This window comes from Synergistaceae bacterium (assembly GCA_017444345.1).
GTDB lineage: Bacteria > Synergistota > Synergistia > Synergistales > Aminobacteriaceae > JAFUXM01.
This window is the reverse complement of sequence record JAFSWW010000101.1, coordinates 1-57,671: the sequence shown is the minus strand read 5'-3', so window position 1 is coordinate 57,671 and position 57,671 is coordinate 1. Positions and strand designations below refer to the sequence as shown.

Sequence of the window (57,671 nt, the reverse complement as noted above, 5' to 3'; positions counted from 1 at the left end):
TCGGAGTCAATAAATCACGAGCAGAAAATTTTTATAGGCCCTGAACGCGATATTAATTCTATAAAATTTGACTCGCAGGATAAATATATAATTGCTGCTGTATTGCCTGAAATTCACGTAACAGAAAGCGGCCTATATGATTTAGATTTAGATATTGAGCTTGACGAGAAAATAAACACGGGCGCAAAATTAATCTGGCTTGCATGTCCGCAGAATCACGAGCCTTCAGAAGATGATTTAATTGCGGAATTTTTTGACGAGACCGGCCAAGAAATTATAACAGTCCCGGAGAGTCATGTAATAAAAATTTCTGCGTGGCTCACTAAAGAAGTAATTTATTGTCCTGTTATAGTAGTCGAGCGCGAATAAATATGTAATAAATCCCCTCCGGCTTTGTATGAGTCAGAGGGGAGAAATTTTTATAGCAATATAGCAATTATCTTATCGTTCACGAAATTTATTAATGATCCCGCAAATAATCCCGTCAAAATCGCTCCGGCACTTAATAATAATAATGGCAGCTTCATATTTACCGGCAATTTAAGCGGCACTACATTAGAATAATCATAATCATCGCCCGGGAAAAATGAGTCTGTTACAATCGGCAGCAAATATCCAGCTGTCAATAAAGCACTTATCATCAAGACGGCGACTCCTGACAGGCCTATAACTCCTAAATTTAACGCTCCTGAGGCCATATAGAATTTAGCAGCAAATCCGCCGGTAACCGGGAGTCCTATTAACGAAATTGAAGCGAGCGCAAAACATGTCATTGTAATCGGTAATTCCTTACCCACACCCCTTAACTGGTCGGCATAATGATAATTTGCACCCTGTAAAGTGAAATAAATTACTACGCCCGCACTCAAGAATAAGCAGCTTTTAGACATAGCATGAGCCGCAATCTGCAATACTGCCCCGCGAATCCCGTCCGGAGTCAATAACATCATAGCAAAGACTACATAAGAGACTTGACTCACTGTTGACCAAGCAATTCTTTTTTTCAGGTGCTTTTCTGTGAATGCCATCATTGAGCCGGTGAAAATAGTAATCAGTGCCATTATTAATATTGCGTTCTGTACCCATGTTCCGCGCAAAAATTTATCCCCGACTACATAATAAATTACTCGGAACATAGCGATAACTCCCGCCTTAGTTATTAAGCCTGATAATACAGCACTCGCCGGAGTAGGTGCAACAGGGTGAGCAGTAGGCAGCCACGCATGAAGTGGAACGAGTCCCGCTTTTGCCCCGAATCCTACCAGAGTCAAAAATGTTACTGTCAAAATCATAGACTCGTTTTTTTCTGATGTAATTCGCGCAATGTCTAAGACTCCGCCCGGCGTAAATTCCATTGAGACTCCATAGACCTGAAAGAAAAAGAATCCTCCCAGTGCCAACGCCGCCCCCGCAAGTGAATATAATAAATATGAGACAGTAGCACGAATCGCCTCGCGTTGTTGAGAGTGCATTACTAGGGGCAGAGTCATAAATGTCATCAGCTCATAAAATAAATATAACGTCAATAAATTCGCAGCACAGGCAACTCCGATTAATATCCCGAAAGTTGACAGGAAAAACGCGTAAAATCTATCTACAGGAGGACGACGGCGCAAATATTCAAATGCATAAAGAGTAACAAGCGGCCATATAAACGCGACCAGACAAGCAAACGCCCTCGCAGGATAATCAAATCTGAACGCTATAGAAAGTGTATCAGTTATGCGCCATAAAATTATAATATCTTCATGGGTCATGAATGCCGCCGCAAAAGTTATCGCAGAATTTATGAACGTCATAACTCCTACATAAACGTGCCTGTCTTCAAATATAGGCCGAGAGAAGAGCGCGAATCCCGTCAAAATCGGAAATATAACGGGAACTAGAGTCAAAAAATTATTGCTTGTCATAGTACATTAACTCCCCTCGTGATTAGTCTTAATAAAGGCACGCAGAATAATCCCAGATAAAAATTTATAGCGATAAATATTCCCATTGAGATTTTATATAATCTTGTCGGAGCATGTGCAGTAAAATTTTTATGAGCGTCTTCATGATGAGTCAATATAACTATTACTGCGGGAACATAATATAACGCATTTAACACCGAACTTGCTGCGAGTGCTGCCAGCGACCAAATTATAACGGGACTATCAAATGACGCAAGAGTGAGACTCAATTTTGACGCGAAACCAGCAAATCCCGGAATTCCCATCATTGAGAAAGCACCGACCGCGAGGCCAAGCCCTGCCCATTGATTCACATAAAATGTTCCCATTAGAGCGTGAAGACCTTTTTTGTGTCCTGCTGCATTGCTGAGTCCTCCCGCCGCAGTGAATAACATGGGCTTAATACATGCGTGTACTATAATATGAAGACAGGCCGCCGCGATTCCTGCATTAGTATTTAGTCCGACTCCTAAAAAAATATATCCCACTTGAGCGACACTCGACCATGCGATCATGCGTTTTACATTGTTTTGTCTCAGAGCGTGTACAGATCCCATAATCATAGCAAGCAAGCCCAGTATAAATATAACATGATCCATTCTCAATAAATGAATCACGTCAAGCCCGAATACCCGATAAAAAATTTTTATAATCGTGAAAATATGTCCCTTGAGAACTAAACCTGATAATATAGCACTTGACGCATTTGTTGAACTTCCATGAGCATCAGGAAGCCACGCCGCAAAAGGATATAACGCGCTTTTTATTGCGAGTCCGGTTGTAATTAATGCAAGCGACACAGTCAAAGGCATTAAATAACTATTTGTAGTAATCAAAACTTGAATCGCCGCGTGCATATTCTGCATTAATAAATGTCCCGTCAAGTCATATAATAAGCAAATCGCAATCATAACAAGCCCCGACCCGACAAGACTCATTACTAGATAACGCAGGGCCGCCCGTGTAGTCTCCGGACCTTCTTTAACGGCAACAATGGCACATGCAGCAATCGTGTTTATCTCGATAAAGACATAAGCCGTGAATAAATCATTAGTATAAGTAAGTGCTAATAATGACGCTGTCAATAAATTCACGAGCACGCAAAAAATTTGTCTTCTTGACGGTGCAATATCTTCAGCAGTTGACGAGAAATTACCCAGCAAAGATAATAACATGGACGCGCAGAATACTAGAGATAATACAGCCTCAAGAGGTCCCGCGCGTAACTCATTGCCCCAGGGTGCAGGAAAGTGTCCCATCGGAAAATTGAAGCTCAAGATTTCGCCTGAACTTGTTAGAGAATAAAGCAAATATCCCGATAAAAGCATTACAAGCCCGATTACACAGCAAGATAATTTTTCGGGAATGCGATTTTTTTTAGGCAATAAAGGCGTAATTATCGCTGAAATCATCAATAAAAATATACTCGCAAAGGGGATATTATAAGCAAATAAATTTATCATGCGAGCACTTCCTCTTCTGCGTCATCAATTTTTGACTCTAATTCCTGCTGTTCCTGCGTCATCTTCATTAGTGCCTCGTCAATATTCAATGTCCCGTAATACTCGTAAAGTTTCAGAGTCAAAGCCAAAGCAAACGCCGTAACACTGACACTCACGACGATTCCCGTCAAGACAAGCCCCGCCGGAACTGGATTCACGTAGAGACTCGCGGAATTCAGCCAGCCCCCTGAGCCGTTTTCTAGTAATATCGGAGCCGCCCGACCTTCTACATAACCTTTAGCAGCGAGAAATAAATATACAGCAGTATCCATTATGTTAAGCCCGATAATTTTCTTGATTAGATTTCTCTGCAATAATAAATTTGTGAGGCCTATTCCTGATAAAATAACTGCCGCTGCTTCATAGTGATTCAAGAATAATTTTTCAAGCATTTATATATCACCCCTGCTGAAGAGCGCATAAAATCCGTATAGAGTCCCTGCTACAATGAGTCCCACGCAGATATTTAACGGTAAAATAAGCCCGCCGCTTAAGATATTCCCGATTGTGCCTTTAGGTATGATTGAGTGAAAGTGATTCGCTCCGGTAAAGAATGAATAACCTTTTGACAACGCATAAATCATTAAAGCACTCGAACTCGAAATTATAAATGTTCGCTCGTTAAAAAATTTATGGACTCGTTCAAATCCGAAAGCATTAGCACAGAGTATTAATGCAGTACTGAGAATTGCTCCGCCTGAGAATCCCCCGCCCGGCGTTAAATGTCCGTTAATTACTACTACACAGCCCATTAATAAAATTGCAGGTATAGACAACGACGCAACGGCACGCAGAATTGAGTCATCCTGCCTGATTTCGTGAAAATTTACAGGCGGCGCACGTTCTAAAAAATTTATTCCCGACTCGTTTAATTTAGGTGAGGACTCTTCTATATTATTACGTCTCGAAACTCCCAGAATCATTAAGACACTCACAGCGGCCGTGAATAACACAGCGGACTCCCCGAAAGTGTCAAAGGCTCTATAATCAAGAATTAACCCGGCGACTATATTTTGCGCTCCAGTCTCATGGCCTCCGTGTTCGACATAACGGCGTATGACTTCATTATTTGCGGGATTCTTCTCATCTCCAAACGGCGGCAGTTCTGCAACAGTAGCCAGCAATAACGAGACAATAACAATGCAAGTTAATACGCTCAAGCCCGAATATACAAGCGAGAAAATATGCAGTCCGTGAATTTCGAGCCATTGATTATAGCGTTCCTTGAGTGTCGCCTCATGAAAGCGTGTATATTTGTCTTTAGGTTTCTGAGTGAATGGCAGATCCGGCGGAGGTTCGGGGGGTATTACTTCATTTTCCGGTCTTGGCCCGTTACCTGACACCCAGTTAAAAAATTTGAGCCAGATTAATTTTATTTCTTCATTCAATTAATATATATCTCCTTTCGCGTTAAATTAATTTTTCTCATCGTCTTTATTATGTTCGAGTTTGCCTATTTTGCGCAGAGCCAGGAAAAATAACACGCTTGTAACTCCTGCACCTACAGCGGCCTCAGTAATTGCCAAGTCCGGAGATCTCAGCAAGACCCATATAACGGCCATGACAAGGCTGTAACTCATGAAAATAATCACAGAGTTCAATAAATTTTTTGAGACTGACACGGCAATAGCGCAGACTATCAGGAAAATTAATAACAGCCATTCGACAAGAATCATGACTCTTTCTCGCCTCCTGTTAAGTCAATATAATCGCAAATTAAATCTAAATTCGGGTTAGTCTCGACTTCAGCACGTGCTATTAAATGACTTGCTGCGGGGTTGCACAGCCATAAAAAAATTATGACGAGAAATAATTTCAGCGAGAAGACATTTGCGCCCGAAAGAATCATCAAGCCCGACAACACAAGCAAAGCTCCGAGAGTATCACATTTTGCGGCGACGTGAATACGATTCAACATAGTAGAAAATCTAAATATTCCGATTGTAGCAAGGCCAAGCACAGACAGACCCGCAATAATTAAGACTCCCGCAATAATCAAGCGAATCATAATTCTCCCTTCCCTTCCTTCTTCTCAATTACTGAACGGGCAAGCACAACGACCGACAAGAAATTTATTATCGCGTAAATCAGGCATATATCAACTAAATAATTTTCTCCGATTATTAACGCCAGCACAGCAATTAATAAAATTACTTTAGTCCCGATTATGTTAGCAGCAATTATTCTATCTGAGAATCTCGGACCCAGTGCCGCCCTAAGCAAGCATATAAAAATAGTAATCGACAAAAATATGACGCTGCCAATTAGTAAATATCTCTGTAACTCTTCAGCATTAGGAAGCATTAATTATCGCTCCTCCGTTCGTGTAATAGTGCAAAAATTTTTTATTTCGTGAATGTGAGTGAGAGAAATTCCCGCCCGTTTCCATGCAAATAAATTTATCTCAAGCATTAATATCGCCCTCTTGTTATAGCTGTAAAAATTTTTATTTCGTGAATACGAGTGAGAGAAAATTCCCGCCCATAAATACGCCGTCATCAAATAAATTTATCGCAAAGCAATTATCAAGCATGAATCATCGCCCTCCGTTCGTTTAGCTGTAAAATTTTTTAGTGTGTAAATACGAGTGAGAGAAATTCCCGCCCGTTGTCCATGCAAATAAATTTATTTCAAGCATTGATTATCGCCCTCTTGTTATAGCTGTAAAATTTTTTATTCCCTGTATGCGAGAAAACCCCGTGCCCGTTTTCTCGCGCTCTTTCCCCACCCGGAAATACCCGGAAATCTCAAGCATTAACTCTCGCCTCCATCATTGACAAAAGCCTCTCGAACAAGCTGCCTTCAAGTCCGTGTGCTATTTCACGATTCAGGGCATGTACTAATAATTGATTCCCGGCAAGAGAAACTGTAATAGTTCCCGGCGTTAGAGTTATAGAATTCGCGAGTGCAGCCCTTGCCGCCTGAGTCTTTAACGGAGTATTAAATCTCACAAGACACGGCTCAACTTCAATATCAGGAGCGAGAACTAATTTTATAATTGCGAAATTTGCCCGCACTATCTCAATTAATAACACTACGGCATAAAGCAGCGCATAGGGCAAGAGAGTCAAGAAATTCACGAACGAGCCGGAAAAATTAATCTTTAGGACTCTTTTCACGAATAAATCGAGCAGCAGCGCAATAATTACACCCGATATAAAAATTTCAAGTGTCATGCGTCCGTTAAATATTACCCATAAAATAAAATATACGAGGCTCAATAAATTACCTCCCCTATAAATGAATTTGTGTATGTGAATTTAAGTTAATTTTAGCATAGCTTGTGATAAAATCTGCTCGTCTATAAATAGTATATATAAATAAGGAGTAAAAATTTTTATGAGCAAGATTACATTCAATGATAACTGCGTTCACGTAGTTTTCTTAGGAGTTCCGAACGTGCCGGGAATTGCCGCAGAAATTTTCAGCACATTATCCGAACACTCTGTAAATATCAGCATGGTAACACAAAACACTATGAGGGGCGGGCGTTCTGATTTATCATTCTTGATAGCGCGTGAAAAACTTGACGAGATGATTCCCGTTTGCCGTGAAGTTGCTGCAAAAGTGGGCGGGCAGGGCGTATCATTTGCTACAGAAGTCGCAGCCATCACAGTAGATTTAAAATCAGACTCGGCGAACACATTAGCGAAAATGTTCAAAGCTCTTGCTTCAGTAAATGTGAATATCGAAATCATTAACTCAACTTCAGAAAGCGCGATCTGCATAGTAAGTCTCACTAAGGCACATGACGGCTTAGAAGCTCTCAAGAAGGCTATTGACTGATTTCAGCAAATATAACGTTGTGAATTATTTGATTCCTGCTTAACATAACGAGCAGGAAATTTTTTATTATTTATTTATAGAAGGAGATAGATATTTATGATTTATACGAGCCTTAAGGAAGCAAAAGAACGTCTATATGAATTTGTCATGCTGCTAGAAGACGGCGAAGAGAATTATGTCGTTATCACACGTAAAGGCCGCCCTGTTGCAAAAATAGTCGAATATTATTCGCACGAAACAGATACTCCGCGCAAACTTGGTATAGGTAAGGGCAAATTCAATTTTTCGCCGGCTAATCAAGCTGAATATGACGCAATTGACGAAGAAGTAGCCAAACAAATGTTGGAAGGAGCATTATTCCCCGATGAAGTATCTAATTGACACTCATATAATGTTATGGGCGGTCTTAAATCCTGATAATCTCACGGCAAAAACTAAGGCGATTCTTAATAGCGAAAACAACCAGATATATTATAGTCTTATATCTATCAATATGGGAAATATCAATCAAGCAAAAGAAGAAGTCAGAGCAAATAACAGATTTGACCTCTAAGGAACTTTTCGAACTTTGCCGTAAAGCAGGCTTGCACGTATTGACTTTAAATATCGAACATATACAGGCACTAGAGACTCTTTCACGCCCGGAAAAAGCCCCGAAACATAACGACCCGTTCGATAAAATTTTAATTGCACAGGCAAAAGCTGAAGGCATGAGATTCTTGACGCATGATGATTTACTCGGCGATTATGAAGAGTCTTGCATAAGAATCGTATAAGTTTCTCCCTATTTTCACTGCTAAAATTATTACGTAGTTTTACTGATACACAAAATAAAATCTCTAGTGTATTATACTCATCGTTTACGGGAATTACGTAGACAAAGATCGTAAAACCGACGCAGTACTTAATAAAATCGGAAGGCAAGAAAGCGAGGCGTGAATCCCCGTCAGCCATTAAGAAAAAAGTAGATGCGAAGGACGCAGGAGGTCGGAAGACAAGCCCGACGAACTGTCAGAAGGGACAGAAAGGAAACAAGGTAACTTTCCGCACCCCCACAGCTCAGGGCAATATATTAAAGACTTGAGTGCGTAAAAAACGATAGTGTATTGACAATTTAATAAGGGGGTTATTTATAATGAAAAAATTAGTAGCTTTATTAGCTATTGTTTCAGTAGCAGTACTTGCAGCCCCGGCTCTTTCGGCAACAAATCCCTTCATGGACGTACCGATGAACCACTGGGCATATGATGCAATCGGTCAGTTAGCAGCACATGGTATTTTATCAGGTTATCCCGATGGACTTTACAAAGGCAGACAGGCCACTACACGTTATGAGATGGCTTCAGCTTTAGCAAGAGCACTCGCAGTTGTAGATATGACCAAAGCCAGCAAACAGGATGTCGAGATGTTAAAGAGACTCGTTGTTGAGTTTAAGGACGAGCTTGAGGCACTCGGAGTCCGCGTTGATGAGCTTGATAAGAGAGTAGCAGTGCTTGAGGACAGACTCGGCGGCTGGCACATTCATGGAACATTAGTGTTCGATGTCAACTACAAGAGCGCAAATGAGGCTCCGGATCCTGAAGGCCAATTCAAGTATGATGAAGCCAGAATCTTCTTTGAGCGTACATGGGGCGAGAATGACGAGTATAAGTTCGTAGCCAGACTTAGAAACGAAGGCAACGGCAACGGCGGTCATTCAAACAAGAATACAGAGAGCGCATGGTTTGACAGATTCTTTGTTGAGATGCCTTTCTTCGGCGACTCAAGGTTGACAGTTGGACGCTTTGCATGGAACTGGGAGAGTGCATACGTAGTAGACGGTAAAATGCCCGAGACTGGCGGTTGGCACGGCGGCGCATTGATTTCCGACTTCAGAACGAACGGATTTGGACTTACAAAGAATTTCGGTATCGGCAGAGTTCAGGCAATCATAGCACATCCTGAAGAGTTCGGCGTATCAGTTTATAATGCAGATATCGATCCTAAGACTGGTGCAGCAACTCTTAATTCTGTAACGCCTACAAATAACTGGATGTTCATGCTTAACGGCTCATTCCAGTTCACAGAGCGTATCGGATTAGATCTCGGCGGACAGATTTACGTCGGCGACAACGCAGAGGAGAGCCCAGTTTACACATTCGCAGATGCAGGCGACGGCACTATTTATAATCGCGGTGCGCTTTCATTCAAGAATATGTGGACGATTTTCGCAGGTCTTCGCTTTAACTTCACTGATAGTATTGCTTTCAAAGGTATTTACTATCATCAGAAGATCAAAGCAGACGAGCTTATGTATGTTCCTTCATTAAGTCCTTATATGTTCTGGTCAGGCGTTGATTTTGACGATCCTAACCACTGGGCAGTCATGTTTGATGTAAAGCAGGACGCTTTGAAGTTCACCAGCATTTGGCTCGAGTATGGCCAGTTTGATGAGGGCTTCGTAGTAACTGAAGGCGATCAGGATCATATATTCTACAGCGGAAGCAGCGTTCTTACAGATCGTTTCATGACCGGCAACCAGCTTGACTATAAGGTGAAATACTGGAGAGTCGCACTTGGTCAGCAGTGGACAGAGAAGTTTGCAACACATATCTTCTACTATGGCTATGACCTTAGTGATTATGCTTACACTGACGGAACTTATTTATATTACGGTGTGAAACCTCATGAAGTCGGCGTAGGTGTACAGTATAAGCTCAATGACTACACGACAATGGGACTTAACTATGTCAGCGTAAAGAGCGACATCCCCGGCGACGACAAGGACAACGTTGTAAGATTCAGAACAGCAATCTCCTTCTAGTCTGAGGCTGAAACAATTAAAATTTAACGCAAAGAAGTTCGGGACTTAATTATCTTTTCCGACAGTTTTGATGATAAATGGGGAAGGAATCGGAATATAAAAGGGTTCAAGAGCTTCTGACATGAAAGAAGAATTTACAAGCGGTGTATCCGAGAGTGGGTGCGCCGCTTTTTTTGTGTATGTTATAATCTGCTAAAAAATTTCATGGAGTGATTAAATCATGACAAGAGAAGAGTTAAGAGAACAGGTTAACAGAGAGAAGGCCACTAAAGCGACAATGACAATAAAGACGGACGCGTTGACTAAGCGGCAATTTTCGATTTTCTGCGATGCTATAGGGATTCCTGTATCAATGGCTATAAATGCTATGATCAGACAGGCAATAAGAAAGCAGGAAATAAAGATTTCTTCACTCGATATTAACGGTTTTACACCGGCTGAAGCGAAAGAGTTAGCCCGGCGTGTGAAGGAATTGCAAGAAAAAGGGATCATTAAAGACTAAATCATGCGGGGGATTTATTGGGAAGCGTCTGCTTGGGATAGTTATATAGATATGCAAACTCAAGCGGCATTACTGAAGAGAGTTAATCTCCTCATTAAAGATATTCAGTGAAACGGTTATAAATGTTCATACGGCAAACTCGAAAAACTGAAACATGATTTTGCGGGCTTGGCGAGTGTGAGAATTGACAAGAAAAATAGACTCGTTTTTCATGTAACTGATAAACAAGTAACTATAGCTGCGTGCGGAGGACATTATGATGATAAATAGCTTTTGCCCTCCGCAGGGTATTTATCAGCTCTCTTTGCCGGAGTCTTTGTTATCTTTGCGGGGCTTCCTGCGGCGTTGAGATTTATTCTTGTTAGCTTGCTGCTTAGTCTTTGCCGGTTTATTCTTGCGTGAGTCCTGATTCTGATTCTGATTTTGACTCGTTACTGGCTTGCTTGGCCGTAAAGTTCCGGCGTTTACTCTCACTCGCGGGCGTTCCTGTCTCTCTTGTCTCTCAAGTTTTGCCTGCTCAATCCGTGCGATTCTTTCTTGAGCAGCCTTCTTTTTTTCGAGAAACTCTTTATCTTCGCCCCACTCTTCACCCTTTAAGACTGCTTCTCTAAAGTCAGGGAATTCACTAATCAACACAGGCACGAGTCTACCAGTCGGGAATCTTACATTAACCTGTTCACGGCCTAAGTCTAAACTTTCAAGAATATATGCTCCCTGTTCAGTCTTTATCTTTGCACCGGGACCGGGTAATTTCGACCATAATTCAGTGTATAACTCTTTCTCATACGACATACAACACATTAAGCGGCCGCATAAACCTGAAATTTTCGTGGGATTTAACGCCGTTCTCTGTTCCTTCACAATTTTAATGCTTATCGGAGAAAATCCCCTCAGCCAGTAACCGCAGCAGCATGGCCGACCGCATGACGCAATACCCCTTACTATTCGGGCCTCGTCGCGAATCCCGATTTGACGCATTTCGATTCTGGTCTTGAATTCGTGCGCTAAATCCCGAACATATGCCCGGAAATCAATTCTCTGTTCAGCAGTAAAATAAAAATATAATTTTTTCCTGTCAAGCATATATTCAACGTCTACCAGCTTCATTTTTAAGTCATGAGTCAACGAAATATCACGAGCCTTTAATAATGCCTCCTGTTCGTCGCTCCGGCATGTGTAATAATTCTCGATGTCCTGTGAGTCTGCCTCCCTCACAAATTCAACATTCTGTAATAATGCCTCTGTTGTGTCCTCAAACGTAGCTGCGTCCGCTTGATACATTTCTTCCTGCTCAGGTGAAAGCCTCCCGCCCGGTAATCCCATTTCATAGCCACGAGGAGTCTTTATAACTATCCAGCGCGATTTATTTTCTTCTAAATCATGTAAAATTTTTCCGTCATCTATCTTTGCAAGTCCTAAATATCGAGGCTTACCAAAGATCGTCAAGTATACATTCACAGTAATTATTTTCCTCTCTTAGTGTTAATATTATAACGTCGCAAATCTGCGGAACTGATAAATTTTTCTTGTCAGCTAAAATCTTCAGGAATGCAACACGTTCGGCCAGCTCATAATAATTATTAATTGCCGCCCAGTTAAGCCAGTTATCTAAATCGATTATAATATCATCAATATTTATATTTCGTGTCTTAGCAAGCCATTCTATCCAGTCCGAGTCATTCTGGGGCACGGGTGAAGTCTCTAGTTTTTCATGTGATACTAAAGTGGTAAATCTTGAGCGACTCCTCAATGTCGGCAGGAAAAAACGCGAGTCCTCCATCAAAAATAATAAATATGCGTGTTCGGGGGGTTCTTCTGCGAGCTTCAATAAACTATTTGCGGCAGGTAATAATAACTTGTCAGCGCACATTATTACTCCTAAACGTTTTCGAGACTCTAAAGGCTTCAAAGCTATATCATTTATTAAATTTCTGCATAAATCTATATTCGGGGCCTTGTCAATATTGCCTATTATCAATAAATCAGGATGAGAAGGCTTATAACTCCCTAAAATTTTCACAGCAAGAGACTCTATTATTTCATTATGCCACTTGGCCGGGGCTGCTATGGCTCTGCAGTGAGGATCTGACTCGTTTAAAATATTCTGCCATGTTACATTAACAGCGAGATTAGACAACCTTTTATTTCCTCCATTAAAGCTAGTGCCTTCGTGCGATTCCCCTCGTATAAGAACGCCTCTTCTAATTCGTCCATTGCCTGTTCCGCGCGTTCAATTGTTACGTATAATTTGCGGTCAGTTTTCCGCCATCTCATGTCGCGCTTGATTCGCAGTCCCTTTGTCGCACGCTTTAATAACTCATTCAGGACTGAACGGTATTCAGCTATTAATCTACCCCCCGGAAATACTGATAATTTATCGGATAATTCATATAACTGATCTAGCAAGTCTTCAAGTTCGGCGGCCTCCATTGCTGACTCAAAAGAAAATCCTGACGCAGAAATATTTGATGCCGGTTCGGCGTGATGTCCTGTGCTTGAGCTTCCAAATTCGACTCTGGGCTGTGCAGGCTCTCCCCCGCCCCCTCGTTTTATCTGAATGGGACTCAAATTCTAGCCTCCAATTCTGCAATTATCGCATTAAAAACTTCATTTTCTGAAAGATTATCACAATGAATCACTATAAAATCACTGCATGACCTGTAAAATTTTGCGACTCGGGTCATTAATTCTAAGCCTTCAGACTCAAATTTATCATTGAGATTCTTGCGCTCCTGAACTCGTTTAAAAGCTATTTCCGGTGTAATATCGAGTAAAATTTTTATATCAGGTTCGGGGAATTCGCAGGCAGCTATTATTTTTTTTACGCGTGAAAGATTCTCATTATGCCCGCCCGATTGATAAGCAAGAGTCGAGTCATTATATCGCTCGCAAATTACATTATGGCCGCTTTCTAGTTCAGGCAAAATTAATTTATTCACGTGTTCGGCTCTGTCAGCAAGAAATAATAACAATTCCGAGAAACTATTATAATTTATGCTCGATAATATGAACTCGCGCAATTTTTTGCAGGTCTCACAGCCCCCCGGCTCAAATGTCCGTGTAGTCTTGAGTCCGGTGAAATTCTCAAGCCATTTTGCTATTTTCTCGGCCTGAGTACTCTTCCCGCTCCCGTCAATGCCTTCTATTACAATAAATTTTGCTTTCATTGCCTCACTTCACTTCTTTATTATTTATCTATATGTATAATGCGCTTCATCATGCCGTCAATAAAATATTCTGAACTCAAAATCTTTAACGTTCCTTCTTTGATTCGGCGTGATTTGGTCTCGCTTAAATATTCCTGTTCCTCCGGCAAAAAATCAGAATTATTCTTGCCTGATAGTGCACTGCGTAATGACTCGCCGAGTTTATCCGTGTTAAGCTCAATAAACAGCTCATTATTTGAGTCGATTGCCTTTAACTCGTCTAACATTCTTGCAAGACTATTTATAGATTTATAGCCAGATTCTACAGCAAGTTGACTCATAGGCTGAGTATTGCCGCCTCTTACTACGACCTCACAGACTCCGGAAGCTGATTCAGGAATCCGCAAAATAAATTTACGCCTGAATGTATCTTTTCGCCACTCCCTTAATGTAACTAATATTGCTACATCGTCGCCCGGCCTCGCGCTTTTAGGTGCGTCAACGTCTTCAATTATTAGGGCCCGCGGATATTGAGTCGCATTTACCGTGATTCTAAACCCGGCCGGCATAATATTTATAAACGGCTGAGTCATGAAAGCGTCTATAATTTTTACTGGCTGCTCAAATGCTTTAGCTAAAACATTTTCACCGGAGAAAAATATATCTTGACGAGTCCAGCCGTTATTAACATTTTTTGAGTCGATCCGCAGATTTATTAACATTGTGCCCTGACCTTTGCGACCCCATGCCTCTTCTGTCAAGCCCGTAAAAAGCCCGTTAAGCAGTGAAGGAGTCAGAAACTCATCAGCTATAACACGAAATTTATAATTGCTTGACTCGCCCGTGTCTAAATTGTTAAATACAAGCTCGCACCCTATAGAATGCCCGAAATAATTAAATCTGCCAGCGATTCCCGACTCTTTATCGTGAGTGATTGTGCCGTTAATTGATAGTGGAGTCGTTAATTTAAATGGGAATGACGAGCTATTTACTGTCTCATGTATGAAAGTCTTTGCCGCAGGATAATTCGCACCGCCACGCTTCAAAAACGAATGACCGAACGCAATAAATTCGCCCGTTTTCGATGTCGCCGTGATTGTCCCTGATGCTGATAAATCAACGTCGCCCCATGCAAGCAAGACAGATACAGAGTCGCCGGGCTTGAGTCGCGAGTTATCTATATTTATATTATGTGAGGCCCGCGAAATTCCCTGAGTCAAATTCAGGCCAAGTGAATCAGCAAATTTCTCAAGCAAAAAATTTTTACTCATTCCCGATAAAATCAAGTCGCCCGCTAAAAAATTTTTATCATGATTCAAATTATCGTCAAGTATAGCGCACATTTCTTCAATCGGAGTAACTGCCGCTAGAGTCTGATCTGAATCTTCCCACCCGCTGCGGACTGCTCCGGCAATTCTCCCGCGAATATATACAGGTGAGCCGCTCATACCCTTAGCAAGTTTATAGCCTCCTAAAAATTTTATTAATATCTCGTTATGATTCGGCGTTTTAGGAATTATGCTGATTATCTTGACGGGGATTTTTTCGGGAGTGATTCCTCTTAAGACTGTTAAAGCGCGGCCGGTCATTCCGGGTCTTACTTGATTTAATTTCATGATTGGCTGTTCAGGAGTAAAAGCCTGCGAACTCTCACAAGTTATCATAATTAATACAGCAATAAAAATTTTACGCATTAGGCCTGACCTCTTTTGCGCGCTGTCTCAAATATTCCATAATGAAATCATTTATATCGCCGTCGAGTACTGCCTGCACGTTGCCTCGTTCGTAATTAGTCCGGTGATCTTTAACGAGCGTATAAGGGTGTAAAACATAGCTGCGTATTTGACTGCCCCATGCTGCTTCTTTCTTGTCGCCGATTACTGAGTCAATTTCTTCCTGTCTTTCTTGATTAGCCAGTTCGTATAATCTGCTGCGTAAAACATGCATTGCTACTTGTCTATTCATGTGCTGGGAGCGTTCATTCTGACAGGTTACGACTATTCCCGACGGTATATGAGTAATTCGCACTGCCGAGTCCGTCCTGTTCACGTATTGACCCCCTGCGCCGCTCGCTCTGAATGTGTCAATCTTTAAATCTTCAGGCTTTATATCAATATTTACGTCGTCGCTGATTTCAGGTGAGACAAGAACAGCCGCAAAACTCGTGTGTCTCCTGTGAGCTGAGTCAAACGGCGAAATCCTTACGAGTCTATGAACTCCCTTTTCTGCTTTGAGAAATCCATATGAATAATCGCCTTCTACTAAAATCGCCGCGCTTTTAATGCCCTCGCCCTCGTCCGTTGTTGCCTCGATTATGTTTGTCTTGAATCCCTCGCGCTCGCAGTAACGTAAATACATTCTCATTAACATTCCCGCCCAGTCTTGAGAGTCAAGCCCGCCCGATCCCGCATGAATTACTAATATTGCATTTGACGAGTCATATTGCTCGTTTAATAATAATAATAGGCTTTGGCGTTCGAGTTCATTTCTCAAGTTCGAGGCTCTTTGCGTGAATTCTGACTCTAATTCGTTATCTTGAGTCTCTAATAAAATTTCTTCGAGCGCAACTAAATCATCATATTCTGATTTTATATGAGTCATATTATCAAGCCGAGAATTTATTTGTGAGAGTTCCTTAAGAGTCTCGCTGCTGCCCTCTGAGTTCCAGAAAGCGGGATCTGAAGTTATTTGCGTGAGTTCACGGGAGCGTCTTTCAAGTTCGGGGATGTCAAAGGCTGTCCTGCATTGCAGTAATTAGCGCGTGCAGTTCTTCCAGTTCTGTCTTGAGATTTAAATTTTGATTCATTCAATACACCTATTTTTTCATGATTATATTGTGAAATATTATCATAGATTACGCAAAAATAATCGCGCTTATAACAATATCAAGAATGAATTATTATCAATCTGCTATACTTAATGCAAGAAATTTATTAAATATTTTATAATCAGGAGGAAATTTGCAACGTGGATATACAGACATTTTTTAATATTGCCGGCGGAGTCGCATTATTTCTTTACGGAATAAGACTCATGAGCGAGGCTCTGCAATTTATAGCGGGCGACAAAATGCGTCAGTTAATAGGAACTCTCACAAAGACACCTTTACGCGGGATTTTCGTGGGAATCCTCGTTACAGTTCTAATTCAGTCAAGCACAGGCACTACAGTAATGACAGTAAGTTTTGTTAATACAGGACTGTTAAATCTCACTCAAGCAATCGGCATTATAATGGGAGCTAACATCGGTACAACTGTAACAGCCCAGATCATAGCATTCAAAATTGAAGCCTTTGCACTGCCATTAATTGCAATTGGTGTAGTTCTCTCAATGTGCAGCAAAACTAAGAGACTTTCATATTTCGCAAATGGAGTCGTAGGGCTTGGCCTTCTCTTCACGGGAATGAAGACAATATCAGCAACAACGCATATAATAGCCCAGTATAAAGACGTGTTATTAATGCTCGGCACGAATCCTATAACCGGAGTAATTGCGGGAATGATTCTCACGATTCTAATACAGTCAAGCGCAGCTACAATCGGTTTAACAATGGCTCTAGCGTCTCAGGGATTAATTACACTTGATGCGGCAATTCCCATAATTTTAGGCGATAATTTAGGCACAACTTTAACGGCTGTAGTAGTCTCACTTAATGCGACCCGCCCGGCAAAACAAGCGGCAATGGCTCACGTGCTATTTAACTTGATAGGGAGCATTATATTTTTACTTGCTGTGCCGGTTTACAAGCAAATTATATTATGGAGTTCTCCGGATATATCGCGACAAATTGCAAATGCTCACACAATTTTTAACGTACTCAACACGATTATATTCTTCCCGTTCGTGAAATTACTCGCAAAATTAATAACTGCTCTTATTCCCTTAAGACCTGAAGACAAGCCCGAAGATATTATGTATCTTGACCCGACTCTAATAAATATCTCGTCAGCAAGCGCAGTTACTGCCGTTAAAGATGAGTTATTACACATGGGAGAAATTATTGAAAAAATGTTTAAGTTGATTCGTGAGGCATTCTTTGATTTTGACGCTACAAAACTTGATGACCGCCGCAAAAAATTTGACAGTTACGAGGAAAGCGTAAACAAATTAACTCGTGCTATATCGTCATATGCGTCTGAAATATGGCAAAGGGGAGTCTCCGATGAAGTGTCGACCGTTCTGGGCTGCTATGTAAATGCGTCTCTTGACCTTGAGAGAATAGGCGACCGAGCAGAAAATTTAATAGAACGCTGCGATTATATGGACAATTATTTATCAGAAGAGGCCATTAACGAATTTCGCGACATGTACGACACGACAACTCTTGCAATAACTACATCACTTGACTCAATAGGCGAAGAAAGCGCGTCTAAAGCATGGAAAGTTATTTATGAGTACGAGAAACGAATCGACGAGCAGGAACGCGAATACCGCAAAAATCATATCGAACGACTCAACCGCGGGGAGTGTGACCCGGAAAAGGGCGTAAACTTCATTACACTATTAAGCAATCTCGAAAGAATCGGCGATCATAGCAATAACGTAGCAGGCTATACACTTGAGATTCTTTCACTTGATAAAAGCAAGAAGCCGGCAGCTTAAGACATGAAAAAATTTTTATTGCTCGTAATAATTGCGCTGATTTCAAGTTTTATTCTCTTATGGGTAAATATTGACGTGAACCCTGAGAGAGTTACAACAATTTTTGCGTCGCCTGCATTTCATGACGTAAACGATAAATTATTTCACGTGAGATTATCGCCAGCGTCTGAATGGCAAATTACGATTCCCCTAAATGAAATGGGCAAATGGCTGCCCTTAGTGGCTGTTAATGCTGAAGACGGGAGATTTTATAATCACGTTGGAATAGATTTTCTTGCTTTATTACGGGCAATTTATCAGGATATTACGCGGGGTCATATCGTGTCAGGAGCGTCAACTATAACGAGTCAAGTAATAAGGCTCGCTATTTCTGAACGTGAAGGCAGGAAAAGAACTCCGCTAACAAAGATTCGAGAATTCATTATGGCAATGAAGATAGAGCGCGAATTATCCAAACAAAAAATTTTAGAATGTTACTTGAATCTTGCTCCATTCGGCGGGAATATTCGGGGAGTTCAGGCGGCGAGCTTGATATATTTCGGCAAATCTGCATCACAAATTTCACCCGGTGAAGCGTGTTTATTAATCGGAATGCTTAAGGGGCCGACTCTCTATAGACCTGACACGAGGCCAAGTGCAGCAAGAAAGAGACGCGACGAAATTATTAATCTCATGGAACGCAAAAAAGTTTTTACTCATGACGAGGCAAGACGCGCGAAACTTGAAGAATTACCCCGCAGAAAGTTTGAATTACCTTCTAGGGCGTGGCACTTCTCAGAGATAATATTATCGCAGAATCCGGGAGTCCCTAAAAAATTTAATACAAGTTTAAATCTTGAGATTCAGACAAAACTAGAGTCAATTTTGCGGCAGTCATTAAATAATTTTCCGATTAATATAACGCTTGCTGCTGGAATCGTCGAGAATAAAAGCGCGTCTCTTGTAGCATGGGTAGGTAATGCGAGATTTAATTACAATGCTGACTCGGCCTCATGGGTTGATTGCGGGCGTGCTCCACGTTCGCCGGGGTCGACTCTGAAACCTTTTGCGTATTTATCAGCAATTGAGCAGGGTATTTTATCGCCGTCGACTTTATTAGCTGATACTTCTATGGCATTTTCCGGCCGGGCACCTAGAAATTTTGATTTACAGTATCACGGGGCAGTTACTGCGCGGGCTGCTTTGTCTGAATCGTTAAATGCTCCTGCTGCTAGAGTTTTACGCGCTGCCGGGTCTGATAATGTTCTTGCTTTAATGCGTTCGGCCGGCTTGAGTCATTTGTCTCAATCTGCTTATTATTACGGGGACTCGTTAATTCTCGGCGGATGTGATGTAACTTTATTAGAAGAGTTAGAGGCTTTTACTTCTATTGCGTCACTGGGAATTCACAGGCAATTAAAATTTTTGCAGGACTCAGCACAAACAAGTGAAAGAATTGCGAGCGAGGCGGGCTGCTGGCTTGTAAGTGATATTTTGACTCATAAGGGCGAATTATCATTATTTGCGCGCGGTACACTTGGCCGACAATGGAGGGTCGCGTTAAAAACTGGGACATCTTACGGACTCCGGGACGCATGGGCGGCGGCTTGGACTCCTGATTATACGGTTGTAGTATGGGCAGGGAATCCCGACGGCACTTACTGGGAGAGACTCGTAGGTGCTAGAGCGTCTGCTCCTGTTGCTGTAAAAATTTTGCGCGTTGTCTCACCTAAATCAACATGGTACGACAAGCCCGATGATTTATATTTGCAGGAAGTATGCTCGCTTTCAGGTAAACCCCCGACGGCTTTATGTCCAGTCAAAAAATTTGAATGGTTTATTAAAGGCGTAACAAAGACTCTCCCTTGTGATATGCACGCAATAAAATCCGGTCAATCAGTCGCAAGTATGCCCGCAGAGTTCAGCCCGGCGAAAAATATTATCAAGAAACATGCTGATTTAAGCATAATTTCACCCATTCCGGGAGCGTCGTATTATATAGCACCTTTTGACATTGAGCGCAAAATTCCAATGAAGACAGAAGGCGCAAAAAAACGAGTCTGGTGGTACTTAGACGGGAAGTATATAGGCACGTCATTGCCTGATTCTACATTTTTCCATGACGTACCCGACGGAGAACACATAATCAGTGCTGCTGACTCAGAAGGCCGGAGCGCAGTTGTAAATGTGAAAATCTTCACTCCCGGAAAAAATAACAATCAAGCCGAGAAATTATTTTAGCGATTTATTCATGCATTCAATAAAATTAATCTTCAGGCTTCCAGTCGTTAAAGCGTTGAATCTCTTCCCATGTTGACGTGAAGAATCTTTTTTCTGAGTCAAGAGCGCGGATTTTATTCATGTCTGACTCTGAAAGAGTGAATCCATAAACCGAAATATTTTGCTTTATATGCGCCGGATTTCTTGAGCCGGGAATTGTCGAGAAACCTTCTTGAACGTGCCAGCGTAAAATTATTTCAGCCGGTGTCTTGCCATATCGTCCTGCAATCTCAAGAATTACGGGGTCTGCGAATAAAATATTATTCCCGCCGTGAGTGCCTCCCAGTGGATACCAGCCTTCAATTGCAATATTATTTTTTGCGCACTTCCCGCGAAATTCTTTTCTCTGTGCATAGGGGTGTAACTCAATTTGAACTATTGCGGGCTTAATTTCTGCTTTATTTAATACATCGTCAAATAATTCGGGCTTCACGTCAAAATTTGATAATCCTATAGCGCGGACTTTGCCATTTTTCACGGCCTCTTCAAGACCTCGCCAGCCTGCCATGTAATCGCCCACTGCCTGATGAAGATATAATAAATCTATATAATCAGTTCCGAGTCTATCAAGCATTTTATTAATCGAGTCCGCAACATTTCCGGAATTATAATCAGTCGGCCATAATTTGCTGGTTATCCAGATTTCACTGCGGGGGATTCCTGACTCGCGAATTGCAGCACCGACTCCGCGTTCATTCTGGTAAGCATGAGCCGTGTCAATGTGTCTATAACCGGCCTTTAACGCAGCTAATACAGCATCATGAGCTTGTTCTACGCTTGAACGATAAGTACCGAGCCCAAACTGAGGCATTTCGAGACCGTTATTTAATTTGATTACAGCCTTATTAGCAGGTGAGTCAATAATATCTAACATTCTGAGCCACGCAAGAAATTCTACAGGCCATAAATAATTCGTAAAAGGTTCGTGACCCATTCCGAAATTATGCCCGCCCTTGCCATATAAATGAAGCTCAACGACTCCCCTTTTCTGCCAAGCCTGAATAATCTCAAAACCGCTCTGGCCTGATAATTCATCATCTGAAGACATAGCTACGAACATCGGGGGCAATTTTTCGGGCATATCACGCATTACTAATTGACCGTAAATTGAGGCGATAAAATCAGCTTTTGAATCACTCGGCGCGCTCTCTGCATTGTAGACGGCCATCAAAGCACCCGCAGAAAATTCTACGATTCCTATTTTGTTAGGCTTGATATTAAATTCTTTCGCTCTCTCACGCAATAATTTCACGGATTTATTAATATCTTCAAACGCGTAATCAGGTGTAGCAGGCGCATAATTCCTGCTTAGACCTCCAGCAATATAACCGGCCATTTTTTCAGCGACATATGCCTGATAATCTGACTCTTCACGGGGTGTGATTTCAACGCGATACTTTAATATGAACGTCGCAAAGCCCTGACTTCTGAAATATTCTGCGGCCTCATAACCCCCGCTGCCGAAAGTATGATGTAAGAACGCACCCCCGGGAGCGATAATTATAGCTGCACCGTTTGACTTTTCAGGATCCGGCAAATATGGAATCAAAGCAGGGACTTTAACATTTCTCACAAATTGCCCGCGCCCCTCGATCTCGTACCATTGTTCAAAATTTATATCCTGCTCGCTGGGATTGTCATATAAATAAATTTGTCCCGGAAAATCAGGAGCTTCAATATACTTAACTTTTTGAGTCTCTGCAGAATTTGCCGGAATCGATAAAGCTAGAATCATAACAAGCGCAATAAAAATTTTCCCCGTCATTAAAATATTCCTTTCTTTAAAATGCGTGCTGTTTAGTGTGAGCTACATACGGCGATTCAAGTGCTGAAATCTCGTCATCACTTAATATTATATCAACTGCTGAGGCCGCTTCTTCGACGTGTTTAACGCTGGTAGTTCCTACAACAGGGGAGCAGATAAACGGCTTACTCAACATCCAGGCAAGTGCTTCTTGTGCCATAGTCCGGCCGTTCTCTTTTGCGATTTTCTCAAGATTGTCGACAACTTTTTTTATCTTGTTCGGCTGTTTTTTCCGTCCAGACTGCCGGAGATACTGCGTCAATTTTCGTGCGTGCTGTCTGAGTCCCCCATGAATGAGCGCAACGCCCTCCAGCTAAAGGACTCCAAGGATTCACACCGACTTTGCGGTCAAGACATAAAGGCATCATTTCGTGTTCTTCCTCGCGATAAATTAAATTATATTGATTCTGCATAGTAATAAATTTTGTCCAGCCATGACGCTCAGCGATATTCTGCAATCTCTCGAACTGCCAAGCGTCCATCGTGCAAGCTCCAATATAACGAGCCTTCCCGCTTTTTACGACATCGTGCAATGCTTCCATAATTTCTTCCATAGGAGTGAAAGGGTCAAGCCTGTGAATCTGGTATAAATCAACGTAATCAAGCCCTAAACGTTTTAAACTGTGATCGATTTCGCTCAAAATATTTTTACGTGAAGAGCCGCCCCCGTTCGGTCTGCCTGCCCGCATGTCAAAATTTACCTTAGTTGCTACAACAATTTCATCACGGTTTAAATTGAATTCGCGGATTAATTTTCCGGTAATTTCTTCGCTGCTCCCTAATTGATAAACATTAGCAGTGTCAAAAAAATTTATTCCGAGTTCTATTGCTTTCTTGAATAAAGGTTTTGCGTCCTCGAATTCCATAGCCCACGGAAATACGCCGTTTTCTGAGCCGGGCTTGCCGAAACTCATCATGCCGAGACAAATTCTTGAGACATCAACGCCGCTGTTACCTAGTTTTACATATTTCATGAAAAATTTTATCTCCCTTATATTAAATATTTAAATTTTTTGTGAACGATTAAATTTTAAAGCCGAGTGATATAATATTCAAATAGAAAAGTTTGATAGCAAATAAAAATTTTTTATTAATTATTAATCATGAATACAAAGCAAATAGATTTTGTCTTAGAAATCGCACATACTAAGAATTTCAACAGAGCCGCCGAGAATTTATTTATTTCGCAGCCTGCATTGACGTATCAAATTAAATTACTTGAGGACGAAATAGGATTTACTTTATTTGAACGTTCAGCAAGAGGGGCAGTGCTTACACCAGCGGGCGAACAATTTTGCACGACACTCCGCAATATACGCAATGAACTTAAACGAGCAATCGAACAGGGGCAAAATTTCAGCTCACACTATCAGACAAATATATCAATAGGACTCCCGACAAGATCAGCACTATATTTTTTGCCTCAAGCCATTGAAATTTTTGAGCGCGAAAACGAGTCTATATTTATAACGCCTCATTTCTGGCCATTATTCGATTTGTCATCATTTCTGAAGGGTGAAGAAGATATTTTATTCTCTATGGAAGTCGACGTTAAAAGAATTCCCGATATAAATTTACACCCGATTTTCGAGAGCAGGATTTATCTAATAACGCAAAAATCTGACCCATTAGCACAGAAAAAAATCATAAATCTTGACGACCTCAAGAATCGCACTCTAATGGTCGGGGGCGGTTCACCTCCTGAACTTAAGGCAGTACAGCAGAGAATTATTAACGCGCTCAATATTCCGTATTTTAACAGCAATGATTATGACACGACATTAACTAATATAGCGACTCACAAGGGAATATGCCTCGCGCCGGGATTTCTTAACGATCATTATAACGAATTCGCTTGGATCCCGTTTAACTGCCCTGAGACTGTCAAGTGCGTTCTATGTACTCATGCGAGCGAACAGAGAGAAAGCGTTTATAATTTCGTGAAACTCCTGCAAAAAATTTATCGCGATAATCCTAATTTTTTAGTATGAACTCTAAATATTTATATGTCTTTCTGTCTTGATTATCAGCTTGACTCATGAAAATTTTTATATCATCCGGAGTGTCTAAATCCTGCAAAGTATCAACTAAATTATATATTATTCCCGAATCATTTAATTTCATGATTGTAGAATCTAACACGCTTGAATCGCCGTATCTTGATATATTAAACGCGTCAGAAATAAATTTTTTCATGCCTATAAGCCAATATCCGCCGTCTTCTGAAGGGCCGATTACTACATCGCTATGATTTAACGAGTCAAATGCACGTTCTATATTTTCATGTCTCACTGAAGGAATATCAGAGCCGATTAATACTACACGATTATAGCCAGTATAAAAAATTTCTCGCATGGCATTATTCATTTTTTCGCCGAGATTGCCGCCCGTTTGCTGTCTCAAGATAAAATTTTCAGGAATAAATTTTTTATAATTATTTATATCGCCGCTCCCAGTCCAGTAAAGAAATATATTTATTTTACCGCTTAAATTCATAACTTCCGAGAAAATATCAGCCCACATTGCAACGTGTAAAATTTCGCGCTGTTGTTCATTAAGTAAACTTGCGAGTCTCGTTTTTGTTTCGCTGCCTATGGGAAGTCTTGAAAAAATTATAATAGCCTGCTTATTTTCTGCTGTCATATAACAACCTCAAAAATTTTGTCGAGACTCCGATTATGTACAAAAATTTTATTACGTTCATTTTGAGCCAAGTTCTAATTTGCCCGTTATTTATATATCGCCGTGCTGAAGTGCCGATTTTGCTGTCAAGTGCGCAGATACAGCCCCCTTTATGAAAATTTTTTAATCGCCGCGATAATTCCCAGTCTTCCATTAAAGCAATATCTGCAAAGCCTCCAAGACTCATAAAAATATCACGCCTCAAGAATAAGCCCTGATCCCCGAAAATCAAACAAAAATTTTTGCCCCTTATATGTGAAGTCCTTGCTATGAAATTCATAAATTTATCGTGTGAATCATAAAAATATAACTTAAAGAATCCCCCGATAAAGCCGTCTTCTATAGCTCGTATTATATCTTGAATGCTTGAATCTGCAGGAATCGAGTCAGCGTGTAAGAACCATAAAATATCGCCCGTTGAAAATTTTGCGCCCTCGTTCATTTGTGAAGCCCGCCCCGATTGAGAATTTATAAGAGTTACTCCGCAAAAATTTTTTATTTTCTGTAATGTCCCGTCAGTGCTGCCTCCGTCTGAGATAATTATTTCTTTGTCGCCGTCAAGATTCTCAAGCAAATTTATTAATTTCTCGATTCTGGCTGCCTCATTAAGAACAGGGATTATTATAGAGACCTTCATATTTATAATATTACACCTGACTATTCACAAAAATATATTTCATGCCGTAGTGCCTCCGCAGCTCGAACCGCTCCCGGCTGTGCATGCGTAACAATGATCAGCAAATTTTATTTTACGTTTATGGATCTCGTAAAGCTCGCAGATATTATTAACGCCGTCAATTTTGAGATTTAAGACTTGATTAAAATCGCAGTCGTATAATTGCCCGTCCCAGCCTACAGAAATTTGAGATCTGCACATCATATTTTCAAGCGCGGCAGGGTTAAACGAGTCATATAATTTTTTCATGTATCTATCATAATTATTCGTTCGTCTCAAGAAATTTTCAAATCGTCCGATGGGATTATTAGTAATCGCAAATAAATTATTAAATCTAATTCCATAATCTGACATTAAACGCGATTTATATTGCTGCTCTAACTCGCTTTGACTGGGAGGCAAGAAAGCACCGCCGGGATTATAGACGAGATTCAAAATTAATTTATTGTCAATTCCGTAGCCCAGTGAATTTAATTTTTTGAGCATTGATATAATTGCTTTGAACGTTCCCGAACCTCTTTGTTTATCGCAGTCATTTTCTGAATAATAAGGCAGTGACGCTGCGATTTCAACGTGTCTATCTGCTAAGAATTCGGGAATGTTAATATATTCTTTCTCATGTAAGATAACAAGATTGCTTCTGACTATTACATGAATTCCCGTTTTTACAGCCTCATCAACGAGCCAGCAAAAATTTTTATTCATTTCAGGCGCGCCACCTGTGATGTCAAGAGTCTCAAAATTTGGCAGTAGTCTTAAAATATGCTGCATAGTCTCACGAGTCATTATTTCAGTGCGATTCGGCCCGGCGTTCACATGACAATGTTTACAAGAAAGATTGCATAATTTCCCGATATTTACTTGAATGACGCGTAATTTTTCATGAGTAAATTTATAATCGGGATTAACATTATCTATCATGCTTTCAAAAGATTTTATTTCAGGCTTTATTATTTCCGTCAAAATGATAACTCCTTCACTAAATTTTTCATTTGGACACCGTGAACGAGAGAAGCCCCGCCCCTTATAGCACAAGCAACATGCACGGCCTCCGTCATCTGTTCTTCATTCGCTCCGTTTTCGAGACAACTTTGTGTATAAGCGTCAATACAATACGGACACTGCACGGCATGAGCAACAGCAAGCGCAATTAATGCCTTCTCGCGTTTAGTCAATGCACCTGACTCAAAGACTGAGCCGTAATAAGCCATAAATTTTTCCCATAAATCGGGCGCAAATTCTCCCATAGCCGCAAATTTCTCTAAGTCTTCAGATTTATAATACATTCCCATAAAATTTTTAACTCCTTTACAAAATTATATTTCTCGCGATAATCTTTGTGCTGTTATAAGGCGATTCAATAAATTATTCTTTGAGTTCAAAGGCTCGCCATTCCCGAAAATTAAATCAAGTAAATGAATACTCTTATATTTATTATCAAGACTCATAGCTGAACGGCATGACGCGCAATAAGATATTATCACATTACAGGGTGACTCGGACGCACGCTGCCTCATGTATTCACGCGATAATTTAATATTTCCGGTAGTTAAAGTCTTGACTCCTCCGCAACATTTAATATTTTCGAACTCGTGAATATTTACACCTAAAAATTTTACTATTTCGCGGACACTCTTAATAATTTCATGATTACTAACGCATGAGTCCTGTATACTTGCTTCAAGACCTGAATATTTATTCTTGAGTGATTCAGACAAGCCAAATTTTTGCATTAAAGGCCATAGAGATAAAATTTTCCTGTTAGAGTCATATAATTTCATGACATTATAGCAATTTTGGCAGGCTGTTATTAAAATTTTTGCGTTCATGTTATCGAGTTCAGTTATAAGATTCTTGATTCTTAGCTGAAAAGTTTTCGAGTCGCCTATTAATTTTAACGGTTTGGAGCAGCAAGCAGTAATTATCCCGCAATCGCCTAATTTCTCCCGCAAATAATCACGAGTCATGAAAATATATTCAGGATTATAACCTCTTAAGCTGCAACCGGGCATAAATATAATATTGCCTGATTTCTTAGCACGTCTTAAAAATTTACTGGCCGCAAAAAATTGATCGATCTTCACGGCCATATTAAATAAAAATTTTCTAGTGTTCATAGCGATTTCTTGATATAGCCCAGCAAAAATAACTCGTAAACGCGCCTAAAAATTTTCTAGTGTTCATGTTTATAATACTTCCTAACTTGTAAACACATAAATAAATACTCACGAGTATATAACCCGAATTTATTGACGCGTCTAAAAAGTTTCTAGCATTCATGATAAATACTCACCCGCAAATATAACGCGTCTAGTGTTCATGCCGCCTGCTAAATATAAACGTTAATATTAAGCCAGCAAATATTATCGCAAGTAAGGCATAATTTATCGTGTTAAATTTTATATGAGTCTGCCCTATGCCCTCGCGAATTATTGACGCAGGAATTATTGAGATTCCTTCTTGGCCTGTTAATAAAAATATTCCCGAACATGAAATTATTAATATAATCAGAGAAGCCGCGAAACTTGAGAAAAATTTTAATGCTCCCATCAACAAGAAAAGCACTATAACGAGCCCGAAAAATACCCAGCCTAAATTAACGCGCATTTCCAGCCACTCGGATTTGAATAATATCACGCTGATTAACATACTAAGCAAGAAAGAATTATACAGACGCGACAACATTTTATTTAACGAGCCTCACTATAACATTGACTTTAGTTCCGTCGGGCGGGAGAGTTTTTGCGTTACCCTTAAAGCTGACTTCTTTATTATTCATAGCTCCTGTAGGCCAAGCAGCATTTGTTGTTATACCTGCCGCGCATGAGTCAAGACATATAAAGCAGCCCGGGTGAAATTTCTGCGCAAATTCTAAATTACCAGTGAATCTTAAATCTAACTTTCTTGTCTGCCCGTCCGGTGTATGAGTCTCTATAGCGTCATCTAATGGGATTTCACCGTTTGAGCCTTCCCACGTCAAGAATACTGAAATTTTATCGCCCTCTGTTGATTTGCCTTCTGCGCTTGATTTTGCTTTCATATCTTCAGGCTTGATATTATTGCCCGGTTTTGCACCGAGTTCCGTTAAAGCATTATAATAATCTATCTCGCTTACAAGAGCCCGCATTATGGACTTCTCCCCGTTTCCGCCCTTATAGAAAGATAGAGCGTGCTTAGTGGGACTTACTAAATATTTGCCGTTGACTTCAGCAGGTATAATAATTTCGCCCTTGTCCTTGTTAATAATTAACTCTTCAGCGAATGCAAGGGAACATAACGCGCTTAATATTGCAATGACTAATAAAAATTTTTTCATGATAAATAAATACCTCCTAAATTATATAGCTCGATAAAATTTTCATAACACTATGATTTTCGCAAGTGCCGCTAACCTACTACAAAATATATAGCTTTTCACATGATAGCCCGTAAAAATTATATTACTGCGAACTTATCACTATAAATTTTTGCGAATATCACAAACTCGATTTAATAATATAAATTTTTTGCCCCCGTTCTGCCTCATAATATCAGAATGCCGAGAACTCACTAAATATTTATCATAATCACTGATGCATAACGATAAAAAATTTTGCCCCGCCATTAATGAGACTTGATAAATTTCTTTCGCAAAACATAACATGCTATCAATAAAATTATTGCGATTGTCCCGGCCATTAATAAATATAATTTGCCTCGTTCTGAGTCACTTACTCCCGCAGCTCCCAGTGTGAAGACAGCCGCCCCGGGTGTCATGAATATAAACGTGTAAAGAGTATACGGCAAAATCTTTATATCAGTCAGACCGTACGCAAAATTCTGCAAATTATACGGGAATAACGGCACTAATCTTGTAATCATCAATAAAATAATAATATTATATTCAGGATCATCGAATAAAAATTTTTTGAGAGTCAAATTTTTCTCAAGCATAGGCCTTACATAATCCCGCAAAAAATACCGCCCGGCCAAGAAAGCCAGCACAGCACCCAGAGTCGCAGCTACTAAACATAACACAGTCCCCGTGAATGGCTCAAATAATAATCCCGCAGCAACTGCAAACGCCGCCCCGGGTAAAGCAAGAATTACACAGCCTAAAGAAGCCGCAAGAATATATATAATCATGCTTAAAAATTTATTATTATTAACGAGTTCACGAATTCGCGGAATTGAGTTAATAAATTCTCCGGACAAATTATAATAATGACTTAATAATAACATCACAGCGAGTATCATTATAAATATTGCAGGTTTAAGAAATTTTCTCATTTATTGCGACTCTCCGTGTACATTTTCCGCAATAAAATTATTAGAGCTGACAGAGCAAATAATATTAACAGCCCAGTCATTAACAACTTAGCCCCGCCCGTGAGCATTCCTCCGACATATGAATATATAATAGTAGCCGGCAATTGTCCGAGTCCTGTCGCTATAAAGAACGGCAAAAATTTTATTGAAGTCAATCCGGCCGCATAACTCACTAAATCAAACGAGATAAACGGCAGTAAACGAGCTATTAATATACTGTGAGTCCCATAACGCTCAAAAAATTTATCGATTGAATTTAAGCCCGCTTTACTTGTGAATCTCTCTGCTGTCTCACGCCCTAATATCCTAGCAATATGAAAGCATATCGCCGCCCCAGCCATCGCGCTAGACCATGAAAGAATCGAACCTCGAACCCAGCCGAAAAGATTCGCATTTGCCAGAGTTATTATAAACGCAGGTAAGGGAGCCGCAATTGACTGCAAAATCATTAATAAGAATGACACTACAGCAGCATATGCCCCGTAATTTGCAACAAAATCGCGCATTTTCTCGAAATCTCCGGAAGCAAACGCCCTAAATGTCATGTCCATAAAATTTTTATACTCGGGAATAATAAAATATAGTAATATAGCGATAACAAATCCCGAAATAATTAATATTTTGCCTGATAATTTCATGTCATAAAAAACGCCCCGCCTCATAATATTTATATAAGACAGGGCATAACAAGCTAATTATTTAAGCTCAAATTTTACATTGAACTCAAAAGTTTTCGGGCTGAACCAGTCTACAGCCTTCCCGTCAATTTCTGCATATGGATACATGAAATATGTTAATGGAGTCTTCTCTGTAGCCTCGCTTAAAACTGTCTCGCGTGTATCACGGTTTAATGCGATTCTCAATAAATCATCACCGGCCCAGAAGAAATCAACCCATTTTTTAGCGTCGTCAACTTTCTCAATTTTTTCATTGAGCATTTTTTTGCGGACATCTGCAGGGTCAGCCATTACCCAGCCTGTACCGGGCAAATAAAACTCTGTCCAGCAATGATAATTACCGGTGATTTCGCCTGATTTTGCCGGATCTACTCTCAATCCGTAAACGTCTCTTGTGGGAATTCCCGACGCTCTAGCAAGTGCAACAAATACCGCGCTAATATCTGCACACTTACCGCCGCCCTTTTTCTCTGAAATTGTACGAATGGGAAGACCAAGCCCGCAGCCTTCTTTTACGTCCTCATCCCTGAAAGTATTTTCAAGTACCCAGCGATAAATCCCCTGTGCTTTCTCAAGTATTGATTTCTTGTTAATAAATTCCATGCTTGCTTCTGCACAAAATCCCTTATCGATCGGCAATGACGGAGTCGCCTGTAAATATTTCATGACTTCGGGGGGGAATGCGTCTTTAGTTTCTTTGAGGTCATTATTTTTCTTGTAATGCGAGTCAATATTAAAGCTCATAGTAAGTTTTGGGGTTTTGCCCGGTTTTGTCCATACTGCGTGAAGATAAACCCCGCCGGCCTTTGGATCGCTCTCGACTCCGACTTTTGCGCCGTTTGACTCAATATCAACATCAGTAATTGTCTGATTTGCGTCTGATAACGGATATGGAAGCCATAATTCAGCCTTTGAAGATTTCTCCGCGTCCCTCAATGAGACATTAAATGTTACTTTGCCTTTGTACTCAGCGAATGCAGCCGAACATGATAACACAACTGCAATAACGAGAAGTACACCTAAAAATTTACGCATAAAGAATCACTCCTTTATAAAATTAATCCAAGCGCAAATAAACGCTTTAGACTTCTACACAAGATTTATTTATATTGACTGCCGGAATAATTGAAAGATTTATAGAGAAATGGAAAAGTTTTAAGAATTTATCTCTATGTCATGATTAACGCGGCAGGACTGCAGCACGTGCATTTATGTATTCGGCTCACGTTAATTTATTTGACATAAAAATTTTTCCTCCTGATTTAATATTTTGCTATATTGTAGACTAATTTATTCAGGAAAAACAATAATATATTTTCATTATTTATCAAGTAATAATTTATCAAGACTTGCAATAAAGAATAATATTTAATCCCCCTTCACTATGAGATTTTGATATAGAGCTTTTATCGCGTTCTCGTAATCTGAATCAGAGACTCCCAGAATTATATTCAAATCGTCCGAGCCTTGATCTATCATTTTGACTTTAATTTGAGCGTTTGCAAGTGCCGAGAAAACTTTTTCGAACATGCCTTTAACCGTTCCCATTTCCTGACCGATTACAGCAATCAACGATAAATTTTTCTCGACAGTTATAGAGTCCGGCTCCATTTCGCGTTTAATGTCGTCAATAATTTCTTTATAGTGCAAGTTGAACATCATATTTTTTATTACGAACGACATTTTATAGATTCCCGATAAACAATGCTCACAGGGAATATGATAATTTGTGAACAGCCCGAATAATTTAGCCCCGAATCCGTATTCTTGATTGAGTCCGTATTTCTCAAGGTGAATCACATCAAAATTTCTGCGTCCTGTTATGCACACTGCTATATTTCGCGAAATATTTCCGGGTAATTGCGAACTTATTAACATGCCATTATTCCCGTCGTCTTCATCTTCAATACAGCAAATTTTTAGGGGGATTCCAGACTCCTTCAACATGAATATAACGCTGTCTTTAATTATATTTATGCCGGAATAATTTAATTCTACAGCCTCGTCATAAGTTATATTTTTGATTGTCTCAGGATTTGGAACTATTGCGGGATCTGCGCTGTAAGTTTTTATATCACTGCTCCATTTCTCAAATAAATCAGCATTAACGGCACTCGCAACTATTGCGCCCGATGAGTCCCCGTCTCCACGTTGAAAAGTTTTTATATTTCCGTCCGGCATTATGCCATAAAAACTGGGTATTACTGCGTGTTCTAGTGATTGAAGCCTATTTCTTGCAGTCGTGAAAGTTTTTCCTTTATCGAGAGTCCCATCTTCATGAAAGAAAATTAATTCCGACGCGTCAACGAACTCCCAGCCGAGAAATTTTGCTAGAATTCGTCCCGTTATGTATTCGCCGCGACTGCCTATATAATCGCCTGATTTGCCCGAAATTAAATTTTTTCTCAACTCGTCAATTTCTGAGTCTAAATCAAATTTTACGCCTAAAGAGTTAATTATGTTATTATAAATCTCTGAAATTTTCGCCAATAAAATATTATAATTTTCTCGTTTGCTAAAACTTGAATGGCACATGAATAATAAATTAGTGATTCCTGCAGCATTAGGATTTTGACCTGGTGCAGAGGCTATAATATAACGTCGTTCGGGATTAGATTTTAATATGTCCATTGCCCGCGCTAATTTTCCAGTGTCAGCTATTATACTTCCTCCAAATTTTGAGACAATCACGCCTAATTCCTCCTAATTTATAATATGCAAAAATTTTATATAATTATTTCATGTGTCAGGCAAAAATTAAATATATTCTCGTGAACATTTATGCAGAGAAGTTGACTTTTACGCAAAAAAATATATCTTTCATGAAAGAGTGTAAAAATTTTCGTGTTGACTGGGCAATTATTAAAAATGTTCCGGCCAAGTCTGCAAATTATAAAGCTGTAATAATCTATAAAAATTTTCGCCTGATAGATTCAAGACACAATAAAATATTTCGTCAAAAATTGTAATTACTTACTTGAAAGCATTATCCCTGTGTTAAAATATTTCGCAAAAAAGTGAGTGATTTATTATTATTCCCATTTATTTATTTGCGGGCTGGTCAGGCGTTGGCAAGACAACTTTTATAGAAGGCATTATCCCAGTCTTAAAAAATTTCGGCCTGAGAGTTTCAGTTATAAAGCATGACTCACACGATTTCGAAATTGACAAACGAGGCAAGGACACTTTTAAATTCTCAGAGGCGGGCGCGGAACTTGTAATAATTTCATCAGGGACTCACGCGGCAATCATGGAAAATAGATATATTTCGCTTGAAAAAATTTTAGATTTAATTCACGATGTAGACATAATAATTATTGAAGGCTTCAAGAATTCCGGCAAAAATTTTCGCAAAATAGGAATCAGGCGCGCAAATTACGAACTCCCCGACGGCGAATATATTGCGATAATCAGCGACACCCCTTTAAAATCAGAGTTGCCGGTATTTAACATAAATGATTATAACAGTTTTTGTGAATGGCTCATTAATGATATTCAGTTATTGAAGTCGTAATAATATCTTGCTAAGATTTATAAAAATTTTCACGGATATAAATATATAAATCATAAAAAGGAGCGTTATTTTTTTGTTTCAGAGTCAGACAGTAACATGAACAGTATATATATTTGCAGGTGCTGCATTTGTGCTGCCGTCGACATGTGAACGGAAAAATAATTAATTATTCACTCATAAAAATTTACTTTTCAACTAAAACGTGCGCGGCAAATTTGAATATATATATAAAATTTTTTGCTTTATAAATGCTTGTTACGACTATAAAAATTTGACTTTTTTGTAGCTGTAAAAACTATATTTTGAGGGGTAAATTTATGCGTGGAGAAATAAGCAGCGAAGACTATAAAATTATAATGGAAATGCGGGGCTACGGCTATGACGTATTGAAAAAATTATTTTACGTTGAACCGGCCAAGCAGTTAATTCAATCACTGAGGGACAATAAAATTTTTGACAACTTCCCATTTAGAGAAAGCAAAAATCTAATTGACACGGGAATAAATATAATCAACAAATTTTTTACTGACAAGAAAGACGATAACGAGATGATTTCAGAGATTCGCTGGGATTTCACGCAGTTATTTGTCGGGCCCTATGCTTTACCCGCTCCGCCGTGGGAGTCAGTTTACCGCAGCAACGAGCATTTATTATATCAAGATACAGCCTTTGAAGTCCGCCGGGATTACCTGAAATATAATTTTATTCCCAAGAATTACCCTCATGAGGCGGACGATAATATAGGCTTTGAGCTTGATTTTATGCTGCAATTGAGCACGGATAAAAGCGCATTACGAGACAGCAGAAAATTTTTACAGGAGCATTTGACAAAGTGGATTCCTGATTTTTCGTGCGATGTTCAGAAGTACGCACTGACTGAATTTTATAGAGGTGCAGCAATTATCCTTAAAGGCTTTATTTTTGAGGATTTGAATTTGCTAGATGAAATTATTTAATGAAGGGAGCTTATAAAAATGGGAATAATCGACAAGATAGCCAGTTTCAAATTAGGCCGTCGAGCGTTTATCAAGTGGAGTGCAGCAATATCGGCCTTAACTGCTTTGTCGGGTTATGAGAATGAGCTAAAGAAAATTTCTAGTGCTGAAGCTCAAACTATTTCACAGGAAAAAGGAGAATGGAAAAATGCTCCGTGCTGGCATAATTGCGGGGGACGCTGTCATATTAAGGCACTTGTAAGCGGCGGAAAAATTGTGAGACTCAAGACCGACGACACACACCCGGATTCTATTGATTATCCGCAGTTAAGGGCATGTGCAAGGGGACACGCTCAACGTCAGCAAGTAGCAGGCCCAGACAGGTTAAAATATCCAATGAAGCGGACTCACTGGGAACACGGCGGCGGCGATAAGTCATTAAGAGGGCGTGACACATGGGAACGAATTTCATGGGATGAGGCTTTAGACATAGTAGCGTCCGAAATTAAAATCTCAAAGGAAAAATACGGCCCTAAATCAATTTTCTTAATGGATGAGAATTTCAACAATCAGGGCGGCGAAATTTTTAGAGTGCTGGGACTTTACGGCGGTTATATGTCAAAATATGGCAGTCGTTCGCGCGGTGCATGGCGGCAGGCAATGAGACCTATTTTAGGCTATGACAGAAAATTTCACAATCAGAATGACAGACTCGATCTCGTGAAAGCAAAATTAATTTTACTCTGGGGCAGTAATCCCGCTTGGAACAGTTACCCGTCAGCAATGAATAATTTAATCCGAGCAAAAGAGGCCGGAGCAAAAATTATCGCAATTGACCCGATGTATACGACTACTGCGTCAGTTATTGCCGATGAGTATATACCGATTAGACCTGCGACTGATACGCCCTTGATTCTCGCTATGGCCTATGTAATGCTGAAAGAAGACAGCCCCGAAAAGCCCATGATTGATTGGGATTTCTTGAATCGCTGCACGGTGGGATTCGATTCTGAACACATGCCGGAGGGTGCTGACCCGAAATTAAATTTTAAAGATTACGTGTTAGGAAATCTTGACGGCCTGCCAAAAACTCCCGAGTGGGCTTCAAAAATTTGCGGGACTCCTGTTGATAAAATTTATAAATTAGCTCGTGAAGTGGGCTTAACAAAACCTGTTACAGCATTATTTGCTTGGAATTCGGCGCGTGCTGATAAGGCGACTCATGTATGTTTAGCACAAGTTACTCTTGCTGCAATGACTGGAAATATGGGGATCCCCGGCGGTGCATTCTCGTGCAGTTGTCAGGAACGTTCAACGGAGGGCGGCCCTGCTTTAGTCGCTCCGGGTAAAACTGGAGTCAAGTCAATCAAGAATCCCGTCCCGAATAGTGAAAGAATGTGCGCTAATGAACATTGGCGGGCAATCTTGACGGGCAAATATACAGCTGGGAAGGGCGCGAAAAAAGATTTAGACGTTCACGTTATTTATCATGCTCATAGTAATATAGTCTCTCAGACTGCTAACACTATGGAAAGTATCGAGGCTCACAAGAAAGTAGATTTTATCGTAACTCACCAGTTTTTATTAAATAGTAATGCTATGTTCTAGGATGTTGTTTTGCCGATTACTACACCATGGGAGCGCGATGGGATGGTCTTAGGCGGTGCCCGCGAGGTCATGATTTGGACTCAAAAAGTTATTGACCCGTTATTTGAGGCAAAAGACGACGGCTGGATTGCTTTAGAATTAGGGAAGAGACTCGGACTTGACCCTAAAGAAGTAGAGCCGGTATCACTGAAGCAGCAAAATTTTAACATGTTAGCCGGGGCAAAAGTCGCTAAACCTGATAATTCAGGAATGGAGACTCTTTTGACTATCACAGCAGAAGACATTAAAGCAATGGGCGTTGAGGGAGAACCTCAGCAGGGCAGAATCTCAATAAATGAATTGCGCGAGTCAGGAAGTTATCAAGTTCCGCGAAAAATGGACGATGCATATTATTATATTAATAATAAGGAATTCAGGGACGACCCGGAGAAGCACCCATTAAAGACTCGTGATGGAAAAGTTCAGATTTACTGCGGAGAACTTGCCGAAATGGTAGACAAAGCAGGATGGAACAAGGGGCACCCTATAGCAATTTATGAGCCGTCAACAGAAGGATATGAGGCGACATTTTCAGATTTCGAGAAGGGAATCAAGGGCAAATATCCACTTCAGGTCTGCAGCGTTCACGTTCCAAGAGGTGCACACGGAAATGTAAGTAATTCACTTTGGCTGCGTGAGGCCTTCCCGATTCCCTTATTAATGAATCCTGATGACGCAAAGGCACGGGGACTCAAGGAAGACGACACCGTTAAAATTTTTAACGATCATGGCACAGTAGTAAGGAGACTTCATATAACTGAGCGGGTTATGCCCGGAGTCGTTATGCTCGGTGAAGGTTCGTGGGTTCAGCTTAATGAAGACGGTTACGATATAGGAGGCTGTCCGAATGTTTTGACTGGGACATTTCCGTCCGGTCCTGACATTGAGTCGTTCGTGTGTATTGCAGAAGTCGCAAAATATGATAAGCCTTCACTTCCTGATGCTTTATGGCCTCAGAGAATAATATTTTAGCTTGATTAAGGGGGGTTAACTATGAGTCAAAAAGGTTTTCGCTACGACATGAATAAATGCCTTGAGTGCAGGGCTTGCGTTGTCTCGTGTAAAGATAAGAACGATCTGCCCGTCGGAGTAAATTTTATCAAGATCCGTGAAGATGAGCGCGGAAAATTCCCGAATGTCTTTGTCTGGTTCACTCTTCAAATGTGCCGGCATTGTTCAAATCCTGCGTGCGTCTCAGCATGTCCGACCGGCGCAATGACAAAAGATTCAGAAACCGGAATGGTAAGCGTAAATAAAGATGTCTGCATAGGCTGCGGGGCTTGTGTTAAAGCATGTCCATATAATGCCGTTCAAGTTCGTGATGACATAAAGAAGGCGGCAAAATGTAACGGCTGTCTTGAATTACAGAAAAATGGAGAATTGCCCGTCTGTGTTGCTTCGTGTACGAGCAGGTGCCTGACTTTGGTAGATCTTGACGATTTACAGAAAGAAAGCGGCTTAGTTCGTGCAGTCAATGAAGATATTTCACCGGAAAAAACAGGGCCGAATTTATATTACAAGCCTAAAAAGGGTATGAAGGCTTAAATCATGTTGCACGGCGGATTAGTTGACATATTTTTTTCTGATACTTTGCCGGTATTGAATAAATCTATGTGTCTAAACCGCCGTAATCGTTTTGAATCGTGTAATTTATGCGGGAAAATTTGCGGCTCTGACTCTATAAAATTTTCTGATGGACTCCCTGAAATTAATAGCAAAAATTGTATAAGCTGCGGGCTATGTGCTTATATTTGTCCGTCTGAAGCCATAAAATTACGTGATTATCAGGTTCTAAGAAATATTTTAGCTGATAACGTGCTTAAATGCTTGAAAACTGGCGGGGCTTACTGTATAAAATCTTTCAGCGCGGCTTTTCTTGCTGCATTGATAGTGATTAAGCCTGATATAAATTTTATAATGCCCTGTGAGAATTGCGAGATTAATTCACGAGTTAATAATGATAATTTAGAAATCGCTGTAAAATTTCTTGACTCGCTTAAAATAAATCATGATATAAATATTATTCGTGATAAGAATTTCGAGTCTGAATTGTCAAGACGTGATTTAATAAAAAATTTTTTAACATGGAGCAGGAATAAAAGCAATAATTTAATCGAAAATTTTATTTGGCACGACAAAAATAATTCATTCAATGCGCGTAAATTTCTCTGTGATAAGTTAATTAATTATAACGGGCAAATTGACTCGGGAATATTTTATAATTTTGACGTGTTAGAAAGCTGCGATTTATGCGGACTTTGTGAGGGTTTATGTCCTTCAGGAGCGTTAAAAATCGTGAAGTCGGGCGGGAAAGCTATATTAAAATTTTATGCTGAGAAATGCAGCGGCTGTGATTTATGCGTGAGAAAATGCCCTAGAAATGCTATAAAATTGTGTAAAAAATTTTCTTGGCCGATTAATGAAAATATAAAGCGTGAAATTATAATGACTCGCTGCCGTCATTGCGGGATGTATTTTATTAAGAGTGAACAGAATCAAGATTTATGTATTTCTTGTTTCAGGTCATAAATATTTAAGGAGTGATAAAATGTTCGGGCTTGGAATATCTGAATTAATTATAATATTGATAATCGCGTTAATAATATTTGGACCGAATAAATTACCGGAAATCGGCAAAGCATTCGGGAAGGCAATCGCTGAATTTCGAGGTTACGCGCGCGATCCTGACAAGGACGAAAAAGTTAATAAATCCGAGCAGGTTGACAAGAAAGAAGGCTAATTAATGACTCCTGACAATAAATTAATGACAATCACGGGGCATTTATCGGAGTTAAGAAATAGAATTATCCGGAGCGTTATTGCTTTATGTCTAGGTTTTGGATTGAGTTATTTATTTCAGGATTATATTTTTGCGTTATTATTGGCTCATTCTGTAAATTTGCAGTTAATCACAGTGAGTCCTACTGAATTATTTATGGAAAGTTTGAAGACTGCATTTTTTGCGGGATTATTCCTGTCATCGCCGGTGATTTTGTATCAAGTCTGCGCGTTTTTATGGCCTGGCTTGAAAGATAACGAGCGGAAATATTTATTTCATGGCCTATTAATCGGGGCGGGCTTATTTTTGCTGGGAATGTTATTCGCTTATTACGTGATAATCCCTGCGGCCTTGAATTTCTTGACCGGTCTCACAGTCAGCGGCGTTAAACCCATGTATACACTGAATAATTACATGTCGTTTATATGGACATTTCTTGTATTATTCGGGCTGGCGTTTCAAGTTCCCGTTTTGTTGTCATTATTGGCACTAATAGGACTCGTAAAGCCTGATTCTTTAAGGTCAAAAAGAAAATATTGCGTGTTAATAATTTTTATAGTGTCAGCGATTTTGACTCCTCCTGATGTAGTCTCGCAAGTTCTAATGGCTGTTCCGTTATTGATTTTGTATGAAATAGGGATTTTCGGGGCGGAGATTGCTTCACGTTTCAGGCGTGAATCATGAGAATGAATATATATAATATTTCGGGGCTGATATTGTCTCATGTTTGAAGCAGAAATCATGATAAATTTTACGAGAATAAACGCATATAATAATATTTTCGTGGCTGTGTTGTCTCGTGTTTTCAGGCGTGAATCATGAATTTTTGCGGGTAATTGCGAGAATGAACGCATATAAATTATTTCTTGAATCAAAATTTTTGCGGCTTGATATTGCTTTATGTTTCAGGTGTGAAGCATGATAAATTTTTCGCGGGGGAATTATTAACTAGAATGAAAGTAAATTATTTCTTGAATCAAAAATTTTTATGCTTGATATTGCTTTATGTTTAGAGTGTGAATCATGATAAATAAATCAGAATCTACGGCTGTGATATTATGCGGGGGACTCTCTACTAGAATGAAGACTCCCAAGTATAAATTATTTCTTGATTCAATAATTCCGAATCTGACAGGATTTAATAATATAGCTTTATCAGTCAGGGATGAGCATCAAATCACGGACAGCAAATTTACTTTATGGCCTGACTGCGTGGAAAATTGCGGGCCGCTCGGTGGAATTCTCACAGCTTTGAAAATGTCAGCTAGTAAATTTATATTTGTTACTTCCTGCGATGTTCCCGGAATAAGCGCAAATTTTATTGACGAGCTTTATTTTAACCTGAATGAATCTGATAATTGCTTGATCCCTGTCTTGAATGGCAAAATCCAGCCTTTAACGGGAATATATAATAAATCCTGCATTAAAGAAATCGAGTCGGCAATAAACGCAAATATTTTCAGTGTCAAAAAATTTCTAGCAAATATTGACGTGCATTATTTATATTTGGATAATAATTATAAAAATTTTCTCGTGAATCTTAACACACCTGAAGATTATAGAAATTGGCTATTAAATAAGGAGATATTATCATGAAAAAATTTATCGCGTTATTAATTATATTATCTGCATTCACTAGCAGCGCATCTGCTGAAATCCTGACAGTTTTCGCGGCGGCCTCAATGCAATATTCACTTGAAAAAATTTCGAGCATATACACAAATTTAAATCCTGATGTAGAAATCGTATATAATTTTGACTCGTCGGGAACGTTAAAGACTCAGATTATAGAGGGCGCGGACTGTGATTTATTTATTTCTGCGGCTCAAAAGCAAATGAATGCACTTGATAAAGCAGGCTTAATTGACTCAGAATCAAGAATTAATTTACTTGAAAATAAAATCGTCTTAGTCGTCCCTGAAGGCAACCCAGCAAAAATAAATTCTTATGATGACTTGAAATCCGGACAAATAAATTTAATTGCACTTGGAAATTCAGATGTTCCTGTAGGTGCTTATTCACAGGAAATTTTGACGAATATGGGAATCTGGGACAAATTGAACTCGGAGAAAAAAATTTCATTTGCAAGCAACGTTACAGAAGTAGCTATGCAGGTGCGTGAAAGTGTTGTAGACTGCGGGATCGTTTATGCAACTGACGCGGCGACTCATAAATTAATGATAATAGGCGAGGCTCCGGCGGGAATGTTAAAGACTCCTGTTATATATCCTGCGGCAATTATCAAGAATGCAAAGAATCCAGTAAGAGCTAAAAATTTTCTTGAGTTCCTGCAATCTTCACAAGCAATAAAAATTTTCTCGTCAATAGGCTTCTCTATGGCAAAATAAAATAATAAAAAATGGATTTATACCCGTTATTAAATTCTATCAGAGTCGCGTTAATTTCAAGTTTTATAGTTTTCTTAACTGGGATTGCTGCGGCGTGGTATGTAGCGAAATTGCCGGCGTTATTACGGGGCTTTGTTGATGTAATATTGACTCTGCCTTTAGTGCTGCCTCCGACTGTAACAGGATATTTTTTGCTGCGTTTACTTGGCCCTAAAAGAATAATAGGCTCGTTTATGCTTGAAAATTTTGCTGTAAAACTTTCAATGATGTGGTATTCTGCCGTGTTTGCTTCTGTAATCGTAGCATTTCCGTTAATGTACAGGACTGCGCGGGGAGCGTTTGAGTCCCTCGATAAAAATTTAATATATTCAGCTCGGACACTGGGACTCTCAGACACGTTTATATTCTGGAAAATTATTTTACCATGCTGCAAAAATGGCATAATGGCCGGAAGTGTTTTATCTTTTGCGCGTTCACTCGGTGAATATGGAGCTACCAGCATGATTTCAGGTTACACGCCGGGTAAGACTGCTACAATTTCTACGACTGTTTATCAATTATGGCGCACGGGTAATGACGAACTTGCATTTAAATGGGTCTTAGTGAATATTGCGATCTCGTTTGCTGTATTAATGATTATAAATTTTCTTGAGCGCAGGAAATCATGAGAAATTATATAAATCGGGCTATAACGGGCGGGCAAAAATATTCAGGTGTAAATCATGAGTCTTTATCTTGATATTCACAAAAAATTTTCAGGCTTTAATCTTGATGTCTCATTCAATATAAAAAATGAGTCTCTTGCGATTCTGGGTGCGTCGGGCTGCGGCAAAAGTCTAACTCTGAAATCTATATCAGGAATAATAAAGCCTGATACTGGGCAAATCATTCTCGATAATAATATTTTATTTGACAGCGATAAAAAAATTAATTTGCCGACTCAAATGCGTAAAACTGGCTTAATGTTTCAGAATTACGCGCTATTTCCAAATATGACGGTTGAGCAGAATATCAGAATTTCCTGCAAAAATAAATCTGAAATTTTCATGACTCTTGAGAGATTCGGGCTTGACTGCGTTAAAAATTTATACCCGTCTCAGATTTCAGGAGGTCAGCAGCAAAGAACAGCACTCGCAAGAATGTTATTATCCCGTCCAAATATAATAATGCTCGATGAGCCTTTATCAGCACTTGACAGCCATTTACGTTTTCAGATGGAGCGCGAATTATTGAATATTTTTACTGATTTCGAGGGCTCTATAATTCTTGTATCGCATAATAGGGACGAAGTTTTTAGACTCTGTGATAAAATCGCAATTTTTAATAACGGCCAAGTCGAAAATTTTGGGACTAAGCAGGAAATTTTTACGAATCCACTAACTAAGAACGCGGCAATCTTAACAGGCTGTAAAAATATATCGCGTGCAGAAATAATTAACGGTCAAATTTACGCGCTTGACTGGGATATAATGCTCAAGTGCAAAAATTTTAAATCTGACACAAAATTTATAGGCGTTAGAATGCACAGTATAATTCATGAATCCAGTAAAATTAATTGTTTTGACTGCAAAGTTATTCAGGTCATAGAGAATCCGTTTTCTTTTACTATAATGCTTATTCCCATATGTGCGAATAAAAATATTAGTCCAATCGGCTGGGAAGTTGACAAAAATTTATGGCAGCAAATAAAATCAGATATTGTGAAAATTTCAATTCCCCCCGAAAATTTATTAATCTTGAAGGAGTGATTTATTATGAATTTCTACGACGCAAGAAATATCGTTATCGAAAATGTTAATCCCGTCCCGCCTGAAAAAATTTCATTGTCCGAATCAGCAGGCCGAATCTTAGCAGCTGATATAACAGCAAATTATAATATTCCCATGTTTGACCGTTCGCCCTATGACGGTTACGCGTTCAGATCTCAAGATGTCCCCGGAGAATTAAATATTATTTGCGAGATCAAAGCCGGAGATTTTATTAATATCGCGTTAAAGAAAGGTGAGGCCGCAAAAATTTTAACGGGTGCTGCTATTCCTGAAGGTGCAGATGCTATTATCAAATATGAAGATACAGAGTTCACGGCGGAAAAAGTGAAGATCTCTAAAACTTTCAGGCCGGGCGAAAATATTATTAAATCAGGTGAAGACGTGAAAGCTGGGGAAATTATTGCACGTGAAGGGGAATTTATTGACTCAGGAACAGCGGGACTCTTGGCCTCACAAAATATTTTTTCTGTTCAAGTTTACCGCCGCCCAGTAATCGGAATAATCACAACAGGTAACGAGATTCAGGAACTACAAAGCGAGATTTTGCCCGGAAAGATTTATAACGCGAGTCATTATACTTTCATGACAGCATTAAAGCTCGCAGGGTTTGAGCCTAAATTTATGGGAATTTGTCAAGATGACGCGCAAAAAATTTCTGACTCGATAATAGAATCTCTATCAACTTGCGACTCGTTGATTTTAACCGGCGGAGTATCAGCAGGCGATTATGACAAGACCCCTGACGCTTTGAAAATTTCAGGTGCAAAAATTTTATTTCGTGATATTGACTTGAAACCGGGCGGAAAATGTATTTATGCCGTGAAAGATAACAAATTAATTTGCTGTTTATCAGGTAATCCCGCGTCGGCACTCACTAATTATTATGCGGTGGCACTTCCTGCGCTGGAGAAATTATCAGGCTCAAAAAATTTTATTCCCGATGAGATTGATATAATTCTTGCTAACCCGTTCAATAAAAGAAGCCCCATGATGAGAATTATTCGCGGCAAATTAATTATTAGAGACGGGCAAATTTTTATAAACGTTCCTTCAGAGCAGGGCAACGGAGTATTAAGCACTATGGCAGGAAGTAATTTAATGGCAGTTATTCCGGCTGGCAGTGATAAATTACCGGAAAATACAAGATTAAAGGGGTTCATAATATGAGAAAAATTAGAGTCGAGGACTCAGAAGGCCGCGAATTGTGCCACGATATAACAGCAATGCGGGACGGCTTTAAGGGAGCAGCTTTCAAGCGGGGGCATATTATAACAAGTTCAGACATTCCGGAATTGCTGCGACTCGGAAAGAAACACGTTTTTATATGGGAGTCTGAATCCGGCGAAATTCACGAGGAAGATGCGGCCAAGAGACTCGCAAAAATATGTGAATGCAAATTTACTCATTTTACGGAGCCGAACGAGGGGAAAATTTTATTAATTTCTGATATTGACGGACTGTTTTGTGTTGACTGTGAACTTTTGCGCGAAATAAATTCTATTCAAGATATAACTATTTCGACAATGCCTAATAATTACCCGGTGAAGAAGGGCGCGCGACTCGCTTCAATGAGAATAATTCCGTTAGTTACTCAAGAAAAAAATATAATTCAGGCCGAGAATTTATGCAGGAATCGAGAATTAATTAATTTATTGCCTTATAATAACATGAAAGCAGGAATAATTATAACCGGTTCAGAGATTTATAATGGCTTGATTCAAGATAAATTTGAGAGTGTAGCGCGTGAGAAATTATCGCATTATCCGTGTGAGATTTTAGGCGTAAAAATTTGTGATGATGATTTAGCTATGTTAAATGACGCAATTAATTTATTTATTCAACAGGGCGCAGAAATTATCATAATGTCCGGCGGGATGTCAGTAGATCCCGATGATTTAACGCCTTCAGCCATTGCACGAACAGGAGCCGAAATAATTTCATATGGAGTCCCTTCTCAGCCCGGGAATATGACTTTGCTTGCATATTTAAATAATATAGCTTTAATCGGAGTTCCCGGAGCAGCAATTATCATGAAGACTACTATTTTTGATGTGTTACTGCCGCAAATTTTTACACGGAAAAAATTTACTCGTCAAGATTTAATTAACTTAGGGGACGGGGGACTCTGTCAGCTCTGTAAAGATTGCCATTTTCCTAATTGCACATTCGGGCGTTATTAACATGAGAGATTTATTTAACCGTGAAATAAGTTACATGCGGATTTCTTTGACTGATAAATGTAATCTCAATTGCCGCTATTGTAAAACGAGTCAGCCTGAAAATTTCAAGTCTGATATTATGAGCGATGACGAGATTATATTAATTATTGAGGCAGCTTCAGAACTAGGAATCAATAAAATACGATTCACAGGGGGCGAGCCTCTTTTACGCAAAAATATTGTCTCAATATGCAGTCGGACACGGGAGATTCAAGCAATAAACGAAATTTGTATTACAACGAACGGAATTTTTTTGCCCGAACTTGCTAAATCTCTAAGAGAATCAGGAGTCGAACGCTTAAATATCAGTCTTGACACTCTTAATCCCGGAAAATATTCGTATATAACTCGCGGCGGCTGTCTTGATGATGCTTTACGGGGAATTAGGGCAGCTCAAGAAAATAATTTCAGGGTTAAATTAAATACTGTCTTGATTAACGGTTTCAACGATGACGAAATAAGAGATCTCGCAGAAATCACGATTAATTCAAATATTGATGTTCGCTTTATTGAGTTAATGCCCATGCTTGAATTTAATGACGCAAAAAAATTTATGTCATCGCAGAAAATTTTAGAGATTTTGCCCGAACTCGTGCCGCTTAAGAATGACGGAGTCGCCAAATTATACAAATTGCCGGATTCTCATGGCAATATAGGATTTATCAGCCCGATTAGTAATGCTTTCTGCTCAAGTTGCAACAGAATCAGACTCACCGCTGACGGATATATAAAGCCTTGTCTGCATTCAGAGACGGAAATTTTTGTAAGACACAAGAATAAAAGCGAGCTTAAATCTTTAATCATTCAAGCAATCGAGTCAAAACCGGAAAGACACGCGCTAATTTCACGTAAGAAGACTCAATCACTAAGACCCATGAACAGAATCGGAGGCTAGAAATTTTCATGAATAACGGGCACGGGATGACTCACACATTAACGGCAATAAAATTTTTTGTAAATATTCATGAGAGGCGGGAAGCAGCATTAATATATTCACGTTATAGGCGGGCTTAAATAACGGACTCGCTAAAATGTTAAGCAAATATAATAAAATAAGGGAGCTAACAAATGGACTTCACACACTTTAACGACGAAGGACGCGCAAAAATGGTAAATGTAGGCGATAAAGATATAACGAATCGCAAAGCAGCGGCATCAGGTCGCATATACGTAAATTCTAAAACTTTCGAGCTTATAAAGTCAGGCGGCATAAAAAAAGGTGATGTCTTGACAGTCGCACAAATCGCCGGGATCATGGGCGCAAAGAAAACTCCGGATATTATACCCATGTGCCACCCGATTAATATTAACGGAGCTGATATATCGCTTTCACTTGACGAATCAAATTTTTCGGTTGAAGTAAAATCTGAAATTTCCTGCTCAGGCCGCACAGGTGTAGAAATGGAAGCATTAACGGCTGTTAGTATTGCATTACTCACTATTTACGATATGTGCAAGGCAGTACAGAAAGATATGATAATTAGTGATATTTGCTTGAATTCCAAAAGCGGCGGAGTTCACGGAGATTATATAAAACTTGATTAATAACGGGTTTATCTCGCATTAACTGTATAAAAATTTTTTTGTGAATATTCACGTGCGATATATGTAATAAGAAGGAGAAATTTAATAATGAAATATGCAGCAGTAATCACAATCAGCGATAAAGGCTCAAGGGGAGAACGTCAGGACACAAGCGGGCCTGCTCTGGTAAAAATTTTAGAGTCTGACAACTGGCAAGTAATTTATCAAAATATTATTCCCGATGATTTTGACATGATAAAATCTGAGCTTATAAAATGTTCAGACGAGTTAAAAGCAAGTCTAATACTCACAACGGGCGGGACTGGATTCTCACCTAGAGATATAACACCTGAAGCGACTCTTGCTGTGATAAATCGTGAAGTCCGGGGGATTCCTGAAGTCATGAGATCAGAAAGCATGAAAATTACTCCGTTCGGCTGTTTATCCCGTGCAGTGTCAGGCATAAGAAACGAGTCATTAATTATAAATCTTCCCGGCAGTGAGAAAGCTGCGTGCGAATGTTTTAATAGTGTCAGGGCGGCAATCTCACACGGGACTGAAATGTTATCGGGCAAAACTCAAGACTGCGGCCAAGTTCCTGCAAAGATTATCGCTGTATGTATCAGTGAAAACAAGGGCGAACAGAAACACGCTGTTAAAAATATAACTCTCAAGTCAGATTATGGAATTATAGGAGATGCCCACGCCGGGAACTGGCACAGACAAGTGAGTCTATTAGCAGTAGAGAGCGTTAAAAAACTTGAGAAATCTTCAAATATGAAATTCCCCGCCGGAGCTTTTGCAGAAAATATTTTGACTCAAGGAATCGAACTCAATAAATTACCAGTCGGCACAAAATTACGAATTGGCAGCGCATTATGTGAAGTAACTCAAATCGGCAAAGAATGTCATAATGACTGCGCTATTAGGAAAATTGCGGGCGATTGTGTTATGCCTCGTGAAGGAATTTTTGCGCGGGTTATTGAAGACGGCTCAGCAAAACAAGACGATATTATTTCGATATTCCATTAAAATATTTTTACTCTTATAATTAAATCACCAGCAAATTTTTAGAATATTAATATTTAATTAAGAATGGAGACGAGAAAATGTCATGAAGCAGAAATTTATCACGTTCGGAGAAGTCATGCTAAGACTCACGCCCCCGAATTACCAGAAAATCCGCATGGCCAGCTTCTTTGAGGCAACTTACGGCGGAAGTGAGGCAAATATCGCCCTTGCTCTTGCGAATCTGGGAATCGACAGCACATTTTTTAGTGTTGTGCCAAATAATTCACTCGGTAAGAGCGCAATAAGAATGTTACGAAGTAATGACGTTCACTGCAGCCCGGTTATATTAAGCACTCCCGAAGAAACGCCGACTCATAGACTCGGGACATATTATCTTGAGACTGGCTACGGGATTCGGCCGAGCAAAGTAACTTATGACAGGAAACACAGCGCAATTACTGAATACGATTTTAGCGGGGTCAATCTTGATAATTTACTAGACGGCTTTCAATGGCTGCATTTGAGCGGAATAACTCCGGCATTGTCTCAAAGCTGTGCGGATTTTATTTTAGCTTGTCTTGAGAAGGCACGGGAGAAAAATTTAACTGTCAGCTTTGACGGCAATTTCAGGAGCACACTATGGAGCTGGGACGAGGCGCGGGATTTCTGCACTCAATGCCTGCCGTTTGTTGATGTCTTACTGGGAATTGAACCTTATCATTTATGGCGCGATGAGAACGATCACAGCAAGGGAGATTTTAAGGACGGAGTCCCACTTCAGCCGAATTATGAACAGCAGGACGATATTTTTTCGCGTTTTGTCGAGAGATACCCGAATTTGAAGTGTATAGCTAGACATGTGAGATACGCTCATTCAGGCAGCGAAAATAGTTTAATGGCTTATATGTGGTATCAGGGTCATACTTTCGAGAGCAGGACATTTACATTTAACATTCTTGACAGAGTCGGCGGCGGGGATGCATTTGCTAGCGGGCTTATATATGCCATGATGAATAATTATAAGCCCATGGACATGGTAAATTTTGCAGTTGCCAGCAGCGTTATTAAGCACACTATACACGGCGACGGAAATATCACGGACGATGTAGAGAGCATTCAAAGTTTAATGAATATGTCCTATGATATAAAGCGATAAAATAATTAGGCCGTTAGATATAAAATAAATATGTCCAGCGGCCTGAAAATTTTAGAATAATGCAGGGAATAAAGTTTTAGGAATTGCAAGCCAGAATTCAGGGAATATTATTAATAATAGCAGCACGACTAATGACGAAATGAAATAAGGCAATGTTCCCTTGAAGCCTTCTTCTATAGTAGTTCCGCTTATTGATGACGCTAATAATAAACAAAGCCCATAGGGAGGTGTTACAAGGCCGAGCGCAAGAGTTACTATTATAATAAGTCCTAATATAATCGGGCTGATTCCCAGTGCTGTAGATGACGGCAATATAATCGGCACAAATAAAATCATTGCAGGCACAGCGTCCATAAATGTCCCGACAAATAAGAAAAATAATACTGTTACGAGTAAAAATATTCCTTTACCGCCGGGAAGTGCTAAAAATAAATTTCTCGCTAAAATATTCAATTGATAATAGCTCAATAATTCACCGAGTGCGTTCGCCGTTGCCAGCGCAAATAATGACAATGAAGCCATTTTCATAGTGTCAATTAAGATCCCCGGAAGTCTGCTGATTTTGATAGACCCGTAAAAGAATATTCCCACTAATAAAGCATATATACAAGCAAATGCAGCTGACTCCGTCGGAGTAAAGAATCCTGACACTATCCCGCCTATTAATATAATGGGTGTGAGTAATGCCGGCATAGAAATTAGCGTGTGCTTGAGAGCTACAGAGAACGGCACTTTTTCGCTTTGAGGGAAGTTCTTAGATTTTGCGTACATTTTTATGACTATCATTTGAGCGACTCCGAGCAGAATCCCCGGAACGATTCCCGTCATGAATAATGCTCCAGTTGAACAGCTCGCAATCCCCGAATATACTACCATTGTTATACTCGACGGAATTATTGAACCCAGTGTTGACGACGCAGCCGTGACTCCCACTGAAGTGCCCTTATCATAGCCCTGACGCTCCATAGCAGGAATAAATATTTTCCCTACTCCTGAAGTATCAGCCTGTGAAGATCCCGAAATTCCCGCAAATACCATTGAGACGAGAACGTTTGCATATGCGAGGCCGCCTTTTTTGTGTCCGACAAGATCGCAAATGCACTCGATTAATTTTTCAGTTATTCCGCCCTCGTTCATTAAGTTTGCTGCTAGAATAAATAACGGCACTGCTAAAAGTGTAAAGCTGTTGAGCCCGTTAAACATCTTTGTGAATACTACTGTGTTGGGAATGGCAGGAAGGCAGGCGATTCCCGTAAATGACACGATTCCCAGTGCAAAAGCTATTGGCACCCCGATTGCTATAAATCCTACGAACATAATTATTAATACAGTTCCGAGCATTATTTGTTATCTCCCTTCATGAGTTTGCCGAACTCGTTAAATATCCCGTAAATTAAATAAATTGCTCCGGTTGCTCCGCATATGGGAATACACAGCCAAGTCGGCCCGCGCTTCATAGTCGGAATATTAACCCACCTGAAATTCCAGAATTGTTTTGCCGCTAAATATCCGTAATAGACCATTAAGACGCAGAAAACTAGCACGATTATATCTATAATAATTTGCAGGAAAATTTTAGCTCGTTCACTTTTCAGAGAGTCATAAAGGCTCGTGAATGCAAAATGAGCGTTTGAATGCACCATCGCCCCCGCTCCCATGAAGACAGCCCATATAAATGAATACATGCTGACATCTTCAGTCCACATAGCAGCGACTCCCATATAGCGGCATATAATTTGATATACGACTGTTACGAGAAATACAAGCAGGAATAACCCGCCGATCGCAATTTGTATTTTCTGTAAGCCGTCAATTAATTTTTTCATGAAATTTTCACCTCGAATTAACAAATAACAAAAAAAGAAAGACGGACGCAAATCCATCTTTCCAGCATAAACATTTAAATTTTATTTACCAGCTGCACGAATCATATTTAATTGATCCTGCATATTATTTTTTTGCGCAAAATTATCTTGAATCGGTTCAGCTATTGCCTTGAATGCCGGGATGTCGATTTCTGCAAATTCTGTGATTACTGCTCCGTCCTTCTTAGCTCTTTCTTTGCTTTCACCGAACATTTTGTAAGTTACTGCGCGTTCTTCTGCTGTGCTTGCTTCGGCGGCCTGATTGATCCAGTTTTTCTGCTCGTCAGTCAGTGCATCATACTTATCACCGTTCATTAAGAATAATCTTGTAGTGAAATCGTGATGAGTTTCTGATACATATTTGCCGTTCGCCGTCTTGTGATGTTCTTTCTGAGTGAAATTTGTATAGTCATTCTCTGCACCGTCGACGACTCCCTGTTGTAATGCCTGATAGAGTTCACCCCATGCGACACTTGTCGGAATGGCACCGCAATTTTTAAAGAATTCCTGCTGTACCGGCGATGACTGAGTACGAATGCTCAAACCCTTTAAATCTTCAGGTTTCTTGATGGCTTTCTTTGCGTAGACATCGCGGACTGATGAGCTCCAATAGCCCATAATTCTGAATTGATTGCCTGTTTTCTCCAGAACTATTTTGCGCATTGCTTGGCCGAAATCGCCGTCTAAACATTTCTCCCAGTGCTCAAAACTGTCAAATAAGTATTCAAGCGATAAAATATCGATCTCAGGGACTCCGATTGCCGTCATAAAGCCCGGTGAAGCTACTACTAAATCAGCCGCGCCCATGATTAATTTTTCGATGAGTTCTGACTCGTTTTCTCCGAGCGTGCCTTTATGGACAGTAACTTGAATCTTTCCGCCTGAAACTTTTTCAGCAACTTCCTTGAATTTTTCCAAGCCTAGACTATAGGGATTAGTCAAATCTGTCTGATTGGAGGCAATAATTAAAGACAGTTCCGGGGCAGCTAAAGAAATCGAGGCCGTGAGAGCTAACACAGCAGCAAGGGTTAAAGCAAATAAAAATTTTTTCATGAATATAAATCCTTCTTTCTATAATAAAATTTTGGAAAATAAATTACTTGAATTATATATGTCTTATTTAGGGGGGTCAATAATTGATAAATACTATTTTCAAGTGAGACACGATAAAAATTTTTTGCGCTTATACTGAATTCTTAAAATTAATTAGTCTCCTGAAAAAATATTATTGCGGAGTCATGATAAATATAATTATTTCGCTTTAATTACGTTGATTCATAATAGAGTATAATTATTCTTATTTTGACTCAAGAAAGGGGAATATTTAATCATGAAATTAGAATTAGAGCGCGCAAATTTTCTCAAAGCATGGCAGACAGCCGAGAAATCAGCCAGCACTAAGAGCCCTAAAGACATAATCAGCGGGATTCTTGTCAAAGCAGACGAGAATAACGTAACTCTTGAAGCTACAGACCTTAAAAGCTCCGTTAAATGCTGTGCTGCCGGAGTTCGTGTAATTGAACCGGGGGAGGCTGTATTATCTATTAATATATTCGGAAATTTGTTAAAGAAGACGACCGAGAAAAATATTATTCTTGAAGTAAATCAAGAAAGAGGCCTATTAATCGCAGGTAAAAGCAAAGTAAGATTTGCTATATTCAATGTTGACGACTTCCCGAAATTACCCGACAGCGCACAATCTGAATTAATTTGCGAAATCATGAATGCTGATTTAGTTAGACTCATAAGTGAAGGCACTGCAGCAAGTTCACAGCCTCAAGACTTCCCGAAATATCTCGGCACTTGTTTATTCAGGACTTCAATGAATGACGGACAAAACGAGATCAAAGCAGTATCAACTGACGGAAAAAGACTCGCACTCTCTAAAATGTTATTAACTAATGTGCAAAAGGCTCAAGATTTAATGCTTCCTTCTGCTGCGTTAAAAGAATTAAGCAAGATGCTATTAACAAGTAAAGGCGAAGACACCGTAAAAATTTTATCGGATAATTCAGTAGCGTGGTTTGCTTTGCCCGATATTGAGTACTCGATAAGATTAATAGATTCTACATTCCCTAACTATGAGCGCATATTAAATAATGATACACGAACGACTTTGCGAATCTCCCGTGATAAATTGCTTGCTGTAATTGACCGCGTTGATATTATTGCGAAAACTACTCCGGCTCATATAATGGCGTTCTTGCTTGAACCGAACGGGGATTTAATAGTTACTGCACGAGCCCCGGAAGCAGGAACAGCCCGTGAATCTCTTGATGCAGTAATCGACGGCGATAATATGCAAATCGGCTTTAACGTCAGCTACTTTGAAGACGGGTTAAAGGCTTTAAGTTCGGGCGAAATAGTTATAGAGTTCAGCCACGAAGAAGGACAGTGCAGAATGACCCGCAGCGAAGATAATAATTTCTTGTATATGTTAATGCCAGCGCGTTTAAGTATGCAGGACGCAATAACTGAAGAAGAAATAGGAGATTTTGCACCGTCTCAAGATTATCAAGAGAGTCAAGAGAGTCAAGAAAATCAAGACGCGAATAATAATCAAGAACAACAGCAAGAATCACAAGAAAATAATAATCCTGATTCTAATTCTGACTCTAATAATGAAGTTCACGAGCCTGTATATTAATAATTTCAGGAATTTAGCACCCGGCTTGAGATTAAATTTTGAGTCGGGTATTAATTTGATTCTGGGCAAAAATGGCAGCGGCAAGACAAATTTATTAGAATCTCTAAGCATTCTATCAGGATGGGGGGCATTCTCACGCACTAAAAATTTAATCACATGGGAGAATCCGAATCAAAACGCGTTAATTTCCGCAAAAGTTTCAGGAGAAGAAAATTTCACAGTCAGCGCAAATATTTCGTCAAAGATTTCAATCAAGTTATTTGACAAGTCCATATCATGCACTGATTTAAGATTAGTTTTGCCGTCAATGATATTTTTAACGGGCGATGTAAATTTAATTGACTCCTCACTTGCTGCGAGAAGATTATTTATAGATAGATTATGCGCGTTATTTGTGCCAGTCTACGCAAGAAAGTTATCAGATTTCAAATTTGTAGCAAGAAAACGGGCGGCCCTGCTCAAAGAAAATAAATCACCTGAAAGCACCTCGATATTATTTTGCCAGCTCGGAGGATTCATAATGTCGACTCGGCGTAAAGTCTTGAATTTATTGCGCGGTTTATTCCCGTCTGATAGTAAATTATTGCTTGAGTTATTGCCGGTCATAAAGCCTGACTCATGCGGGGAATATTTGCAGGAATTCATAAAGCGCGAGTCATTCCGGGAACGCAGGGCACAAAGAGTCATATGCGGGCCGGGCTTTGACGAACTTGCTATAAATTTAGCTGACAGTAACAGGCCGGCAGCTGATTCACTGAGTCGCGGACAAAAACGGAGATTAATACTTTATATCATAATCACAGCGGGCAAATTAATAGAGTCAAGATTAAAACGAGCCCCCGTGCTTTTACTTGACGATTTCACATCAGAGTTAGACTCACAGGGGCGCGAATTTGTGCATAAAGAATTAATAAAAACGGGCTGGCAAATTTTTATCACTGCACCGGAAAAGCCATTCAGGACATCAAAAAATTTTCGCGAAATAAATTTTACTTGATTCTAGTCCAGTTTTCTCGCTTAAACATTGTGCCTTTAACTTGATATATTTTCTCAAATTTGAACAGATATCGATTTATAATTTCGTCATTGTTAGTAGCATTATCGCTAAATATTCTAACTCTGTCGGAATGACTCAAAGTTTTTAACTCTTCAAGCGTGTTAATTCCTGCGGCCTTATCTATTCCTGCAATCAATAGAGCTGAAGTATCTTCAATTGACATTAATGCATTGTCAGAAGTCTTGAAATCTCCGCGAGTATCAAAATCTTTAAACATTAACAGAGCATGAGGACGAAAAGATCCAGTGTAAATTTTATTATTGAAAATTTCGTTTAATTTTTGACTATCTCCCCAGCCATGATCTGACACGAAAACAATTCTCGTATTATCATAAATACCTGCTGCTTTAAGTGAAGCTATAAAATTTGCCATGAAATTCATAATGTGAACTTCTGTATAATAATGTTCGGGAATAATTCCATCAATTAAAGTATTTTGTCCTTCAGATTCAGGATAGGGATCTAATACCGGTTGAAGAGAATCAGGCTGCAAATACCAGTCGCTATGAGATAAATTATTATGTATAAATTTAAATGCAGGATCTCCGTCATCAACCTGTAGAAAATCTCCCATAAATTGAAGTATAGCAATATTCGGAAGGAAATTATTTAAGATTGCCATTTCAGCTACTTGGTCAGAAATCCCCCAAACCCATCGGCCGGAATTATGTAAAGCGTTTCTTAAACTAAATGGAATAGATCTAAATAACGACAAGATTATCAAGAATCCTGAAATGTCCGACTTTTCTTTTGTTAGAACATGAATATCTCTATTATCGGCCCATTTAAGCCAATAAGATGAATAATTTTTTTCCCAGTTACTGCCTTCATAAAGAGTTAATACTCTATCAGGATATTTAAGATTATTGGTGTAAAAATTTTTGTAGTCCATACCATATGGAGCATCAATCATAACTGAATCGTAGCCCTTTCCTGAAAAAATATTAGGCAAAAATGAGACAGCTTCTCCATATTTCACGACAAGTTTTTCATTTGGCCGTGTAGTATCTAGTTTATATGGATTATAGGCAGGACCTGCATAAATTGAAGGTGCTGACGGAAAAGTGTACGAACCTGTTGATATTGTATCAGGAAAATAAATAAAGCCGTCAAAAGATTTCACAAGCTCCGGATTTTCTGTGAATATTTTATTTATGTGTCCTCCTGTGAAACCGTCAAAAAATAAACAAATTACATTTTTACCAGTCCTGCTAAATCTCCAGATTCTATTATGATATTCCGGAAATTCTATAATATTTTCTGCAAGTTTAGCTTTATTGTCATGAGCTATATTTAAATAGCAATATACACTTGCACCGCACATCGCCAGCGAAATTAACAGAAACGCGCTTACTAAATGTTTTATATACTTTCGCCACACGCACAAAATTATTATCACTGAAGTTATCAGAAAGCTCAATATATCCCTAATTAATGCGCGCTCCGTCATCATCATCATGTTATTTATAAATGTTACGTTAATATTTCCGTAATTTTCAGTGAGGACGAACGAATTTATAAATGCTATACACACAAGAAAAGCTGCGGCAAAAGCAAATATATTTTGCAGTAATTCAGGAATTAACGGCCATATAAGAATCAATGCAAATAATAAAGTCATTCCGTAAGCACTGACTCCTGAAATCGTCCCGGCAAATGAATCAAGAAAGAAATTAGGATCAGTAAAATATAATAATGACGGATAGAATACGCATATAAATATTATTATGAATATAACCGACGAGAAAAATAACGAGCTTCTATGTCCTCCGCTTAGACGTGAAGCAAATGAGCACAAATCAACCCCCTTTACAACTAAGAGAGACATTAATAATACATAAATAAATAACATGGATGTAAATACAAATAATCGTATAAAACTTTTTTGCGGAAACATTATATATTTCATAAATATAAATATTGTCAAAGTACCTACTGCAAAATAAACTGTTTTTATTAAGAATTCACGAATAGTAAAGCCGCTTGCAATGAACTTAGTATAAAGCATCCATGCAAATATAACCGGGATCATGAAAAGCAAATAATAAATATTTTGATACGTTGTAATTGTAGCTAAATTTGCATAACCTGTATTTACGAATGAGAAATAAAAATAAGCAAAGAAACTCCCAAGAAATCCCCAAGTAAGTAACATCATAAACGCGTTTATAAAAATTGCTTTCTTGCCAGTCGGGACAAATTTATAATTCATGAATCCTGATATTTTTTCGCCGCTGATTATTCCCGATAAATTAATATTTTTCAGCAGCATAATAAAATTATTAGTCGTCCAGTAAATTAATAAAGCCGACGGAGCATTATATAACATGACAAGAAATAACGCAGCAATCACGAACGCCTGAACTCTTTCACGTTTTGTAAATTTCTTAGTCGTAAGAGTCGCTAAAATATTAAAAAATGTCATCAATATCGGCAATATATTAATTCCAGCTAATAAAGCATCAGGCTTTGATAAATCTTTTATCCCGAAAAATGACACTCCT

General features: G+C 39.4%; 60 protein-coding genes and 2 pseudogenes (1 of these 62 running past the window's edge). 30 read left to right on the top strand and 32 right to left on the bottom strand.

The genetic code is table 11. From position 1 onward, the window contains the following. On the top strand, positions 1–369 hold part of the coding region annotated (locus IJS99_08250; protein MBQ7561806.1) for a putative Ig domain-containing protein (this coding region is incomplete at its 5' end). Its footprint begins 2,103 nt before the window's first position; 369 of 2,472 annotated nt are visible. Between the two features lie 50 nt (positions 370–419). Here the strand turns inward: IJS99_08250 and IJS99_08245 are convergent. From IJS99_08245 to IJS99_08210, 8 genes are all read right to left on the bottom strand, one after another. Beyond that, positions 420–1,910, bottom strand: coding sequence for a hypothetical protein (locus IJS99_08245; protein MBQ7561805.1), 1,491 nt, complete (start codon positions 1,908–1,910; stop codon positions 420–422). Further along, on the bottom strand, positions 1,907–3,412 hold the full coding sequence (locus IJS99_08240) for a hypothetical protein (GenBank protein ID MBQ7561804.1): 1,506 nt from the start codon (positions 3,410–3,412) through the stop codon (positions 1,907–1,909). Before IJS99_08240 ends, IJS99_08245 begins: the two co-directional genes overlap by 4 nt. After that, positions 3,409–3,843: a cation:proton antiporter subunit C gene (locus tag IJS99_08235; GenBank protein ID MBQ7561803.1), complete on the bottom strand. Its 435-nt coding sequence runs from the start codon at positions 3,841–3,843 to the stop codon at positions 3,409–3,411. Before IJS99_08235 ends, IJS99_08240 begins: the two co-directional genes overlap by 4 nt. Continuing rightward, positions 3,844–4,839: a hypothetical protein gene (locus tag IJS99_08230; protein MBQ7561802.1), complete on the bottom strand. Its 996-nt coding sequence runs from the start codon at positions 4,837–4,839 to the stop codon at positions 3,844–3,846. Between the two features lie 27 nt (positions 4,840–4,866). After that, positions 4,867–5,127, bottom strand: a complete 261-nt coding sequence (locus tag IJS99_08225) for a DUF4040 domain-containing protein (GenBank protein MBQ7561801.1) — start codon at positions 5,125–5,127, stop codon at positions 4,867–4,869. Next, positions 5,124–5,459, bottom strand: a complete 336-nt coding sequence (locus IJS99_08220; protein MBQ7561800.1) for a monovalent cation/H(+) antiporter subunit G — start codon at positions 5,457–5,459, stop codon at positions 5,124–5,126. Before IJS99_08220 ends, IJS99_08225 begins: the two co-directional genes overlap by 4 nt. Continuing rightward, on the bottom strand, positions 5,456–5,755 hold the full coding sequence (locus IJS99_08215) for a sodium:proton antiporter (GenBank protein MBQ7561799.1): 300 nt from the start codon (positions 5,753–5,755) through the stop codon (positions 5,456–5,458). Before IJS99_08215 ends, IJS99_08220 begins: the two co-directional genes overlap by 4 nt. Before the next feature lie 443 nt (positions 5,756–6,198). After that, positions 6,199–6,672 (bottom strand): Na+/H+ antiporter subunit E, encoded by a 474-nt coding sequence (locus tag IJS99_08210; GenBank protein ID MBQ7561798.1) that lies wholly within the window; start codon positions 6,670–6,672, stop codon positions 6,199–6,201. Positions 6,673–6,790: 118 nt separating this feature from the next. Here IJS99_08210 and IJS99_08205 point away from each other — a divergent pair, with 118 nt between their 5' ends. From IJS99_08205 to IJS99_08175, 7 genes are all read left to right on the top strand, one after another. Next, complete coding sequence (locus tag IJS99_08205; GenBank protein ID MBQ7561797.1) at positions 6,791–7,237, top strand: ACT domain-containing protein; 447 nt, start codon at positions 6,791–6,793, stop codon at positions 7,235–7,237. Between the two features lie 96 nt (positions 7,238–7,333). After that, positions 7,334–7,618 carry a type II toxin-antitoxin system Phd/YefM family antitoxin gene (locus IJS99_08200; GenBank protein MBQ7561796.1) on the top strand — a complete coding sequence of 95 codons (285 nt, stop codon included), beginning with the start codon at positions 7,334–7,336 and terminating at the stop codon, positions 7,616–7,618. Further along, complete coding sequence (locus IJS99_08195; protein ID MBQ7561795.1) at positions 7,602–7,790, top strand: hypothetical protein; 189 nt, start codon at positions 7,602–7,604, stop codon at positions 7,788–7,790. Before IJS99_08200 ends, IJS99_08195 begins: the two co-directional genes overlap by 17 nt. Before the next feature lie 40 nt (positions 7,791–7,830). Continuing rightward, positions 7,831–8,013, top strand: a complete 183-nt coding sequence (locus IJS99_08190) for a hypothetical protein (GenBank protein ID MBQ7561794.1) — start codon at positions 7,831–7,833, stop codon at positions 8,011–8,013. A gap of 359 nt (positions 8,014–8,372) precedes the next feature. Continuing rightward, positions 8,373–10,040 (top strand): S-layer homology domain-containing protein, encoded by a 1,668-nt coding sequence (locus tag IJS99_08185; protein ID MBQ7561793.1) that lies wholly within the window; start codon positions 8,373–8,375, stop codon positions 10,038–10,040. A 220-nt stretch (positions 10,041–10,260) separates the two neighbouring features. Beyond that, the gene (locus IJS99_08180) at positions 10,261–10,542 is read left to right on the top strand and encodes a hypothetical protein (protein MBQ7561792.1); all 282 of its coding nucleotides are present in this window, start codon (positions 10,261–10,263) and stop codon (positions 10,540–10,542) included. Between the two features lie 168 nt (positions 10,543–10,710). After that, on the top strand, positions 10,711–10,812 hold the full coding sequence (locus IJS99_08175; GenBank protein MBQ7561791.1) for a type II toxin-antitoxin system YoeB family toxin: 102 nt from the start codon (positions 10,711–10,713) through the stop codon (positions 10,810–10,812). A gap of 24 nt (positions 10,813–10,836) precedes the next feature. Here IJS99_08175 and IJS99_08170 read toward each other — a convergent pair whose 3' ends face one another. The 6 genes from IJS99_08170 to prfB all read right to left on the bottom strand — a co-directional run bounded on the left by IJS99_08170 (position 10,837) and on the right by prfB (position 16,439). Next, positions 10,837–11,865, bottom strand: a complete 1,029-nt coding sequence (locus tag IJS99_08170) for a hypothetical protein (protein ID MBQ7561790.1) — start codon at positions 11,863–11,865, stop codon at positions 10,837–10,839. 106 nt (positions 11,866–11,971) lie between these two features. Then, on the bottom strand, positions 11,972–12,679 hold the full coding sequence (locus IJS99_08165; GenBank protein MBQ7561789.1) for a hypothetical protein: 708 nt from the start codon (positions 12,677–12,679) through the stop codon (positions 11,972–11,974). Next, complete coding sequence (locus tag IJS99_08160) at positions 12,655–13,110, bottom strand: DUF327 family protein (protein ID MBQ7561788.1); 456 nt, start codon at positions 13,108–13,110, stop codon at positions 12,655–12,657. Before IJS99_08160 ends, IJS99_08165 begins: the two co-directional genes overlap by 25 nt. After that, on the bottom strand, positions 13,107–13,709 hold the full coding sequence (gene tmk / locus IJS99_08155; protein ID MBQ7561787.1) for a dTMP kinase: 603 nt from the start codon (positions 13,707–13,709) through the stop codon (positions 13,107–13,109). The genes IJS99_08160 and tmk overlap by 4 nt, the downstream gene beginning before the upstream one ends. 20 nt (positions 13,710–13,729) lie before the next feature. Then, entirely contained in the window at positions 13,730–15,382 is a 1,653-nt protein-coding gene (locus IJS99_08150; GenBank protein MBQ7561786.1) for a hypothetical protein, read from the bottom strand. Next, positions 15,375–16,439 (bottom strand): peptide chain release factor 2, encoded by a 1,065-nt coding sequence (gene prfB / locus IJS99_08145; GenBank protein MBQ7561785.1) that lies wholly within the window; start codon positions 16,437–16,439, stop codon positions 15,375–15,377. The genes IJS99_08150 and prfB overlap by 8 nt, the downstream gene beginning before the upstream one ends. A 246-nt stretch (positions 16,440–16,685) precedes the next feature. On the opposite strand from prfB, the pseudogene IJS99_08140 reads away from it, so the two are divergent. Further along, positions 16,686–18,290, top strand: a pseudogene (locus IJS99_08140) (Na/Pi cotransporter family protein). Positions 18,291–18,293: 3 nt separating this feature from the next. Next, entirely contained in the window at positions 18,294–20,510 is a 2,217-nt protein-coding gene (pbpC, locus tag IJS99_08135; protein ID MBQ7561784.1) for a penicillin-binding protein 1C, read from the top strand. Positions 20,511–20,535: 25 nt separating this feature from the next. Here the strand turns inward: pbpC and IJS99_08130 are convergent, their stop codons facing one another. Both IJS99_08130 and IJS99_08125 read right to left on the bottom strand, forming a co-directional pair. Then, positions 20,536–22,314 (bottom strand): aldo/keto reductase, encoded by a 1,779-nt coding sequence (locus IJS99_08130; protein MBQ7561783.1) that lies wholly within the window; start codon positions 22,312–22,314, stop codon positions 20,536–20,538. A gap of 16 nt (positions 22,315–22,330) precedes the next feature. Next, positions 22,331–23,327 (bottom strand): annotated as a pseudogene (locus tag IJS99_08125) (aldo/keto reductase). Between the two features lie 129 nt (positions 23,328–23,456). On the opposite strand from IJS99_08125, the gene IJS99_08120 reads away from it, so the two are divergent. Beyond that, positions 23,457–24,344: a LysR family transcriptional regulator gene (locus IJS99_08120; protein ID MBQ7561782.1), complete on the top strand. Its 888-nt coding sequence runs from the start codon at positions 23,457–23,459 to the stop codon at positions 24,342–24,344. Here the strand turns inward: IJS99_08120 and IJS99_08115 are convergent. From IJS99_08115 to IJS99_08060, 12 genes are all read right to left on the bottom strand, one after another. Beyond that, positions 24,328–24,996 carry a TIGR04282 family arsenosugar biosynthesis glycosyltransferase gene (locus tag IJS99_08115; GenBank protein MBQ7561781.1) on the bottom strand — a complete coding sequence of 223 codons (669 nt, stop codon included), beginning with the start codon at positions 24,994–24,996 and terminating at the stop codon, positions 24,328–24,330. The genes IJS99_08120 and IJS99_08115 overlap by 17 nt on opposite strands. Beyond that, on the bottom strand, positions 24,980–25,672 hold the full coding sequence (locus IJS99_08110; GenBank protein MBQ7561780.1) for a TIGR04283 family arsenosugar biosynthesis glycosyltransferase: 693 nt from the start codon (positions 25,670–25,672) through the stop codon (positions 24,980–24,982). The genes IJS99_08115 and IJS99_08110 overlap by 17 nt, the downstream gene beginning before the upstream one ends. 39 nt (positions 25,673–25,711) lie before the next feature. After that, the gene (arsS, locus tag IJS99_08105; GenBank protein MBQ7561779.1) at positions 25,712–26,632 is read right to left on the bottom strand and encodes an arsenosugar biosynthesis radical SAM protein ArsS; all 921 of its coding nucleotides are present in this window, start codon (positions 26,630–26,632) and stop codon (positions 25,712–25,714) included. Positions 26,633–26,670: 38 nt separating this feature from the next. Further along, on the bottom strand, positions 26,671–27,003 hold the full coding sequence (locus tag IJS99_08100) for a carboxymuconolactone decarboxylase family protein (GenBank protein MBQ7561778.1): 333 nt from the start codon (positions 27,001–27,003) through the stop codon (positions 26,671–26,673). A 24-nt stretch (positions 27,004–27,027) separates the two neighbouring features. Then, positions 27,028–27,828 carry a (Fe-S)-binding protein gene (locus IJS99_08095; protein ID MBQ7561777.1) on the bottom strand — a complete coding sequence of 267 codons (801 nt, stop codon included), beginning with the start codon at positions 27,826–27,828 and terminating at the stop codon, positions 27,028–27,030. Beyond that, a complete protein-coding gene (locus IJS99_08090; GenBank protein MBQ7561776.1) occupies positions 27,818–27,991 on the bottom strand; it encodes a hypothetical protein in 174 nt (57 codons plus the stop codon). Before IJS99_08090 ends, IJS99_08095 begins: the two co-directional genes overlap by 11 nt. Positions 27,992–28,021: 30 nt before the next feature. Continuing rightward, positions 28,022–28,396 carry a hypothetical protein gene (locus tag IJS99_08085; protein MBQ7561775.1) on the bottom strand — a complete coding sequence of 125 codons (375 nt, stop codon included), beginning with the start codon at positions 28,394–28,396 and terminating at the stop codon, positions 28,022–28,024. A gap of 1 nt (position 28,397) precedes the next feature. After that, on the bottom strand, positions 28,398–29,027 hold the full coding sequence (locus IJS99_08080; GenBank protein ID MBQ7561774.1) for a hypothetical protein: 630 nt from the start codon (positions 29,025–29,027) through the stop codon (positions 28,398–28,400). 287 nt (positions 29,028–29,314) lie between these two features. After that, positions 29,315–29,980, bottom strand: coding sequence for a TVP38/TMEM64 family protein (locus IJS99_08075; GenBank protein MBQ7561773.1), 666 nt, complete (start codon positions 29,978–29,980; stop codon positions 29,315–29,317). After that, on the bottom strand, positions 29,977–30,657 hold the full coding sequence (locus IJS99_08070; protein MBQ7561772.1) for a TVP38/TMEM64 family protein: 681 nt from the start codon (positions 30,655–30,657) through the stop codon (positions 29,977–29,979). The genes IJS99_08075 and IJS99_08070 overlap by 4 nt, the downstream gene beginning before the upstream one ends. A 57-nt stretch (positions 30,658–30,714) precedes the next feature. Continuing rightward, complete coding sequence (locus IJS99_08065) at positions 30,715–31,731, bottom strand: transglutaminase family protein (protein ID MBQ7561771.1); 1,017 nt, start codon at positions 31,729–31,731, stop codon at positions 30,715–30,717. 333 nt (positions 31,732–32,064) lie between these two features. Further along, positions 32,065–33,387: a hypothetical protein gene (locus tag IJS99_08060; GenBank protein ID MBQ7561770.1), complete on the bottom strand. Its 1,323-nt coding sequence runs from the start codon at positions 33,385–33,387 to the stop codon at positions 32,065–32,067. 337 nt (positions 33,388–33,724) lie between these two features. Here IJS99_08060 and mobB point away from each other — a divergent pair, with 337 nt between their 5' ends. The 18 genes from mobB to IJS99_07970 all read left to right on the top strand — a co-directional run bounded on the left by mobB (position 33,725) and on the right by IJS99_07970 (position 49,598). Next, a complete protein-coding gene (gene mobB, locus IJS99_08055) occupies positions 33,725–34,210 on the top strand; it encodes a molybdopterin-guanine dinucleotide biosynthesis protein B (protein MBQ7561769.1) in 486 nt (161 codons plus the stop codon). A gap of 317 nt (positions 34,211–34,527) precedes the next feature. Next, entirely contained in the window at positions 34,528–35,166 is a 639-nt protein-coding gene (locus IJS99_08050; protein MBQ7561768.1) for a molecular chaperone TorD family protein, read from the top strand. An 18-nt stretch (positions 35,167–35,184) separates the two neighbouring features. Beyond that, positions 35,185–36,753, top strand: a complete 1,569-nt coding sequence (locus IJS99_08045; protein ID MBQ7561767.1) for a molybdopterin-dependent oxidoreductase — start codon at positions 35,185–35,187, stop codon at positions 36,751–36,753. Between the two features lie 9 nt (positions 36,754–36,762). Then, the gene (locus tag IJS99_08040) at positions 36,763–37,764 is read left to right on the top strand and encodes a hypothetical protein (GenBank protein MBQ7561766.1); all 1,002 of its coding nucleotides are present in this window, start codon (positions 36,763–36,765) and stop codon (positions 37,762–37,764) included. A gap of 21 nt (positions 37,765–37,785) precedes the next feature. After that, the gene (locus IJS99_08035) at positions 37,786–38,337 is read left to right on the top strand and encodes a 4Fe-4S dicluster domain-containing protein (GenBank protein MBQ7561765.1); all 552 of its coding nucleotides are present in this window, start codon (positions 37,786–37,788) and stop codon (positions 38,335–38,337) included. A gap of 3 nt (positions 38,338–38,340) precedes the next feature. Then, entirely contained in the window at positions 38,341–39,321 is a 981-nt protein-coding gene (locus tag IJS99_08030) for a 4Fe-4S binding protein (GenBank protein ID MBQ7561764.1), read from the top strand. A gap of 19 nt (positions 39,322–39,340) precedes the next feature. Then, positions 39,341–39,532, top strand: coding sequence for a twin-arginine translocase TatA/TatE family subunit (gene tatA, locus IJS99_08025; protein ID MBQ7561763.1), 192 nt, complete (start codon positions 39,341–39,343; stop codon positions 39,530–39,532). A 3-nt stretch (positions 39,533–39,535) separates the two neighbouring features. Next, positions 39,536–40,255 carry a twin-arginine translocase subunit TatC gene (gene tatC, locus IJS99_08020; GenBank protein ID MBQ7561762.1) on the top strand — a complete coding sequence of 240 codons (720 nt, stop codon included), beginning with the start codon at positions 39,536–39,538 and terminating at the stop codon, positions 40,253–40,255. A 339-nt stretch (positions 40,256–40,594) separates the two neighbouring features. Next, the gene (locus IJS99_08015; protein MBQ7561761.1) at positions 40,595–41,167 is read left to right on the top strand and encodes a molybdenum cofactor guanylyltransferase; all 573 of its coding nucleotides are present in this window, start codon (positions 40,595–40,597) and stop codon (positions 41,165–41,167) included. Beyond that, entirely contained in the window at positions 41,164–41,919 is a 756-nt protein-coding gene (modA, locus tag IJS99_08010) for a molybdate ABC transporter substrate-binding protein (GenBank protein ID MBQ7561760.1), read from the top strand. Before IJS99_08015 ends, modA begins: the two co-directional genes overlap by 4 nt. 11 nt (positions 41,920–41,930) lie before the next feature. Further along, entirely contained in the window at positions 41,931–42,587 is a 657-nt protein-coding gene (modB, locus tag IJS99_08005; GenBank protein ID MBQ7561759.1) for a molybdate ABC transporter permease subunit, read from the top strand. Positions 42,588–42,641: 54 nt separating this feature from the next. Beyond that, entirely contained in the window at positions 42,642–43,667 is a 1,026-nt protein-coding gene (locus IJS99_08000; GenBank protein ID MBQ7561758.1) for an ATP-binding cassette domain-containing protein, read from the top strand. 6 nt (positions 43,668–43,673) lie between these two features. Further along, positions 43,674–44,855 (top strand): molybdopterin molybdotransferase MoeA, encoded by a 1,182-nt coding sequence (locus IJS99_07995; protein MBQ7561757.1) that lies wholly within the window; start codon positions 43,674–43,676, stop codon positions 44,853–44,855. Beyond that, positions 44,852–45,868 carry a molybdopterin-binding protein gene (locus IJS99_07990; GenBank protein MBQ7561756.1) on the top strand — a complete coding sequence of 339 codons (1,017 nt, stop codon included), beginning with the start codon at positions 44,852–44,854 and terminating at the stop codon, positions 45,866–45,868. The genes IJS99_07995 and IJS99_07990 overlap by 4 nt, the downstream gene beginning before the upstream one ends. A 1-nt stretch (position 45,869) precedes the next feature. Continuing rightward, positions 45,870–46,802: a GTP 3',8-cyclase MoaA gene (moaA, locus tag IJS99_07985; GenBank protein MBQ7561755.1), complete on the top strand. Its 933-nt coding sequence runs from the start codon at positions 45,870–45,872 to the stop codon at positions 46,800–46,802. 173 nt (positions 46,803–46,975) lie between these two features. Then, the gene (moaC, locus tag IJS99_07980; protein MBQ7561754.1) at positions 46,976–47,452 is read left to right on the top strand and encodes a cyclic pyranopterin monophosphate synthase MoaC; all 477 of its coding nucleotides are present in this window, start codon (positions 46,976–46,978) and stop codon (positions 47,450–47,452) included. An 87-nt stretch (positions 47,453–47,539) separates the two neighbouring features. Then, positions 47,540–48,463, top strand: coding sequence for a hypothetical protein (locus tag IJS99_07975; protein ID MBQ7561753.1), 924 nt, complete (start codon positions 47,540–47,542; stop codon positions 48,461–48,463). A gap of 82 nt (positions 48,464–48,545) precedes the next feature. Next, positions 48,546–49,598, top strand: a complete 1,053-nt coding sequence (locus IJS99_07970; GenBank protein MBQ7561752.1) for a sugar kinase — start codon at positions 48,546–48,548, stop codon at positions 49,596–49,598. 51 nt (positions 49,599–49,649) lie between these two features. Here the strand turns inward: IJS99_07970 and IJS99_07965 are convergent, their stop codons facing one another. The 3 genes from IJS99_07965 to IJS99_07955 all read right to left on the bottom strand — a co-directional run bounded on the left by IJS99_07965 (position 49,650) and on the right by IJS99_07955 (position 52,516). Beyond that, the gene (locus IJS99_07965; protein MBQ7561751.1) at positions 49,650–50,939 is read right to left on the bottom strand and encodes a TRAP transporter large permease; all 1,290 of its coding nucleotides are present in this window, start codon (positions 50,937–50,939) and stop codon (positions 49,650–49,652) included. Then, positions 50,939–51,424, bottom strand: coding sequence for a TRAP transporter small permease subunit (locus tag IJS99_07960; GenBank protein ID MBQ7561750.1), 486 nt, complete (start codon positions 51,422–51,424; stop codon positions 50,939–50,941). Before IJS99_07960 ends, IJS99_07965 begins: the two co-directional genes overlap by 1 nt. 81 nt (positions 51,425–51,505) lie before the next feature. Further along, positions 51,506–52,516, bottom strand: coding sequence for a TRAP transporter substrate-binding protein (locus IJS99_07955; GenBank protein ID MBQ7561749.1), 1,011 nt, complete (start codon positions 52,514–52,516; stop codon positions 51,506–51,508). Between the two features lie 277 nt (positions 52,517–52,793). Here IJS99_07955 and dnaN point away from each other — a divergent pair, with 277 nt between their 5' ends. Next, positions 52,794–54,110, top strand: a complete 1,317-nt coding sequence (gene dnaN / locus IJS99_07950) for a DNA polymerase III subunit beta (protein ID MBQ7561748.1) — start codon at positions 52,794–52,796, stop codon at positions 54,108–54,110. A gap of 989 nt (positions 54,111–55,099) precedes the next feature. Here the strand turns inward: dnaN and IJS99_07945 are convergent. Beyond that, a partial coding sequence (locus IJS99_07945) for a sulfatase-like hydrolase/transferase (protein MBQ7561747.1) occupies positions 55,100–57,671 on the bottom strand: 2,572 nt, incomplete at its 5' end.

Excerpts from the sequence above, each read along its gene's own strand:
- IJS99_08245 (MBQ7561805.1), bottom strand. The coding sequence starts at position 1,910 with ATGACAAGCAATAATTTTTTGACTCTAGTTCCCGTTATATTTCCGATT.
- IJS99_08240 (MBQ7561804.1), bottom strand. The coding sequence starts at position 3,412 with ATGATAAATTTATTTGCTTATAATATCCCCTTTGCGAGTATATTTTTA.
- IJS99_08235 (MBQ7561803.1), bottom strand. The coding sequence starts at position 3,843 with ATGCTTGAAAAATTATTCTTGAATCACTATGAAGCAGCGGCAGTTATT.
- IJS99_08225 (MBQ7561801.1), bottom strand. The coding sequence starts at position 5,127 with ATGATTCTTGTCGAATGGCTGTTATTAATTTTCCTGATAGTCTGCGCT.
- IJS99_08220 (MBQ7561800.1), bottom strand. The coding sequence starts at position 5,459 with ATGATTCGCTTGATTATTGCGGGAGTCTTAATTATTGCGGGTCTGTCT.
- IJS99_08215 (MBQ7561799.1), bottom strand. The coding sequence starts at position 5,755 with ATGCTTCCTAATGCTGAAGAGTTACAGAGATATTTACTAATTGGCAGC.
- IJS99_08205 (MBQ7561797.1), top strand. The coding sequence starts at position 6,791 with ATGAGCAAGATTACATTCAATGATAACTGCGTTCACGTAGTTTTCTTA.
- IJS99_08200 (MBQ7561796.1), top strand. The coding sequence starts at position 7,334 with ATGATTTATACGAGCCTTAAGGAAGCAAAAGAACGTCTATATGAATTT.
- IJS99_08195 (MBQ7561795.1), top strand. The coding sequence starts at position 7,602 with ATGAAGTATCTAATTGACACTCATATAATGTTATGGGCGGTCTTAAAT.
- IJS99_08185 (MBQ7561793.1), top strand. The coding sequence starts at position 8,373 with ATGAAAAAATTAGTAGCTTTATTAGCTATTGTTTCAGTAGCAGTACTT.
- IJS99_08180 (MBQ7561792.1), top strand. The coding sequence starts at position 10,261 with ATGACAAGAGAAGAGTTAAGAGAACAGGTTAACAGAGAGAAGGCCACT.
- IJS99_08170 (MBQ7561790.1), bottom strand. The coding sequence starts at position 11,865 with ATGGGATTACCGGGCGGGAGGCTTTCACCTGAGCAGGAAGAAATGTAT.
- tmk (MBQ7561787.1), bottom strand. The coding sequence starts at position 13,709 with ATGAAAGCAAAATTTATTGTAATAGAAGGCATTGACGGGAGCGGGAAG.
- IJS99_08150 (MBQ7561786.1), bottom strand. The coding sequence starts at position 15,382 with ATGCGTAAAATTTTTATTGCTGTATTAATTATGATAACTTGTGAGAGT.
- pbpC (MBQ7561784.1), top strand. The coding sequence starts at position 18,294 with ATGAAAAAATTTTTATTGCTCGTAATAATTGCGCTGATTTCAAGTTTT.
- IJS99_08130 (MBQ7561783.1), bottom strand. The coding sequence starts at position 22,314 with ATGACGGGGAAAATTTTTATTGCGCTTGTTATGATTCTAGCTTTATCG.
- IJS99_08120 (MBQ7561782.1), top strand. The coding sequence starts at position 23,457 with ATGAATACAAAGCAAATAGATTTTGTCTTAGAAATCGCACATACTAAG.
- IJS99_08115 (MBQ7561781.1), bottom strand. The coding sequence starts at position 24,996 with ATGACAGCAGAAAATAAGCAGGCTATTATAATTTTTTCAAGACTTCCC.
- IJS99_08110 (MBQ7561780.1), bottom strand. The coding sequence starts at position 25,672 with ATGAAGGTCTCTATAATAATCCCTGTTCTTAATGAGGCAGCCAGAATC.
- arsS (MBQ7561779.1), bottom strand. The coding sequence starts at position 26,632 with ATGATAGATAATGTTAATCCCGATTATAAATTTACTCATGAAAAATTA.
- IJS99_08100 (MBQ7561778.1), bottom strand. The coding sequence starts at position 27,003 with ATGGGAATGTATTATAAATCTGAAGACTTAGAGAAATTTGCGGCTATG.
- IJS99_08095 (MBQ7561777.1), bottom strand. The coding sequence starts at position 27,828 with ATGAACACTAGAAAATTTTTATTTAATATGGCCGTGAAGATCGATCAA.
- IJS99_08090 (MBQ7561776.1), bottom strand. The coding sequence starts at position 27,991 with ATGAATGCTAGAAACTTTTTAGACGCGTCAATAAATTCGGGTTATATA.
- IJS99_08085 (MBQ7561775.1), bottom strand. The coding sequence starts at position 28,396 with ATGTTGTCGCGTCTGTATAATTCTTTCTTGCTTAGTATGTTAATCAGC.
- IJS99_08080 (MBQ7561774.1), bottom strand. The coding sequence starts at position 29,027 with ATGAAAAAATTTTTATTAGTCATTGCAATATTAAGCGCGTTATGTTCC.
- IJS99_08075 (MBQ7561773.1), bottom strand. The coding sequence starts at position 29,980 with ATGAGAAAATTTCTTAAACCTGCAATATTTATAATGATACTCGCTGTG.
- IJS99_08070 (MBQ7561772.1), bottom strand. The coding sequence starts at position 30,657 with ATGAAATTATCAGGCAAAATATTAATTATTTCGGGATTTGTTATCGCT.
- IJS99_08065 (MBQ7561771.1), bottom strand. The coding sequence starts at position 31,731 with ATGCGTAAATTTTTAGGTGTACTTCTCGTTATTGCAGTTGTGTTATCA.
- IJS99_08050 (MBQ7561768.1), top strand. The coding sequence starts at position 34,528 with ATGCGTGGAGAAATAAGCAGCGAAGACTATAAAATTATAATGGAAATG.
- IJS99_08045 (MBQ7561767.1), top strand. The coding sequence starts at position 35,185 with ATGGGAATAATCGACAAGATAGCCAGTTTCAAATTAGGCCGTCGAGCG.
- IJS99_08035 (MBQ7561765.1), top strand. The coding sequence starts at position 37,786 with ATGAGTCAAAAAGGTTTTCGCTACGACATGAATAAATGCCTTGAGTGC.
- IJS99_08030 (MBQ7561764.1), top strand. The coding sequence starts at position 38,341 with ATGTTGCACGGCGGATTAGTTGACATATTTTTTTCTGATACTTTGCCG.
- tatA (MBQ7561763.1), top strand. The coding sequence starts at position 39,341 with ATGTTCGGGCTTGGAATATCTGAATTAATTATAATATTGATAATCGCG.
- tatC (MBQ7561762.1), top strand. The coding sequence starts at position 39,536 with ATGACTCCTGACAATAAATTAATGACAATCACGGGGCATTTATCGGAG.
- IJS99_08015 (MBQ7561761.1), top strand. The coding sequence starts at position 40,595 with ATGATAAATAAATCAGAATCTACGGCTGTGATATTATGCGGGGGACTC.
- modA (MBQ7561760.1), top strand. The coding sequence starts at position 41,164 with ATGAAAAAATTTATCGCGTTATTAATTATATTATCTGCATTCACTAGC.
- modB (MBQ7561759.1), top strand. The coding sequence starts at position 41,931 with ATGGATTTATACCCGTTATTAAATTCTATCAGAGTCGCGTTAATTTCA.
- IJS99_08000 (MBQ7561758.1), top strand. The coding sequence starts at position 42,642 with ATGAGTCTTTATCTTGATATTCACAAAAAATTTTCAGGCTTTAATCTT.
- IJS99_07995 (MBQ7561757.1), top strand. The coding sequence starts at position 43,674 with ATGAATTTCTACGACGCAAGAAATATCGTTATCGAAAATGTTAATCCC.
- IJS99_07990 (MBQ7561756.1), top strand. The coding sequence starts at position 44,852 with ATGAGAAAAATTAGAGTCGAGGACTCAGAAGGCCGCGAATTGTGCCAC.
- moaA (MBQ7561755.1), top strand. The coding sequence starts at position 45,870 with ATGAGAGATTTATTTAACCGTGAAATAAGTTACATGCGGATTTCTTTG.
- moaC (MBQ7561754.1), top strand. The coding sequence starts at position 46,976 with ATGGACTTCACACACTTTAACGACGAAGGACGCGCAAAAATGGTAAAT.
- IJS99_07975 (MBQ7561753.1), top strand. The coding sequence starts at position 47,540 with ATGAAATATGCAGCAGTAATCACAATCAGCGATAAAGGCTCAAGGGGA.
- IJS99_07970 (MBQ7561752.1), top strand. The coding sequence starts at position 48,546 with ATGAAGCAGAAATTTATCACGTTCGGAGAAGTCATGCTAAGACTCACG.
- IJS99_07965 (MBQ7561751.1), bottom strand. The coding sequence starts at position 50,939 with ATGCTCGGAACTGTATTAATAATTATGTTCGTAGGATTTATAGCAATC.
- IJS99_07960 (MBQ7561750.1), bottom strand. The coding sequence starts at position 51,424 with ATGAAAAAATTAATTGACGGCTTACAGAAAATACAAATTGCGATCGGC.
- IJS99_07955 (MBQ7561749.1), bottom strand. The coding sequence starts at position 52,516 with ATGAAAAAATTTTTATTTGCTTTAACCCTTGCTGCTGTGTTAGCTCTC.
- dnaN (MBQ7561748.1), top strand. The coding sequence starts at position 52,794 with ATGAAATTAGAATTAGAGCGCGCAAATTTTCTCAAAGCATGGCAGACA.